This window comes from Lactobacillus sp. ESL0677 (assembly GCF_029392875.1).
GTDB lineage: Bacteria > Bacillota > Bacilli > Lactobacillales > Lactobacillaceae > Lactobacillus.
Genome location: NZ_CP113946.1, coordinates 461,374 through 519,044 on the forward strand (window position 1 = coordinate 461,374; position 57,671 = coordinate 519,044).

At 39.2% G+C, this 57,671-nt stretch carries 47 protein-coding genes, 1 tRNA gene and 1 other annotated feature (2 of these 49 only partly in view); of the genes, 43 read left to right on the forward strand and 5 right to left on the reverse strand.

Features of this window, described 5'->3' with window-relative positions:
* The 21 genes from OZX76_RS02465 to OZX76_RS02565 all read left to right on the forward strand — a co-directional run.
* Window positions 1-1,224 carry the 3' portion of a DHA2 family efflux MFS transporter permease subunit gene (locus tag OZX76_RS02465; RefSeq protein WP_277181468.1) on the forward strand. 183 nt of this gene lie to the left of the window's left edge, so the window shows 1,224 of its 1,407 coding nt (coding positions 184-1,407); its start codon lies off the left edge, out of view; it ends in the stop codon at window positions 1,222-1,224.
* 211 nt (window positions 1,225-1,435) lie between these two features.
* On the forward strand, window positions 1,436-2,173 hold the full coding sequence (locus tag OZX76_RS02470; protein WP_277180629.1) for an amino acid ABC transporter ATP-binding protein: 738 nt from the start codon (window positions 1,436-1,438) through the stop codon (window positions 2,171-2,173).
* 12 nt (window positions 2,174-2,185) lie between these two features.
* Entirely contained in the window at window positions 2,186-3,001 is an 816-nt protein-coding gene (locus tag OZX76_RS02475; protein ID WP_277180631.1) for a transporter substrate-binding domain-containing protein, read from the forward strand.
* Window positions 2,998-3,636 carry an amino acid ABC transporter permease gene (locus OZX76_RS02480; protein ID WP_277180633.1) on the forward strand — a complete coding sequence of 213 codons (639 nt, stop codon included), beginning with the start codon at window positions 2,998-3,000 and terminating at the stop codon, window positions 3,634-3,636. The genes OZX76_RS02475 and OZX76_RS02480 overlap by 4 nt, the downstream gene beginning before the upstream one ends.
* 13 nt (window positions 3,637-3,649) lie before the next feature.
* Entirely contained in the window at window positions 3,650-4,303 is a 654-nt protein-coding gene (locus OZX76_RS02485) for an amino acid ABC transporter permease (RefSeq protein ID WP_277180635.1), read from the forward strand.
* A gap of 100 nt (window positions 4,304-4,403) precedes the next feature.
* Window positions 4,404-5,558, forward strand: a complete 1,155-nt coding sequence (locus OZX76_RS02490; RefSeq protein WP_277180637.1) for a CDP-glycerol glycerophosphotransferase family protein — start codon at window positions 4,404-4,406, stop codon at window positions 5,556-5,558.
* Between the two features lie 10 nt (window positions 5,559-5,568).
* Window positions 5,569-6,999: an oligosaccharide flippase family protein gene (locus OZX76_RS02495; RefSeq protein ID WP_277180639.1), complete on the forward strand. Its 1,431-nt coding sequence runs from the start codon at window positions 5,569-5,571 to the stop codon at window positions 6,997-6,999.
* Between the two features lie 2 nt (window positions 7,000-7,001).
* Window positions 7,002-7,700, forward strand: a complete 699-nt coding sequence (locus OZX76_RS02500; protein ID WP_277180641.1) for a glycosyltransferase — start codon at window positions 7,002-7,004, stop codon at window positions 7,698-7,700.
* A 2-nt stretch (window positions 7,701-7,702) separates the two neighbouring features.
* On the forward strand, window positions 7,703-8,155 hold the full coding sequence (locus tag OZX76_RS02505) for a SprT family protein (RefSeq protein ID WP_277180643.1): 453 nt from the start codon (window positions 7,703-7,705) through the stop codon (window positions 8,153-8,155).
* Window positions 8,156-8,277: 122 nt separating this feature from the next.
* Window positions 8,278-8,949 (forward strand): MarR family winged helix-turn-helix transcriptional regulator, encoded by a 672-nt coding sequence (locus tag OZX76_RS02510; RefSeq protein ID WP_277180645.1) that lies wholly within the window; start codon window positions 8,278-8,280, stop codon window positions 8,947-8,949.
* 73 nt (window positions 8,950-9,022) lie between these two features.
* Window positions 9,023-10,774, forward strand: a complete 1,752-nt coding sequence (locus tag OZX76_RS02515; RefSeq protein WP_277180647.1) for an ABC transporter ATP-binding protein — start codon at window positions 9,023-9,025, stop codon at window positions 10,772-10,774.
* A gap of 68 nt (window positions 10,775-10,842) precedes the next feature.
* Window positions 10,843-10,928 (forward strand) — tRNA-Leu (locus tag OZX76_RS02520).
* Between the two features lie 151 nt (window positions 10,929-11,079).
* On the forward strand, window positions 11,080-11,727 hold the full coding sequence (locus OZX76_RS02525; RefSeq protein WP_277180649.1) for a glycoside hydrolase family 73 protein: 648 nt from the start codon (window positions 11,080-11,082) through the stop codon (window positions 11,725-11,727).
* An 80-nt stretch (window positions 11,728-11,807) separates the two neighbouring features.
* On the forward strand, window positions 11,808-14,051 hold the full coding sequence (pcrA, locus tag OZX76_RS02530) for a DNA helicase PcrA (protein ID WP_277180652.1): 2,244 nt from the start codon (window positions 11,808-11,810) through the stop codon (window positions 14,049-14,051).
* A gap of 38 nt (window positions 14,052-14,089) precedes the next feature.
* Window positions 14,090-16,102: an NAD-dependent DNA ligase LigA gene (gene ligA / locus OZX76_RS02535; protein WP_277180655.1), complete on the forward strand. Its 2,013-nt coding sequence runs from the start codon at window positions 14,090-14,092 to the stop codon at window positions 16,100-16,102.
* Window positions 16,103-16,115: 13 nt separating this feature from the next.
* Window positions 16,116-17,255 (forward strand): CamS family sex pheromone protein, encoded by a 1,140-nt coding sequence (locus tag OZX76_RS02540; protein WP_277180657.1) that lies wholly within the window; start codon window positions 16,116-16,118, stop codon window positions 17,253-17,255.
* A gap of 13 nt (window positions 17,256-17,268) precedes the next feature.
* Window positions 17,269-17,571, forward strand: coding sequence for an Asp-tRNA(Asn)/Glu-tRNA(Gln) amidotransferase subunit GatC (gatC, locus tag OZX76_RS02545; protein ID WP_277133812.1), 303 nt, complete (start codon window positions 17,269-17,271; stop codon window positions 17,569-17,571).
* The gene (gatA, locus tag OZX76_RS02550; protein WP_277180659.1) at window positions 17,571-19,010 is read left to right on the forward strand and encodes an Asp-tRNA(Asn)/Glu-tRNA(Gln) amidotransferase subunit GatA; all 1,440 of its coding nucleotides are present in this window, start codon (window positions 17,571-17,573) and stop codon (window positions 19,008-19,010) included. The genes gatC and gatA overlap by 1 nt, the downstream gene beginning before the upstream one ends.
* Window positions 19,011-19,013: 3 nt before the next feature.
* Entirely contained in the window at window positions 19,014-20,444 is a 1,431-nt protein-coding gene (gene gatB / locus OZX76_RS02555) for an Asp-tRNA(Asn)/Glu-tRNA(Gln) amidotransferase subunit GatB (RefSeq protein WP_277180661.1), read from the forward strand.
* A 30-nt stretch (window positions 20,445-20,474) separates the two neighbouring features.
* Complete coding sequence (locus tag OZX76_RS02560; protein ID WP_277180663.1) at window positions 20,475-21,395, forward strand: diacylglycerol kinase family lipid kinase; 921 nt, start codon at window positions 20,475-20,477, stop codon at window positions 21,393-21,395.
* 267 nt (window positions 21,396-21,662) lie between these two features.
* Window positions 21,663-32,501 carry a DUF1542 domain-containing protein gene (locus tag OZX76_RS02565; protein WP_277180665.1) on the forward strand — a complete coding sequence of 3,613 codons (10,839 nt, stop codon included), beginning with the start codon at window positions 21,663-21,665 and terminating at the stop codon, window positions 32,499-32,501.
* 71 nt (window positions 32,502-32,572) lie between these two features.
* On the opposite strand, the gene OZX76_RS02570 is transcribed toward OZX76_RS02565, so the two are convergent.
* The 3 genes from OZX76_RS02570 to OZX76_RS02580 all read right to left on the reverse strand — a co-directional run bounded on the left by OZX76_RS02570 (window position 32,573) and on the right by OZX76_RS02580 (window position 33,907).
* Window positions 32,573-33,283, reverse strand: coding sequence for a Bax inhibitor-1/YccA family protein (locus tag OZX76_RS02570; protein WP_277180667.1), 711 nt, complete (start codon window positions 33,281-33,283; stop codon window positions 32,573-32,575).
* Window positions 33,284-33,363: 80 nt separating this feature from the next.
* Window positions 33,364-33,654, reverse strand: a complete 291-nt coding sequence (locus OZX76_RS02575; protein WP_277133819.1) for a type II toxin-antitoxin system YafQ family toxin — start codon at window positions 33,652-33,654, stop codon at window positions 33,364-33,366.
* Window positions 33,644-33,907 carry a type II toxin-antitoxin system RelB/DinJ family antitoxin gene (locus OZX76_RS02580; protein ID WP_277133820.1) on the reverse strand — a complete coding sequence of 88 codons (264 nt, stop codon included), beginning with the start codon at window positions 33,905-33,907 and terminating at the stop codon, window positions 33,644-33,646. Before OZX76_RS02580 ends, OZX76_RS02575 begins: the two co-directional genes overlap by 11 nt.
* A gap of 172 nt (window positions 33,908-34,079) precedes the next feature.
* Between OZX76_RS02580 and rlmD the strand changes: the two genes are divergently transcribed.
* The 4 genes from rlmD to OZX76_RS02600 all read left to right on the forward strand — a co-directional run bounded on the left by rlmD (window position 34,080) and on the right by OZX76_RS02600 (window position 37,641).
* On the forward strand, window positions 34,080-35,426 hold the full coding sequence (rlmD, locus tag OZX76_RS02585) for a 23S rRNA (uracil(1939)-C(5))-methyltransferase RlmD (RefSeq protein WP_277180669.1): 1,347 nt from the start codon (window positions 34,080-34,082) through the stop codon (window positions 35,424-35,426).
* Between the two features lie 61 nt (window positions 35,427-35,487).
* Window positions 35,488-36,021 carry a hypothetical protein gene (locus OZX76_RS02590; RefSeq protein WP_277180671.1) on the forward strand — a complete coding sequence of 178 codons (534 nt, stop codon included), beginning with the start codon at window positions 35,488-35,490 and terminating at the stop codon, window positions 36,019-36,021.
* Complete coding sequence (locus OZX76_RS02595) at window positions 36,018-36,683, forward strand: hypothetical protein (RefSeq protein ID WP_277180673.1); 666 nt, start codon at window positions 36,018-36,020, stop codon at window positions 36,681-36,683. Before OZX76_RS02590 ends, OZX76_RS02595 begins: the two co-directional genes overlap by 4 nt.
* The gene (locus OZX76_RS02600; protein WP_277180675.1) at window positions 36,667-37,641 is read left to right on the forward strand and encodes a hypothetical protein; all 975 of its coding nucleotides are present in this window, start codon (window positions 36,667-36,669) and stop codon (window positions 37,639-37,641) included. The genes OZX76_RS02595 and OZX76_RS02600 overlap by 17 nt, the downstream gene beginning before the upstream one ends.
* A 23-nt stretch (window positions 37,642-37,664) precedes the next feature.
* On the opposite strand, the gene OZX76_RS02605 is transcribed toward OZX76_RS02600, so the two are convergent.
* Entirely contained in the window at window positions 37,665-38,405 is a 741-nt protein-coding gene (locus OZX76_RS02605; protein WP_277180677.1) for a DNA methyltransferase, read from the reverse strand.
* A gap of 114 nt (window positions 38,406-38,519) precedes the next feature.
* Here OZX76_RS02605 and OZX76_RS02610 point away from each other — a divergent pair, with 114 nt between their 5' ends.
* From OZX76_RS02610 to OZX76_RS02650, 10 genes are all read left to right on the forward strand, one after another.
* Complete coding sequence (locus OZX76_RS02610) at window positions 38,520-39,368, forward strand: DNA adenine methylase (protein WP_277180679.1); 849 nt, start codon at window positions 38,520-38,522, stop codon at window positions 39,366-39,368.
* 11 nt (window positions 39,369-39,379) lie between these two features.
* Window positions 39,380-40,153 (forward strand): site-specific DNA-methyltransferase, encoded by a 774-nt coding sequence (locus OZX76_RS02615; protein ID WP_277180681.1) that lies wholly within the window; start codon window positions 39,380-39,382, stop codon window positions 40,151-40,153.
* A complete protein-coding gene (locus OZX76_RS02620; protein WP_277180683.1) occupies window positions 40,150-41,079 on the forward strand; it encodes a type II restriction endonuclease in 930 nt (309 codons plus the stop codon). The genes OZX76_RS02615 and OZX76_RS02620 overlap by 4 nt, the downstream gene beginning before the upstream one ends.
* A 6-nt stretch (window positions 41,080-41,085) precedes the next feature.
* Window positions 41,086-42,405: a hypothetical protein gene (locus OZX76_RS02625; RefSeq protein WP_277180685.1), complete on the forward strand. Its 1,320-nt coding sequence runs from the start codon at window positions 41,086-41,088 to the stop codon at window positions 42,403-42,405.
* Entirely contained in the window at window positions 42,395-44,353 is a 1,959-nt protein-coding gene (locus OZX76_RS02630) for a DUF262 domain-containing protein (protein WP_277180686.1), read from the forward strand. The genes OZX76_RS02625 and OZX76_RS02630 overlap by 11 nt, the downstream gene beginning before the upstream one ends.
* 126 nt (window positions 44,354-44,479) lie before the next feature.
* Window positions 44,480-44,731 carry a hypothetical protein gene (locus OZX76_RS02635; protein ID WP_277180688.1) on the forward strand — a complete coding sequence of 84 codons (252 nt, stop codon included), beginning with the start codon at window positions 44,480-44,482 and terminating at the stop codon, window positions 44,729-44,731.
* Window positions 44,731-45,105, forward strand: coding sequence for a type II toxin-antitoxin system PemK/MazF family toxin (locus OZX76_RS02640; RefSeq protein WP_277180690.1), 375 nt, complete (start codon window positions 44,731-44,733; stop codon window positions 45,103-45,105). The genes OZX76_RS02635 and OZX76_RS02640 overlap by 1 nt, the downstream gene beginning before the upstream one ends.
* Before the next feature lie 186 nt (window positions 45,106-45,291).
* Window positions 45,292-46,044 (forward strand): FGGY family carbohydrate kinase, encoded by a 753-nt coding sequence (locus OZX76_RS09830; protein WP_348635188.1) that lies wholly within the window; start codon window positions 45,292-45,294, stop codon window positions 46,042-46,044.
* Window positions 46,044-46,787, forward strand: coding sequence for an FGGY-family carbohydrate kinase (locus OZX76_RS09835; RefSeq protein WP_348635189.1), 744 nt, complete (start codon window positions 46,044-46,046; stop codon window positions 46,785-46,787). Before OZX76_RS09830 ends, OZX76_RS09835 begins: the two co-directional genes overlap by 1 nt.
* A gap of 67 nt (window positions 46,788-46,854) precedes the next feature.
* A complete protein-coding gene (locus tag OZX76_RS02650) occupies window positions 46,855-47,322 on the forward strand; it encodes a GNAT family N-acetyltransferase (RefSeq protein WP_277181470.1) in 468 nt (155 codons plus the stop codon).
* Window positions 47,323-47,386: 64 nt separating this feature from the next.
* Here the strand turns inward: OZX76_RS02650 and OZX76_RS02655 are convergent, their stop codons facing one another.
* Window positions 47,387-48,574, reverse strand: coding sequence for a hypothetical protein (locus tag OZX76_RS02655; protein ID WP_277181473.1), 1,188 nt, complete (start codon window positions 48,572-48,574; stop codon window positions 47,387-47,389).
* A 190-nt stretch (window positions 48,575-48,764) separates the two neighbouring features.
* Here OZX76_RS02655 and OZX76_RS02660 point away from each other — a divergent pair, with 190 nt between their 5' ends.
* The 8 genes from OZX76_RS02660 to OZX76_RS02695 form a co-directional block, all read left to right on the forward strand.
* Window positions 48,765-49,964: an amidohydrolase family protein gene (locus tag OZX76_RS02660; protein ID WP_277180692.1), complete on the forward strand. Its 1,200-nt coding sequence runs from the start codon at window positions 48,765-48,767 to the stop codon at window positions 49,962-49,964.
* 13 nt (window positions 49,965-49,977) lie between these two features.
* The gene (locus OZX76_RS02665; RefSeq protein WP_277180694.1) at window positions 49,978-51,162 is read left to right on the forward strand and encodes an amidohydrolase family protein; all 1,185 of its coding nucleotides are present in this window, start codon (window positions 49,978-49,980) and stop codon (window positions 51,160-51,162) included.
* Window positions 51,163-51,212: 50 nt separating this feature from the next.
* Window positions 51,213-51,452 (forward strand) — a binding site (T-box leader).
* 45 nt (window positions 51,453-51,497) lie between these two features.
* Window positions 51,498-52,682, forward strand: a complete 1,185-nt coding sequence (locus tag OZX76_RS02670; protein ID WP_277180696.1) for an amidohydrolase family protein — start codon at window positions 51,498-51,500, stop codon at window positions 52,680-52,682.
* A gap of 87 nt (window positions 52,683-52,769) precedes the next feature.
* A complete protein-coding gene (locus OZX76_RS02675; RefSeq protein WP_277180698.1) occupies window positions 52,770-53,951 on the forward strand; it encodes an amidohydrolase family protein in 1,182 nt (393 codons plus the stop codon).
* Window positions 53,952-54,083: 132 nt separating this feature from the next.
* Window positions 54,084-55,550 carry an MFS transporter gene (locus OZX76_RS02680; RefSeq protein ID WP_277180700.1) on the forward strand — a complete coding sequence of 489 codons (1,467 nt, stop codon included), beginning with the start codon at window positions 54,084-54,086 and terminating at the stop codon, window positions 55,548-55,550.
* A 122-nt stretch (window positions 55,551-55,672) separates the two neighbouring features.
* The gene (locus OZX76_RS02685) at window positions 55,673-56,674 is read left to right on the forward strand and encodes a D-2-hydroxyacid dehydrogenase (RefSeq protein WP_277180702.1); all 1,002 of its coding nucleotides are present in this window, start codon (window positions 55,673-55,675) and stop codon (window positions 56,672-56,674) included.
* Window positions 56,675-56,818: 144 nt separating this feature from the next.
* Window positions 56,819-57,529, forward strand: a complete 711-nt coding sequence (locus OZX76_RS02690) for a lysozyme (protein WP_277180704.1) — start codon at window positions 56,819-56,821, stop codon at window positions 57,527-57,529.
* A protein-coding gene (locus OZX76_RS02695) for a DEAD/DEAH box helicase (protein ID WP_277181475.1) crosses the window boundary here: on the forward strand, window positions 57,526-57,671 show its start. Its footprint extends 1,093 nt past the window's final position; only the first 146 of its 1,239 coding nucleotides appear in the window; it begins with the start codon at window positions 57,526-57,528; its stop codon lies off the right edge, out of view. Before OZX76_RS02690 ends, OZX76_RS02695 begins: the two co-directional genes overlap by 4 nt.

The window sequence follows — 57,671 nt, forward strand, 5'->3', positions numbered from 1 at the left end:
ATTATTTTACCGTTTTCTAGTATTTTAACTAAATGGTTTACAACGAGGCAGATTGTTATTTTCGGCCTAGCAGCTTTTATTATTGGTGCGGTAATTTCCGCGACGGCACAGAATTTTGTAATTTTACTAACAGGTAGAATGATTCAAGGAATTGGTACTGGTTTGATATTGCCATTAATGTTTACTGTGGCAATGTTAATTTTTCCACCGCAAAAGTTGGGTGCAGCTATGGGTGTGTGTGCATTAGTCATTATGCTGGCACCAGCCATTGGTCCGACGTTAACGGGAATTATTTTAGGCGCATTTACTTGGAACTATGTTTTCTGGTTATTTGTTCCGTTTTTAGTAATTGCTGTAGTTTTAGCAATTTTTGCTTTGAAAAACGTGGGTCAAATTACCAAGCCGCACGTTGATCTCTTATCGGTAATTGAATCAGTTGTCGGCTTTTCTGCCTTAGTAATGGGTGTTAGCTTGGCAAGCGATTTAGGCTGGGGCTCACCAATTGTTTTAGGATTGTTGGCAATTGGAATTGTTGTTTTGGTTTTGTATGCCAGAAGACAATTAAATTTACCAGTACCAGTTTTGAATTTGCATGTATTTAATAAGCGGTCTTTTGCCCTCGGCGCAATCAGCGTCATGCTTGATTTTGCCATTATCTTGTCAGCAATGTACCTTTTGCCACAATACTTGCAACGAGGTCTGTCATTGCCGGTTGCATTAACTGGAATGATCATGCTTCCAGGAGGCATGATTAACGCAATTGTGTCAGCTTTTGCTGGCCGGCTATATGATTCGTTTGGTGCTAAGAAGCCTGCAGTTGCTGGTTTTATCATTGCACTAATCGGAATCGTAATGTTGATTTTCTCAAATGATAAGTCATCTTTAGCATACGTAGTTGCTGCCCACATTGTCCTGATGATTGGTTGTCCTTTAGCAATGTCACCTGCACAAACTCATGCGTTGAACGCATTGCAAGGACCAGAATCAGCCGATGGTAGTACTATTTTGAACACAATGCAACAGATTGTTGGTGCTTTGGCAACAGCGCTGTCAACTAGCTTCTTAAGTTTAGGACAAGCTGCTTATCAAGGTAGTAGTCATGCCGCTGCCTTTACTAATGGTGTGCATTATGGTTTGTACTTTACATTAGTCTTGACAATTATCGGCATTATTATTGCCTTTAATTTTGGTGTCAGAACACCTAGTCATGATATTAAGGCTTAGTTGATATAATCAAAAGATCATCACATCTTTTCTAAATTATTTTAGAAAATTTGCTGGTGGTCTTTTTTTGTATAAAAATTAAATTAATATTAAATATTTAATTTTTTACTTAAAATAAGGCGTTATTTTTCTAAAAAACTAATTGGTATAGTAGAATGTATCTAGTTATAAATTAAATTTTATTGCAATGATAATGAAAGAGGCGATAACAATGTCGATGATAGAATTCCATGATGTGCAAAAGTTTTATGGCCATTTTCATGCACTGCACGACATTAATTTGAAGATTGACAAGGGCGAAACGGTGGTCCTCATTGGGCCTTCTGGCTCCGGTAAGAGTACATTGGTACGAACGGTCAACGGCCTTGAATCTATTCAAGAAGGACAGCTCATTGTGAATAATCATGATCTGTCTGATCCTAAAACTGACTTAAATATTTTACGGCGGGATGTCGGGATGGTTTTCCAGCACTTTAATTTATACAAGAATAAAGATGTGCTAGAAAACATTATGCTGGCACCGCGAATTGTCAGTCACATGCCAGAAAAAGAGAATAAAGAACAAGCAATGAGACTATTGGAAATGGTCGGCTTGGAGAAGTGGGCTCATAATATGCCTTCACAAATTTCCGGTGGGCAAAAGCAACGGGTGGCAATTGCTCGAACTTTGGCGATGCGGCCAAAATTAATTTTGTATGATGAACCAACTTCTGCACTTGACCCAGAGATGATCGACGACGTTTTGCAAGTTATGAAGCGAGTTACAACGGAAAGTGGAATGACTTCCTTAATTGTTACTCACGAGATGGGCTTTGCCAAGGAAGTTGCCAACCGCGTAATCTTTATGGACCAAGGTAGAATTGTTGAAGATGATGCAAGTGAAAGTTTCTTCAAGCAGCCTAAGACGGAAAGGGCACAACAATTTTTAAGTAAAATTATTTCGCACTAAGGAGGGACAATCATGAAAAAGAAGTTTTGGTTGTTTTCTCTGTTAGCTGGCCTGCTCTTATTAACTGGTTGTGGTCGCAGCTTAAGTGATCAATCAGTGCTAGATAATGTTAAGCGTACTAATACAATTAGTTGGGGTGTCAAGGGTGACGTTAAGCTGTTTGGCCTGATTGATGTCAAAGATGGCCAGCAAAAGGGCTTTGACGTTGATATGGCTAAGGCAATTACGCGGCACATTTTAGGACCAACGGGAAAAGCTGAATTTACAACGACCACCTCACAATCACGGGTTCCGCTGCTGAAAAACGGCAATGTGGATGCGGTCATTGCGACAATGTCGATTACGCCAGAACGGGAAAAGGTAATTTCTTTTTCTAAGTCTTATTTTGACGCTGGTCAATCATTATTAGTACCGAAAAATTCATCAATTCACAGTGTTAAAGATCTCAACGGCAAGACGGTCATTGGGGTAGTTGGCGCTAACTCGGTAGCTAACGTTAAAAAGGTGGCACCAAAGGCTCGCGTAATTGAATTGCAAGATTATGCTCAGGCGATGAATGCGCTCAAGTCCCACCAAGGCGATGCTTTGACAACTGATAACGGGATTTTATTTGGTCTTGCTGTACAAAATCCGGGCTTCCAGGTTCGTGGTGGTACGTTTACGGTTGAACCTTACGGGGTTGCCGTTAATAAGGGACAGACTGGATTTACTGAAGCTGTTGACAAAGCGGTTTTGGAAATGCAGCATGATGGCGAATACAACCGCTTGATTAAAAAATGGTTTGGTGATGTACCAGGATTTAAGTATAAGGAGTTGTATCGCAAATGATTAATATTTTCTCTCACTTTAGTAATCAGCTACTAGTTGGCCTAGGTTGGACCGTATTGTCGAGTGTGATCGCCTTATTCTTCAGCCTAATTATTGGTACTCTCTTTGCTATTATGGAAATTGTACCCAATAAGACCTTGCGAGTAGTTGGCCGAACTTATGTCGAAATTTTTCGTAACATTCCCTTGTTAGTTATTACAATGTTCTTTTACCTTGTAATTCCAATGTATGTTGTCAAAATTAACGGTTTTACTGCTGGGACAATTGGCTTAACTCTGTACACTTCAGCCTTTATTGCGGAAACGGTTCGTTCAGGTATTCAATCGGTAGCAGGCGGGCAAATGGAAGGCGCACGCTCAACGGGAATGACTTACTGGCAGGCAATGCGCTACATTATTTTGCCTCAAGCCTTTAAGATTGTTATTCCGCCGCTCGGCAATCAGTTTGTCAACTTGGTAAAGAACTCGTCGGTTCTAGCTTTTGTAGCTGGGTTCGATCTCATGTATCAGGCAAACTCAATTGCATCAACAACTTTTGATACAATTAATAGCTATCTGGTAGTTGGTGTTTTGTACCTGATTATTACGTTGCCGCTGAGTTATTATATGCAGCATTTAGAAAAGAAATTGGCCTAGGGGGTGCAGAACAATGCAAAATTGGCTTAACGCTTTTTCATGGCTCAATATTCGTTTCTTATTTATGGGACTCTGGGTAACAATTTATATTTCAGTGATTTCAGTGATTTTGAGCTTTATTTTGGGTTCAGTATTAGGAATTATTCGATATTCAAAGATTAAATTTGTTTCGAAAATTGTGGGTTTTATTATTGATATTATCCGTAATGTACCGCTCTTGTTAATTATTTTCTTTACCTATTTTGGTTTACCAAACTTTGGTTTGCGGCCAGAAACAATTCCCGCGGCAATTATTGCGATGACCGTTTTTGAATCGGCAATGATTGCGGAAATTGTGCGTTCGGGTATTAAGTCGGTTGACCCCGGTCAGATGGAAGGGGCACGCTCAACGGGGATGAGCTTTGTTCAGGCCTTGTGGCATGTAGTTTTACCGCAGGCATACAAAAACATGATACCGACGATTATTAGTCAGTTTGTATCTTTAATTAAGGATACGTCGCTAGCCACAATTATTGTGGTGCCAGAGTTGATGCAGCACGCGCAAGTTATTTATGGTCAAAATGCCAACTATATTTTGCCGATGTTTGCGGCTTTAGCAGTACTTTATTTTATTGTTTGCTTTACTTTATCAGTGATTGGCAATCAGATAGGTAAGAGGCTGTCATAGTTGCCGAAACTATAAATTTTTAAAAAATAACGTAAAAAAGCTTGAGTTCGCTCGAGCTTTTTTTGTAGGCTTAAGAGAGACTATTTAGGAAAGATGGATTATGAAAAGTTTTTTGTTTCGGCTTTACTTGCAGGTAATGAGGTTTTTTGCGCGTTTTACCAAAATAAATAACAAAAAAATTGTTGTTCTCAACGGTGCAGGTCGTTCCGGTTCTAACGGTTATTTGTTTGCCAAATATGTGCGGGCACATCATCCCGATTACCCGGTCACGTTGGTCGAACCGTGGCCAACGTCGCACTTATCCTTTACAACTTGGCGGGAAATCGGTGCGGCCAAGTTCGTTTTGACGACGCACCAACCCTTTAAAATTCGCAAAAGTCAGGTTAATATTCAATTTTGGCATGGCATTCCCTTGAAGCGAATGGGGATCATGGCTAATAATACTAAGGCTAGGGACAATCGGCGCAATTCTAAATTATGGCGTAAAACGGCGGATGTCGTTTGTTCAAGCTCGGATTTATATGAAACCTTGATGAGTGCCTGTGTTGGCATTAATGCCGCGCAATATCGTAAGCTTGGTTTTCCGCGGCTGGATGCCTTGAGTCATCCGGTAATTAGTAAGCAGCAGTTAGTGCATGACTTGTTTAATGTTACTGATAGGCAAGCACAAGTTGGAATTTACATGCCAACGTTTCGCTATGAGCTAGATGATCAAAATGTCCTTGACCAAATTAAGACGGGAAATTTTTTAGCGTTAGCTGACTTTGATGGAGCAACGTTAAATGAAACACTCAAAAAGCAGCACCAATATTTAATTGTCAAGCTGCATCCCTATGAAATGCGGCTTTTTAACCAGTTAAGCAGCCAGTTTTCTAATATTGCCTTTTTAAATAATGATTATTTAGTTGAAAATGATTATGATTTGTATGAATTACTTGGCGCGACCGACTTTCTGCTAACGGATTTTTCGTCGATTTATTTTGATTATCTGACTTTGGACAAGCCCGAGATTTTTATTACTAATTATCTTGAGCAATACGAACAAACGCGTGGCTTGCTCATGGGACCGTATGAAGAAGTTGTGCCGGGGCAATGCGTTAAGCTTCAAGATGAGTTGCTTAAAGCGCTCAAGCAGGTAGCACAGGGCAAGGATGATTACAAGAATAAGCGGCAGTATTGGCGCTTGTTAACTAGTCAAGCATCTACGCAATCAGCTTGCGAGCAAATTTTTGACTTCATGACGCAAAATTATTAGAGGAAAAATTGTGAAAAAAACATTTCTAAATATTTTATATAATGCGGTTTACCAAATTTTCCTTGTGTTAGTACCGCTAATTACGGTGCCCTATTTATCCCGAATTTTAGGGCCAAAAACCTATGGCATCTATAGCAATGTAAATAATATCATGCAGTTTTTGATGATTTTTTGTACATTGTCAATTTCGTATATTGGGATGCGGACAATTGCGCAAACACGCGCGTTTGGTACTAAAGAGGAGCTGACCGATGCCTTTTGGGGACTATGGTACTTTCAGGCGTTAGCGGGGGTCGTGACAATTGTTCTGGTAGTTGCGGTTGCCAGTTTGTTTCATATTAAATATTGGAATTATCTACTGTTAATGGTACCGTATTTAATTTCAGCTCAAGTGGATATTTCATGGTTCTTTCAAGGGCTTGCCGCATTTGGTCGTGTTGTTTTAAAAAACACGGCGGTCAAGTTAGTGTCGGTAATTTTAATTTTACTTTGGGTTAAGACTACTGGTGACTTGTGGAAGTACATGTTGATTATGTCAGTGTCGACAATGTTAGGCTCATTTGTCTTTTGGTTTGATATTCACCGCTTCGTTGGTGGGCCAGTCAAGCATTTTTATAAGTATCAAACTACAATTAAAGCCATCATTACGCTGTTAATTCCGCAGATTGCCACCCAAATTTATACGTCATTGGATAAACCAATTTTAGGAATCTTTCAAAATTCAACGCAGGTGGCGTTTTATGATAACTCGCAGCGAATTTCCAATATGGTTCTGGGAGTTATCACCAGTATTTCGCTGGTAATTATGCCGAAGATGGCGAGTGAAGGTAAGGCAGAACAGCGGATTGTCTTGAAAAAATCGCTTGAGGCCACTGTTTGGCTCGGAACCATGTTTGCGGTGATTATCATGGCAAATACACGGGAATTTGTGCCGTTCTTTTTCGGTGCTAAGTTTACGCCGATGGCTCCGCTAATGTTCTTCTTTACGTTAACAATTGTAATGATTCCAACAGGTGGGGTCTTTGCCAATCAGTTTGCCTTGGCCAATCATCGCGATCGGGATTACGCGCTGCCGGTAATTGTTGGCGCGGTTTTGGAAGTTGTGCTGAGCTTCTTTTTAGATCGATTTTATGGTGCTACTGGAGCAATGGTCGCAATTTTAATTACCGAATTTGTTGTGCTAATTTTACGGTTGTGGATTGTGCGTGATGGCTATGACTTTCGATATTCTTTTAAAGAAGTGCCTAAATATTTTGTCATTGCAGCGATCGTGTTAGTGGCAGGGATGTTATTACCACAGCTAATTTCGTCAGCGTTTTTAGATATGGCAATTAAGTCAATTATCATGTTTGTGCTCTACATTGCTTTAATGTTTATGATGCGGCTTGACTTTAATCAAGATATTGTGCAATTAATTAGAAAGTTTCTTAAACGAGGTTAAAGATGATTCCTAAAATTATTCATTATGTGTGGGTTGGCGGCAATCCTAAGCCCAAGAATATTCAGCGGTGTATGCGAACATGGCAAAAGCACCTGCAAGGCTATCAAATTATTGAATGGAACGAGCAGAATTTTGACATCCATGAAAACAAGTACGTTGAGCAGGCTTACAAGGCTAAAAAATGGGCCTTTGTGTCCGACTATATTCGTGCCAAGGCTGTTTACGAAATGGGCGGCATTTATTTAGACACCGATGTTTTAGTGTTGGATGATTTAACTTCTTTACTGAATAATCAAGCCTTTGTGGGCTTTGAGAATCGGGCTAATCCGTTTACTGCTGTGTTTGGCGCTGAGCCTAAGCACCCGCTATTAAAGGAGATGTTGGCTTACTATGACAACCGCAATTTTACTTTTAATAGTCAAAATCAGCTTGCAGGTGTTAACACTGTGTCGGTTGCCGATATTCTAAAAGAAAAGTATGGTGCTGTTGCCAACAATCAGGAACAAGTCTTAAAAACTGGAATTCATGTTTATCCTGATAGCATTTTGTGCAATCCTTCAGCTAAGAGTAAGACCATTCATGTCTTTACGGGAACGTGGATGGAAGGGGCTAAACCGCTCAAGCGTAAACTGGTGACAGCACTGAAAGTCCGGATTAAAACTAAGCACCAAGCAGCTATGTATGCGCGCTTTTTCAGGTAATAATGACTGAAGAAGAATTGCAAAGGTTGGTCGAAAAAATTGCCTTAGAGGATTTTGACCAGCCTTTTATGCATCAAGTAAAAATTAATTACCGCATGACGACTACTGGCGGGCGTTACCACCTAATAGATCACCGAATTGAAATCAACGCGCACTTTTTGGCTCCGAAATATCGCCAAGAATTAATCGGCATTATTAAGCATGAGTTGACGCATTATTTTTTGCATTTGAGCGGGCGCGGGTATCATCACCACGACAGCGACTTTAAGTACTTATTAAATAAGGTTGGCGGGTCGCGTTTTGCCCCAGATATTGGTCTAGCTAAAAAGCAAAAGCGCAAGTATCTTTATGCTTGCCAAAAGTGCGGTCAAAAATATGCCCGAGTTCGCCAAGTTAATGTTCACCGTTATCGCTGCGGCAAGTGCGGTGGCAACTTAAAATTAGTTAATAAATAAGTCATTGAACAGCAGCTTTAGCTGAATAGTGACTTTTTTTATTTGACAGACTGTTAGGCACCAAACTATAATTCAAAGCATAAAGATTAGGTACCTAATAAAATTACTAAGGGAGAGTTAAAATGAGTGCGACAAATCAAAACTTAATGAAACAATTAACCTTTATTATGCGCGCCAGCCGCTATTTTATGTACCAAAATAAACAACCATTTTCTGGGCAAAGACGAGTCTTGGCTGTTTTAAATCTAGAAGATGGTTTGACGCAAAATTATTTGGCTGAGGTCTTGGCACTTAAGCCGGGATCATTAGCAGAGTTATTAAAAAAGCTAGAACTAAAAGGCGAGATTAAGCGAGAGACTGACCCTGATGACAGACGGGTTAAACGGGTATATTTGACCGCCGCCGGTAAAGAGCGGGTTGCTGATTTAGGTGACGAGCGCCAAGCAAACCCTGAAGCTGATTTTTTTGCTGGCTTAACAGCTGAGGAGCAAACCAAGTTTAGCCAATATTTAGAAAAAATTGCGGCTGGCTGGGATGCCGATTTCAAGGAGCAAGCTGAGAAGTTTGTTGACCCAGCAACGCGGATTGCGGCAATGGCTAAGTGGCGGACGCAGATGCGTGAGCGCAATTGTTCGCTAGAGGAGCGAGAGCGATTTTGTCGCGGGATGCACCGCTGGCGTCATCATTGCCGTGATTGGGAGCAGACTGACCGCTCGTGTGCTAATCATTATGGGCATGAATGCAACCGCGACTTTTGGCGTGATTTTTGGCATAATGAAGATGATGAAAGATAATTAAAAATAATAATTAAGAGTTTTTCCATCAGTGAAAGACTCTTTGTTTATTTAAACGAAAGTCGGTAATTAAATGGCATTGTCATCACGCAAAAATAAAGCGCAGCAAGTTAAATTACGAGATTTTTTCCAACTGTTAAAGGGACTTAATCTGAAAAAAGCACTGTTTACATTAGGCCTTGTTTTCAGCTTGATTACCAGTGGCGCTAATCTACTGTTGCCCCTGTTAACTAAGCAATTAGTGGATACGAGCAGTCTAACCAAGTTTAACGTGCAGATGCTGCTAATTTTAGTGGCGATTTTTGTGGTGCAATTAATTTTGGGCACTATCGGCAGCTATATTCTGCGTTATTTTGGCGAAAGTGCCGTAAAAAATTTACGTGAAAAGTTATGGACGCACTTGCTCCAGCTGCCGGTTTCTTATTTTGATATGAATAAAGCCGGTGAAAGCAGCTCGCGGTTAGTTAATGACACGGGAATTATTAAGGATTTGATTGCTTCGCAGTTTCCTAATTTTATTACTGGTGCTATTCAGCTGCTGTTTTCCATTATTATCTTGTTTGTGATGGATTGGCGCATGGCAGCATTGATGTTTATCAGCGTGCCGGTAGTGGTTGCCATTTTGATTCCGATTGGTCGCGTGATGGCGCGTCTTGGACGGAAATTGCAGACGGCGACAGCCGAATTTAATGGTGATGTCAGCGAAAAGCTGTCCGAGGTACGGCTAATTAAGGCCAGCAACGGGGAACACTTTGAAGAGCAACGCGGGAAAAATTTTATTGCCCGTATTTTTGCCATTGGGATTAAAGATGCCCGTGTTGAAGCTATTTTGCAGCCCATTATGACCACCGTTATGATGGCGGTGTTTGCTGGAATTTTAGCATACGGAATTGTGCGCCTGAGCCAAGGAACACTGACTTCTGGGACTTTAGTAGCTTTTATTCTTTATTTGTTTAATGTGATTGCACCAGTTGCAAACTTTGCGACCTTCTTTTCACAGGTACAAAAGGCGATGGGGTCAACGGAACGGATTCAGGAAATTTTAAAATTACAACCAGAAAAGGGTCAGACTGGCGAGCAGGTTGATGTCGAGGGTAAGACTTTAGTTGCCAGTAATCTGCAGTTTAGTTATGATCCTGAAGAACCGGTCTTGCGGTCAATTTCTTTTAGCGCGCAGCCGAATACCGTTGTTGCCTTTGCCGGTCCCAGCGGCGGTGGTAAATCAACGATTTTTGCTCTTCTTGAGCGCTTTTATCAACCTGCTAGTGGGCAAATTACGATTGGCGGGCAAGACATTGCGGCAATTGATTTGCATAATTGGCGGTCGCAGATTGGTTATGTTTCCCAGAACAGCGCCATCTTTTCGGGGACAATTCGTGATAATTTGCAGTATGGCTTGGAACAAAAATTAAGCGATGACGATTTATGGCGCGGGTTGTCCTTGGCATATGCCGACCAATTTGTCCGTGAGTTTCCGCATCAGCTGGAGACCGAAATTGGTGAACGGGGGATTAAATTGTCGGGTGGACAAAAGCAGCGGCTAGCAATTGCTCGTGCCTTTTTGCGGGATCCGAAGATCTTAATGCTTGATGAAGCCACTGCTAGTCTTGATTCGGAATCCGAGGGCAAAGTTCAGCAGGCGCTTGACCAGCTAATGGTTGGCAGAACCACGCTGGTGATTGCCCACAGGTTAGCAACAATTGTCAGTGCCGATCAAATTTACTTTATTGAGCACGGTCAAGTCACAGGACATGGCACTCACCGAGAACTTTTGGCAACGCACAAATTATATGCGCGCTATGTTCGGGAACAGATGGTTGATTAGTTTTTTCAAAAAAGGCACAAAAAACTCTTGTGCAAAAGTCGATTTTGCGTTATAGTATTGTTTGTGTCGCGGGCATGGCGGAATGGCAGACGCGCAAGACTAAGGATCTTGTGATCGTTTTTAGATCGTGGAAGTTCGAGTCTTCTTGCCCGCACTAAGTAATGGAGCTACGGCTCCATTTTTTGTTTAAGAGAGTTATTCTATAAGGAATAGCTCTTTTTATTTTAAAAATTAATTACATTGCAAAATTTACGACCAAGACAGGTTATACTTAAAGTAATCATGTTTTAAGTAAGGAAAATTTTATGGCGAAACGACGTAAACACAAGGCACAATCTAGTTGGCAAATCATCTTGCGAGCATTTATCATTTTATTTTTATTAATTATTGCCTTTGTGGCCTTTCGGTATTACCGCAGACAGGCGATTCAATCTGAACAGATTAGGCAGGAGCAGCTTGCCCGCGAAGAAGCTCGCGAAAAAATCATCAGGCAGCACAAGGCTTTTATTAAGCAAATTGGACCGATTGCTAAGGAAGTTGACAAGTCTTATGACCTCTTGCCGAGCATTACGATTGCCCAAGCTTGCCTTGAAAGTGACTATGGCCAAAGCAGTTTATCGCAAAAATATAATAATCTGTTTGGTGTTAAAGGGACTAATCCCAATACGTCGGCGATTTTAACAACTAAAGAGTATGTTAAGGGCAAATGGATTGTAGTTAAGGCACGCTTCCAAATATATGATTCCTATGAAGCATCAATTCGGGCCCATGCCGAACTTTTCCAAAAGGGTACCAGCTGGAATAATAAGCAGTACTGGCACGTACTGGCTGCCAAAGACTACCGTAAGCAGGCGCAGGCACTAGTCGAAGATGGCTACGCCACCGACCCTGATTACGCGGATAAGTTAATCAACTTAATTAAGCAGTACAATCTTGACCAATATGATAATTAAAAGGCGGGGACTTCCAGTTAGTGCCCTTATTTTTGATACAATAAACTAGTTATGAAAAAATTTTTGTGAAGGGAATTAGAATGAGCGAAGAATCAATTTTAGCAGGATTAAATCCGCAGCAGAAAAAGGCTGTTAAGATTACCGAAGGACCTCTCTTAGTTGTCGCTGGTGCGGGCTCTGGTAAGACCTCTGTGCTAACCAGACGGATTGCCTATCTAGTTGAGGTCAAGGGTGTATTGCCGTGGAATATTTTAGCGATAACTTTTACCAATAAGGCTGCCAGTGAGATGCGCGAGCGTGAGCAGAAGTTGTTAGGGCCAAGTGCTAATGATATTTGGATGTCGACTTTCCACGCATTGTGCGTGCGCATTTTACGCCGTGATGCAGATAAAATTAGTTATAGCCACAACTTTTCGATTGCTGACTCGTCTGAGCAGTTAACCTTGGTCAAGCATATTGAAAAAGAGCTGAACATTAACCCTAAAATGTATGAGCCGCGAGGAATTTTGTCCGCAATTTCTAATGCTAAAAACGACTTATTAACACCTAGTGCATACAAGGCAAGTGCGGGCTCACCATTTGAAAAAATGGCTGCTAAGGTTTATTCGGAATATCAGCGGCGGCTGAAGCATGATCAAATTATGGACTTTGATGATTTAATTATGCAGACGCTGGTTTTGTTTAAACAAGATCCGACTGTATTGCATTATTACCAAAACAAATTCCGCTATTTACTGGTTGACGAGTATCAGGATACCAATCAGGCCCAGTATGAATTGTGTCACGAATTAGCAGCGCAATACCAGAATATCTGTGTGGTTGGCGATGCTGACCAGTCAATTTATGGTTGGCGCGGTGCCAATATGGAAAATATCATGAACTTCGAGCATGATTATCAGGATGCTGGCGTGCAGACTGTTAAATTGGAACAAAATTACCGCTCGACCGGTCATATTTTGGCTGCCGCAAATGCCGTGATTAAAAATAATCGCAATCGTAAGGCCAAGAATTTGTGGACCGATCAAGGTGAAGGAGCCAAGATTACCTATTATAAGGCTCAAAGCGGTGATGATGAGGCGCACTTTATCATTAGTAAAATTCAAGAAGAAGTTAAAGAAAAGCACCGTTCTTACCGTGACTTCGCTGTTTTATATCGGACAAATGCCCAGTCACGAACAGTTGAAGAGTCCTTCGTAAAGTCTAATGTGCCTTATCAAATCGTGGGTGGGCATAAGTTTTATGACCGTAAGGAAATCATGGATATTATGGCTTATCTAAAATTGGTGGCTAATCCAAGTGATGCCATGAGTTTTAACCGGATTGTTAATACGCCTAAGCGTGGAATTGGCGCGGTAACGATTGATAAGTTTATGGCGCTAGCACAAGACAATAACTTGTCACTGCTTGACACGTTTGATCACCTAGGAATGTCTGGAATTTCGACTAGAGCAACACTTAAGTTGAGTGACTTTGGTGCCAAACTGCGTGACGCCATTAAGTTAGCTAAAAACCAGAGCGTAACTGGCTTAACAGAAAAGATTTTGCAGGACTTTGGTTATACTGCAGCCCTCAAGAATGAGCATACAATTGAAGCCGAAACACGGTTAGAAAACTTGGATGAATTTTTGTCAGTTACCAAACGCTTTGATGACCAATATGAAGCAGAAAGTGATGATAACAGCCCGCTGAGTGACTTTTTAGCAGAAGTTTCCTTATTGAGTGACCAAGATGATTTGGCAAATAATGATGATCAAGTTGCCTTGATGACGCTTCATGCGGCTAAGGGACTGGAATTTCCAGTTGTCTTTTTAGTCGGGATGGAAGATGGTTTATTCCCATTGTCGCGGGCACTGCTTGAGGATGATCAACTTGAAGAAGAACGCCGTCTGGCATACGTTGGCATTACGCGCGCACGCCAAGAACTATTTTTGACTAATGCGTATTCGCGAATGATGTTTGGACGCATGCAAAATAATCCACCGTCAAGATTTTTGGAAGAAATTGATGCAAAAGACATGCAGGTAGAAAATCCTAACGCTGGTAGTGTGATTACCAGTGGCTTTCAAGCACAAACTGCTCCATTTGCCAAGGCTGATGAACGAGCACGTGCGCAGGTCTACACGCCTAAAGTTAAGCCTGCTGGTGCTGTCGGTGCCGAAAAGAAGGGCTGGAATGTTGGCGATCAAGTTGAACATAAGGCTTGGGGTCGCGGCGTTGTAACCAAGGTCAACGGCAAAGGCGAGGATATGGAGCTTGATATTGCCTTTACTGGTAAGGGAATTAAGCGGCTTTTAGCAGCGTTTGCACCGATTAAAAAGGTATAATTAAATTAATAGTTAAAGATTTAATCAGGAGGAAGACAATGGCAGATTTAACTCTTGATGAGGCCAAAAAAGAAGTCACTGAACTCAGGTCAGTGCTTAATAAATGGGCGCAAGCCTATTATTCTCAAGATGCACCTGAAGTTGAAGATAATGTTTATGACCAAAAGTACCAGCGATTAGTTGAACTTGAGCAGCAGTTTCCACAATTAGTGACACCAGATTCGATTACACAAAAGGTGGGGGGCCAGATTGATTCTGAGTTCACCAAAGTGGATCATGAAATTCCAATGTTGTCGATGGGGGATGTTTTTTCCAAAAAAGAACTGCAGGAGTTTGATGATCGTGTACAAAAACTGGTGGGTCATCCAGTTGCCTATAATGTTGAATTGAAAATCGATGGTTTATCGATTGATCTTGAATATACGGCTGGCAAGTTGGTACGGGCCTCAACGCGGGGAAATGGTCGTGTTGGTGAAGACGTGACAGCTAATGCTCGCTATATCGCCGACATTCCGCAGGTTTTGCCAGAAAAAATCACGACGGAAGTACGTGGAGAGTGTTACATGGGCAAGGAAGCCTTCGCTAAATTAAATGCCGAACGCGATGAAAAGGGTGAGGCTGCCTTTGCTAATCCGCGTAATGCAGCGGCTGGGTCTTTGCGGCAGTTAAATGCTAAGGTAACTAAAGAACGGCATTTGAGTACCTTTATTTATACTTGGGTAAATCCACCAGAGGAAATTACCAGTCAACACCAGGCGATTAGTGAAATGGCTCGGTTGGGTTTTCATACTAATGAAACTGGCCGCAAGTTAGCCAAGATGGCTGATGTTTTTGCCTTTATTGACGAATATACAGCTAAGCGTGACACGCTGTCGTATGGCATTGATGGGATTGTCCTGAAGGTCGACGACTTAAGTCTGCAGCAAACGATGGGCAACACGGTCAAGGTTCCACGCTGGGAAATTGCTTATAAATTCCCACCGGAAGAGCAAGAAACCGTGGTTCACGAGATTAAATGGACTGTGGGTCGCACCGGTGTTGTAACACCGACGGCAATCATGGATCCCGTGCAGCTGGCTGGCACGACTGTTTCACACGCGGTTTTGCATAATGCCGATTTATTGAAAGAAAAAGATGTGCGAATTGGCGATACGGTATTACTGCACAAGGCCGGTGATATTATTCCGGAGATTTCGCAGGTTGTCCTTGATAAGCGGCCTAAAGACTCGCAGCCATACCCAATTCCAACAACTTGTCCCTCTTGCAAGCAAAAGCTGATTCATCTTGAGGGTGAAGTTGCGCTGCGCTGCGTTAATCCGTCGTGCCCAGCTCAGATTGAGGAAGGAATTACTCACTTTGCCTCGCGGCCAGCGATGAATATTGATGGTTTGGGACCTAAAATTGTCCGGCAGTTAATTACCAATGACCTAGTTCACAATGTTGCTGACCTGTATCGTTTGGACGCAGATGATTTGGCTAAGCTAGATCACTTTAAAGAAAAATCGATTAATAATCTGCTGACAGCGATTGCTAATTCAAAGCAAAACTCGGTTGAATTATTGCTGACAGGACTTGGTATTGACCATGTTGGTGCTAAGGCTGCCCGCTTAATTGCGCAAAAGTTTAAAAATATGACAAAGATTATGGCTGCTAGCGTGCAAGATGTTGCCGCAATCGCTACAATAGGCATGACAATTGCTGAATCTTTGACAACTTATTTTGCCCAGCCAGAAGTTGACCAATTAATTAATGAGTTGGCTAGCCGTGGCGTCAATATGAATTATCTGGGAGCAACTGCGGAAGAAACTGCCGAAATCCCCGACAATTACTTTAAAGGTAAAAAGGTTGTCTTGACGGGCTCGCTTGCTCACTTCACACGGAGTGAATTTACGAAGAAGTTGCACTCTTTAGGAGCCAAAGTAACGGGCTCGGTTTCTAGTAAAACGGACTATGTGATTTATGGCAAAGACGCCGGCTCCAAATTTGCTAAGGCCCAACAGCTTGGAGTTCCGGTTCTTACCGAAGAAGAAGCAATTGCCCAAATCAAATAAAGGAATAACTAAATTGAAAAAATATGTGCACGTTTTAGCGCTTCTGGGAGCAGCATTAACCTTAACAGCTTGCGGTAATTTGAAAAACTCGGATTTGGCCAATAATGCGAAGACCTCGTCTACCTCAAAGGCTAAAACGTATCAAACAACTGACACGGGAAGCAATGGCTATACGGTTTTATTAAAGAACGGTCATTATCTTACCAGCCCGATTTCTGGATTAACTGCAACCGCTAATGATAATTCGGTTGATACGCGTGAACTTGAGCGCGGATTAGTCCAAATTTCTAAGGATGTTTATTCTACTAATTCCAATGTTTTTCAGGAAGGTCAATATATTAGTGCCACAACGGCTAATGAGTGGCTAGGACGCAAGTCTAAGTCTAATCCGCAAGGGCTTAACCCAGCAGAAGGCACTAAAAAAAATTACAATCCGTACTATTTGGAAGAAATTTTAGAGCAAGATTATTTAACAGGATCTGGTTCTAACTACCATATTAATGGAATCAGCATTGGTCTAGCGATGAACTCGGTTGATTATTACCAAAAGACTAAAAATGGTGCTGAATATCAGGCAGCGATTTCGCGCTCTGCGCAAAAATCAACTGGTCAACAAGCAGCAGCGCAAATTATTGCTCGCTTGCGGCAGCGTAAAGCATTAAAGAATGTGCCGATTACAGTTGGTCTATTTTCTAAAGCTGCAAAAGACTCATTAGTTAGTGGAAGTTACTTTTTGAGCGGGACAGCGGCTGCTAATAGTAGTAAAATAACTAAATGGAAATCTATTTCCGTACAAACGGAAGTGCTGCCGACTGTTGGCAATAAGAAAGCAATTAATAGTAGTGATGCCTCAAGTTTCAATAGTTTTAAGGTATCAATTCAAGATTATTTCCCGAATATCAGTGGTGTAACAGCAACCTTACGCTATGAAAATGGCAAGTTAAACCAAGAAAATATTTCGATTACCACCCAGTTTTATGGCTACGAACAGGTGCAAAGTTTTACGCGGTTAGTTTTATCAACAGCAAAGAAATACTTGGCAAATGACGTGCCGATTGAAATTAAAATTGGTTCTGTTAATGATATTCAGGCATTGGTTGCTAAAGAAACAGCAGATAGTAGTTATCAAGTCCATATTTATGGCGGTGAATAAGGAGGGTCTAATAGTGGAAATCACAGAAGACACAATTAAGCACGTGGCGGTGTTGTCACGACTTGAGTTTAATGAAGACGAAATCGGTACAGTTACCGAACAAATGAGTTCAATTATTAACATGGCCGACCAATTATCAGAAGTTGATACTGATGGTGTTGCCGAAACAGTGCAAGTAGTTGATCGCGACACTGTTTTCAGAGAAGATAAGCCAGAGCACTGGCAAAATCGTGCAGAATTAATGAAGAATGTTCCTGAACAAGCCAATGGCTTCATCAAGGTTCCTGTAATTATTAATAAGGATGAGGACGAGTAATGAACTACTTAAATGAAGATATTGACTCATTAAACCAAAAACTTGCACAGGGTGACTTGTCAGCTGAGAAGCTTGCTCAAGATACTGTTGCAAATATTAAGAAAACTGACGATAAACTGAATGCCTGGATTACTGTTCAAGATGATGCAGAACCTGCTGCTGATTTGGACTTTGCCAAGAATAAGCTTGCTGGTATTCCAATTGCCATTAAGGATAACATTATCACGAGTGGTGTTAAGACTACAGCTGCTAGTCACATTTTGGACAACTACATTCCAGTTTATGATGCCACTGTTATTGAAAGATTAAAGAAGGCACAAGCAACCTTTGTTGGCAAAACTAACATGGACGAATTTGCGATGGGTTCTTCAACAGAGCATTCATACTTTGGCGCAACTCATAACCCATGGAACTTGGACAAGGTTCCTGGTGGTTCATCCGGTGGTTCTGCCGTTGCTGTTGCTTCCGGTCAAGTTGTTGCAGCACTTGGTTCAGATACCGGTGGTTCAATCCGGCAGCCAGCTGCCTTTAACGGTATTTTCGGCATTAAGCCAACCTATGGTCGTGTCTCACGTTGGGGCTTAATTGCCTTTGGCTCATCACTTGATGAAATCGGGGTAATGAGTAAGCGTGCTAAGAGTGCTGCCGAAGTATTAAATGTCATTGCCGGCAGCGACGACCATGACTCAACTTTATCAACTCGCGAAGTTCCTGACTTTACTAAGTTTATTGGTCAAGATGTTAAGGGGCTGCGGGTTGCGGTTGTTAAGGAATACATGGCTGCTGTTGATGGTGAAATGCACGACGTTATCCAAAAGCAAATCGATGCTCTTGAGGATGCTGGTGCAATTATCAGTGAGGTATCATTGCCGTTAACTAAGTATGTTGTTCCTGACTATTACATTATTGCTTCAAGTGAAGCTTCATCTAACTTGCAACGGTATGATGGTATTCGTTACGGCTACCGTGCAGAAGATACTAAGAATTTGCTTGACGTTTATGTTAAGTCACGTTCAGAAGGTTTCGGTACTGAGGTTAAGCGCCGGATTATGTTGGGTTCATTTGCTTTGTCAGCTGGTTCATACGACCGCTTCTTCAGACAAGCTGCTAAAGTTAGAACCTTAATTTGTGATGAATTTGATGAAATCTTTGCTAATAATGATGTTATTGTTGGGCCAACAACTACGGAACCAGCATTTGGCATCGGCAGTGAAATTTCTGATCCAATTAAGATGTACAATAATGATATTTTGACGATTTCTGCTAACTTGGCCGGTATTCCAGCAGCTAGTGTCCCAGCTGGATTGGTTGACGGGATGCCTGTTGGTTTCCAAATTATGGCTAAGCGATTTGACGAAGGCAGCATTTTTAAGACAGCTGACTTTATTGAACGGACGAACAAGTTTTATGAAAAAACACCAGCCGGAATGGAGGATTAACTGATGAATTTTAAATCAACGATTGGATTCGAAGTCCACTTCGAATTAAAGACAAAGAGTAAAATTTTCTCACCTTCTCCGGTAAGTTATGGTGCTGAAGCTAACACTGAAACTAACGTTATTGACTGGGCAATGCCAGGGGTTTTGCCATTTGTTAACAAGGACGTTTACCGTTTGGGAATCATGGTTGCGTTAGCAACACATGCACACATCTTGCCGACCACACACTTTGACCGGAAGAACTACTACTACCCAGACAGTCCTAAGGCTTACCAGATTACGCAATTCTTCCAACCATTAGCTCGTGATGGCTATGTAGAAATCGAAGTTCATGGTAAAAAGAAGCGCATCGGTATTCACGAAATGCATATCGAAGAAGATGCTGGTAAGAACACTCATGGTACCAACGGCTTTTCATACGTTGACTTGAACCGTCAGGGTGTGCCATTACTTGAAGTTGTTTCTGAACCAGAAATTGCCGATCCTGATGAAGGTTACGCTTACCTCGAAAAGCTGCGTAAGATTGTTCAGTTTACTGGTGCTTCTGATGTTAAGATGGAAGAAGGTTCAATGCGGGTTGATACCAATATTTCCATTCGTCCGGCTGGTCAAAAAGAGCTTGGTACCAAAGTAGAAATGAAGAACCTGAACTCCTTTGAACACGTCCGTAAATCTTTAGCTTATGAAGAAAAGCGTCAAGCTCAAGTTCTGCTGTCAGGTGGGCGCGTGCAGTTATCAACACGTCGGTTTGACGAAGCAACTGGTAAGACTGTTCTTGAGCGAGTTAAGGAAGGCGACGCTGATTATCGTTACTTCCCAGAACCAGACCTTGCTCCAGACCACATTAGTCAAGAGTGGATTGACGAGATCGCTAAGACTTTGCCACGTTCAGCTGAAGAACGCTACAACCAATATGTTAATGACTTTGGCTTGAAGGCTTATGATGCTAATGTTTTGTTGCAAACTAAGGAAAGTTCTGACTTCTTTGACAAGGCAGTGGTTGCTGGCGCTGATCCACAATTAGCTGCTAACTGGATGAATACCCAAGTTAATGGTTACTTGAATGACAATCGGGTTGAATTAACCGACATTAAGTTGACACCAGAGCACCTAGCTGCAATGATTAAGCTGATTAAAGACGGGACGATTTCTTCTAAGATTGCCAAGAAGGTCTTTGCGGAAACGATTACTAACGGGACTGACCCGAAGAAGTACGTTGAAGATAAGGGCATGGTGCAGTTATCAGATACCAGTGTCTTGGCACCAATGGTTAAGGAAGTTGTTGATAACAACCCACAATCAGTTGAGGACTTCAAGAACGGTAAAGATCGGGCTATTGGTTATCTCGTTGGTCAAATTATGAAACAAACTCGTGGTAAGGCTAACCCGAAGGTAATCAACAAGCTGTTGAATGAAGAATTAAACAAGCGTTAATGCTAATTTTTAAGTAATAAGGTAGTAACTATGACTAAAAAAGCAAGATTGATTTATAATCCTGTATCTGGTCACGAACAGATGCCTAAAAATGTCGCTGATATTTTAGACGTCTTGGAACGTGCTGGCTATGAGGCGAGCGCTTTTAGAACTACACCCGCGAAAAAAAGTGCTCAAAAAGAAGCTACACGAGCTGCAACTGAAGGCTTTGATCTGATTGTGGCTGCTGGCGGTGATGGTACGATCAATGAAGTCGTTAACGGGATTGCCTTTTTAGAAAAAAGACCGAAGATGGCCATTATCCCCGCAGGTACGACTAATGATTATGCGCGGGCATTGCATATTCCCCGTGATAGTGTCGAAGCAGCAGCCAAGGTTATTTTAAATAATAAGACGCGCAAGATGGACATTGGTAGAGCAACCTTCGCTAGTGAAGACCAATATTTTGTAAATATTGCAGCTTGTGGTTCGCTTACGGAATTAACGTATGGCGTGCCTTCTGAGGTTAAGTCAGCTTTAGGTTATGTTGCTTATCTGATTAAGGGTGCAGAAATGTTACCACACTTAACTGAAAATGAATTGCGCCTTACTTATGATGCTGGTGTCTATGAGGGGAAGCTGTCAATGCTGCTTTTGGGGATGACTAATTCGATTGGTGGTTTTGAGCAAATTATGCCGGATGCGGAACTTAGTGATGGGTTGTTCCAGTTGATTATTGTTAAGCCATCTGATCCGGTTAAATTATTGCGATTAATGGTTTTAGCCTTAAATGGTAAGCATGTTGATGATCCAGACATTATTTATACGAAAACACGCAGTTTGAAAATTGATTTGATCGGCAAGAGTGCTGGTCAAAAGTTACCAGTTAATCTTGATGGTGAAATTGGTGATTACTGCCCTGTTACTTTTAAAAATCTGCAGCAACGAATTGAATTTTACGTTGGTGAATAAATTAAATAGTGTTACTAATCTTTTTGAGATTAGTAACACTATTTTTTATTTTTAATAATTGTAATATGCAATTATTATCATGACATAAAGTTTTACACTGAAAAATTATTTCCTGATTTTACTTGATTTAACAATGAAAGATATATGCTAATCTGTTTAATACATAAAATGAAGCGCTTTAATTGATTAAGAATTTATAAAAGAATATGATGACTTTGTAAAGTGTTTGAATATATTTATTTTATATATCTATCGTAGGAGCAAAAAATGTTAGGAAAAAATAATTTTAAAGAGAGATTACGAAAAATGAGTCTTGAGTCGAAGAAAGATCGTTTTTCAATTAGAAAACTAACAATCGGCGTTGCGTCGGTCTTGCTCGGTTTTACCTTTATGGGCGTTAAGGGGCAAACTGTAAAGGCTGACACTGTGCAGCCAGAACAAAACCAAAGTGCTTCAGCAACCCCAACTGCTGAATTAGACAGCAAATCAGAAGCTAAGTCTGATGCTTCTGCGAATAAGAGCAGCCAAAACTTAACGACTTATGCTGGGTTAAAGTCGTTCTTGAGGGATGATTCTTCAGAAGCTAAGCCAGAGGAACCTGCTAAAACTCCAGACAAAGATGATCAAACGCCACCAACTACTGATGAACAAAAGCCGGTAACCACTCCGGATGAGAACCAGACGCCGATAGCACCTGATCAAAATACCGATCAACCAGCTACTAAGCCAGATGAGAATGGTCAAAAACCAGACTCTGATACAGCGGTTAATATTACCACTGGTGCTGAAGATAACGCTGCAGCAGCGACGACAACGCAAAAGCAAAAACCACAAGCAAAGGGCTTACTCGAGACGCTTAACTTGGCAACGACTACGGAGTCTTCGGTTAATGTCGGTTCTTGGGTCGGGTTACTTGCTGCATTCAATAACAGTAATATTCATGAGATTAATATTATTAGTAATATTCAGGCTCCAACTGCTGGGGTGAGTGATATTACTGTTGCGACCAGACCTTTGGTAATTAAGTCTGCAGTCGCTGACCCAGATAATCCTGGTGATAGTCCGCGGTATACAATTGATTTCCAATTGTATCGGCCAAGAGACTTTAATATTACCCCCAATGTAAACATTACTTATGAAAACTTAAACATTTACAGTCGGACCTTTTACGGTTTGATGCAGACGAGTAGTAATACCCGAGCAATTGTTAATTTTAAGAATGTTAACTTTATTGGCTCGCAGATGATGTATGTTGGTGCGCATACAGAAGTGCATTTTTATGGCACTAATACAGCCCAAACGGTCAAAAGTTATACCAATGATTGGGGTACTTATAATGCTGAAGCTTCTAACCAGCAGTTATTTGAATTTACCAGAAAAGGCGGCCGTTTGATTTTTGAAAATGGTACTCAATTTACGGGGACAACATATAGCGGTAATGTTATTGAAATGACTAATGGGACAACTGGCTCAGATACAATCAATGGTGAGCAATTAGCTAATGACAACGAAGTAATTGTTAAGTCAGGGGCCGATGTCACCCTAAATCCTAAGGGCGGTAATATGCCTGATAGTGCAAATAGTGTTGAAAATAGTGATTCTGCTAATGGGATCTTGATATATAGCGGTCAAGGCTCAGTTGATATTCAGCAAGGTGGTAATATCAACATTAATGTTGGTGGTACAACTGATTACACCGGAACAATCAATAACCGTAAGGCTAAGGCAATTAACTTGGCTGATAGCGGTTCTAGCTTGACGGTTGAAGACGGTGGCAATTTAAATATTGTGACTAATGGCAATATCAGTGATAAAAAGAAAAAGGGTCCAGCAAGTACTTTAGTTAATATTGGTGGTAACTTAATTGTTGGCAAAAAGGCGAACTTTAATATTACTGGGACCAATATGGGTAATTTTGCCGGAACGTTGATGAACATTGGCGGTACTTCCGAGATCACCGGCAGTGATTTTAGGATTAAGCTAACTGACAACCCTGGTACTGGTAAGTTAACGCTGCTTAATCCGGGTAATGGGACGACAATTACTAACCCTGATGACTTCCTGCTTGATCGGGGAACCAATACTGCTGCCAATATTATCTCAACGGGTAACTTCACGCTTAACAGTGTTAGATTAAAGCAACCAGGTGAAACGGTTTCGAATGCTTTTAGAACATTTGGCTTTAAAGGCAATACTGATGGTACGTTAACAACGTTAGATACTGCGATTGAGGGGATTAGTCCAAGTGATGAAAGTGCTGCAATTGCGTTAATTAATAATCAAGATCTGCCAACTTTGGAGTTTATTAGTGCTAATGATGGTTTCTTGGCAATCGATCCCATTACAGATGACGATATTGAAATTGATAATGACGATAATGAAATAATTACCGGTTATGCTAACGAAGGTGGTGCTTATATTGCTGCAGTAATGCCTAATAGTGATCGGTTAGGCGAGATAACTAGTCCGTACCATAAAGAAGCCGATCAAGGAATTAAGTATGCGGCTGTTTCCGCTGATACTCCAGAAACTAGTGGTGCTCATCAAGGTAAATTTAAGTTTACTATTACGGTACCTAAAGCTAGTCTTACTGGTATTACAACGGGAAGCATGGTCACGTTAACAGCTACCAAGAACTTTGTGGAAGGTGACCCATCACTAGAAGATCCACAAAATCCGCAAACAGCAAAATTGTACGCTGTAGATGAAATTGCAGCTAAGCGGCAGGCAGATGCAGCTAAGGCAATTAATGATGCAGCAGATGCAGCAAAGCAACAGATAAATACCTTGTTTGGTGAGGATACTGCTAAAGCACAACCGTATCTTGACGCAATTGATGAATGGGTCAATAAGTCAACGGCTAATGATCCAACTTCTGCTGATTCGGTTTACGGTACAACTGATAAGGATGAAATAATTAATCGTCGCGACACGGCAATTACTGCGATTAACCAGCAGGTAACTGATGCTGAAACAGCAAATGCAAAGGCTGCACGGGAGGCAGCTAAACAAGAAGTTAAGGAATATGCCCAAAAGGCTAACCAATATTTAGGTACCACTGATGATGAGAAAATTCAAGCTGCCGTTACTGCTGCTAATAAAGCAATCGATGAGGCAACAGGTGATGGTATTGATACAGCGGTAGTGACGGCTAAGAAAAATATTTTAGCTGCATTCAAGGCTCAGGCCCAAGCGGCTATAACTGAGGAGACCACTACTAATTCGAATAAGATTAAAAACGTCTTCGCATTATCATCGACACAAAAGACGAAGTATGATGATGAACTGCAGTCTGCTACTACAGACGGCACAAGTGCAATTGACGCAACTACTGATTTGGATACTGCTGGTCAAGCCTTTCAAGATGCAAAAACCAATACTGAAAAAGTCTTTGATACTGCTAAGACGATTTCAGAATTGCGGACATATAAAAATACGTTGAAGCAAAAGTATCCAAGTTTGGCCGATGAACTCGAGAGTGAGTCAGCAACTTATGAAGAGCAGATTGACGCTGGCACCAGTGATCTGGCTACTGGTAAAGCTGCCCTTGACAAGATTGTTACAACGCATAATGCTACTGCGACTACTGAATTACAGACAGCTTATGATAAGGCTAAACAGGAGCTTGCGAGCAGTTCTAATTCCAAGGTTCAAGATGCGTTAACTGCAGCCCAAGATGCAATTAATGCAGTGGGCACTGCTGGGGACGAAGCTGATATGACTGCTAAAAAAGAGGCAGCCCAAACGGCAATTGATAAGTTGAACGCGTTAATTTCATTGCAAAACGAGGCTGCTAGTGAAAAGTCGAAGTATGCCGCAATGTATCCTAATGATGCTTCTGTTGTCGAACAGATTAATTCGGATATTGATACTGCGTTAGAAGCGGCAATTGACAAGATAACGAATAGTTCCACAACCAAAGATAATTTGCAAGAAGTAACAACCGCTGGCATTGTGGGCATTGACCGCGTTGGTGCTAAGACACAGCTTGAGCAAAAGGCGCAAGAAATTAAAGATCAAATTAATAACCTGTCAGGTTTAAGTGCTGGCGAACGTGATGAGCAAATTCAAAAAGTAGAGGACTTGTTGACTAACAGCAAGGACACTGGTTATCAAGATCAAATCGATCACGCAGCTAGTCAAGATGCGGTTAACACGTTAACTACCGCTGGTCTGACTGCGCTGAATAATTTATTGACAGACCAAACGTTAGCTTCTGAAAAGAATAATGCAATTATTAAATTACAGGATGCACAAAAAGCCGCTAATGATCAAATTGACGGTACTAGCTTGAGTGATGCCGACAAAGCTAAATATAAGCAGGACATCCAAGATCAAGTTGATCAAGGAATTAGCAATATTCAAGCAGGGACGTCGCAGGGCGCAATTAACGATGCCGAAGTAACTGCCGAGAATCATATTAATGACATTGTAACTAATGCTAATACTCAGGATACTACATTGCAGGCTGCGCAAACTGCCGCAATCAATGACCTTAACCAATATGCACAAACCGCTAAGAATATGATTGACAGTTTGCCAGCTGAGCAGTTGAGTGCTAGTGAAAAGGAAACCTACAAGAATCAAATTGACCAAGCTGTTACTGCGGCAACTAATAACATCAATACCGCAACAACGCTAGAGGATGTTACTAGTTCCAAGACAATTGGTAAGACTAACATTGATAAGGTTCAAGTAGTTGCCGATTTAGCAGCTGCTAAAGCTAAGGCAGTACAGGAGTTAACGGCTTCGCAGACAGCTAATAAGCAAAAAATTGATGAATTGTTTACCGCAGGCAAGATTGATGCCGCTAAGCAAGCTGAGCTAAAGGGCAAGATTGATGACTTTTACAATGATGCCGTTGACAAAGTCAATCATGATACCTCAACTGATCGAATCACGGTTGATAAGGATGCTGGAATCAAGGCAATGAATGGTGTGGCAACTGATGCTGCTAACACTGCTAATCAAGAAGTTGCAGATGCTAAAGATACCGCGTTAGATAATGATGGTAATCCAATTGGCTTAAATAATTTGGCTGAGCAACTCAAAGAGCACATTGAGCAAGATAGTAATTTAGGGCCAAGCCAAAAATTAGATTACCAAAAGCAGATTGATGATGCTTTAAATAGTGCTAAGGCCGATGTTGCTGCAGCAGAGACAACAGATGCTGTTAAACAAGCGGCAACTGATGGTCGGACTGCAATGTTGCAGATTAAAGATGCCGCAGATTTGCAATCAGCTAAAATTGCTGCTGAACGAGCATTATTGGCCAAGCATGATGCCATAATTGAGGCAATTAACCAAAAGAACAACATCGATAGTGACGGGAAGGCGGCTCTAATTGCTCAAGTTGAGTCTGCGTATAATACCGCTTTAGGCAAGGTTGATAACCCAACACCAGCAACAATTAACCAAGTTAATACTGAGCGCGATAATGGTATTGACAACATGCAAAACGTTTTAATCAGTGCCGGAGACCTTGATAGTTCAATTAAGGAATACCAAGATAAGCTTGACCAAGTAGCTCAGGATGCAGTTGAGCGAGTTAATAATTCGTCAATGACTGATGACGCTAAGCAAGAAGCAATTACGGAAATTAACAAAGCTCGTGATGATGGTAAAAAGGAAATTGCTGCTCAAGATAATTTGGCTGATATTAAGACTGCCGAAGCAGCTGGTGAAGCCGCAATTTTAAAGGCAGAAAAAGATACTAGTTTAGCTGCTGCTAAGGATGTTGCCAATAAGCAAATTGATGATGCAGTTACTAGTGCTAAAGAAGAGCTCAGTGATCCAGATCGCGGTCTGAATGCTGCTGAAATTGCTGCCGCTGAAGCTGCAATTGATACAGCTGCGATTGACGCTCACAATAAGATTAATGCGGCAACAACTGAATCAGCAGTTACTGCTGCTGAAAAATTGGGTCAATCAACAATTTATCAAGAAGTTGATAAGGCAGCATTGGTTGCAAAGAAGCGTCAAGCTAAAGAAGAAATTCAAGCTGCAATTGATAAAGAACAATTTAGCGAAGAAGATAAGCAGAAAGCCCAGAAGATTATGGATACTGCTACTACTTCGATTGATAAGGCGACTAATAATACAGATATTAAGGTTGCCAAAGATTTAGCTTTAGCAGGAATTAAAAATATTAAAGATGCTGCTGATCTGAATACCGCTAAAGATGCTGCGATTGCTGCTCTTGATAAAGAGTTAAATGGTGATGCAGCTACTGGAGATCCAGGAATTTTAGCACAGATTGCTAATAACCATGACTTAACTCCTGAGGAAGTAACAAAATATCAGGATCAAGCTAAAGAAGCTTATGATAAAGCAGTTGCTGAAATTAATGGTTCTGAAGATGGAGCGTCAATTCCAGCTAAGGAGCGTACTGGAATTTTAAATATTGACCAAGCTTTGGTTGACGCCATCTTGCAGAATAAGAAGAATAAGGCTGATACGGAACTGGAGCAGTTTGCTAAAGATGCCGCAACTGCAATTGATCAGTTGGAGTTGGATCAAACTAAAAAGGATAGTTTGAAGAGCTTAGTTAATAGCGAATTGGAAAAGGCAAAGGATAAGATTAATGCTGCAACCGATGAAACTGGAATTAATACGGCTTTAGTTGACGGTAAGACGGCAATTAGTAATATTAGCGGTCATGCAACTGATGAAGAATTGACTCAGGCAATAACGAATGCCATCGCTGATTTGCAAGATAAAGCAGATGATGTCAAGAAGCAGATTGCCCAGTCTTACAATGATGGCAAGATAGATCAAGACCAATACAAGCAATTGAACGACCAAGTTCAGACTGCTCTTGATAATGCAACAACAGCCATTAATCAGGCAACAACTCCGGCTGAAGTTTCCTCAGTAGCAGCAACTGGTGTAACATCTATTGCCGCAGTTGGCACTGCTAAGGGTATCGAAGAAGCCTTGAATGATAACTTGACGGCTTTGAATAATGCTGCCGATCAGGCAAATCAAGCAATTGATGCATCATCGAGTTCACCTGCTGAAAAGAAGGAGCAGAAGGCTGCAATTGAAGTTGAACGAGTTAAGGCTGCAGATAAGATTAAGGCTGCCAAGAACACATCTGATCCAATCACCAATATGGCGGCTGCTAAGGATGATGGCGTAAAGACAATTGCGAATATTTCTAAGCTTTATGGTGACAAGGATGCCGCAATTAAATATTTGAAGAAAATGGCTGATGCAATTAAAGCGCAAATTGCAGAGCTTGCTAAGAATCCGTCTGATGCAGCTAACCCATATTTGAGTGCTGGTGAAGTTGCGGCCGCTAATAAGGCAGTAAACGATGCGCTGGATGCAGCTATTTCAGCAATTAATGCAGCAGCGGATAATAATGAAATTGATTCAGCCAAAACTGCTGGTGATGCAGCAATTACTAACTCAACTTTGCCAGCACAATTAATAGTTGAGAAGAACAAGCAGATTGCAGCAATTAATGCTTACGCTACCGGCGCAAATGGTAACGGTGCAATTGATGGCTTAGGCTTAACCGATGAGCATAAGACAGCTTTGAAAGCCCAAATTGAGACGGCAAGAAAGAAAGCCGTTGACAAGATTAATAATGTTCAATTACCAGCTAATCCTACGACTGCTGATTTGACAGATGCGACAGCGGCAATTACCGATGCTGAGCAGGGTAATGTAACAAGCGGCGATGTAGCCGACTTTGGCGAGGCAGGCATTAATACAATTGTTAATGCCGCTAAGGATCAAGGAACGCTAAACCATAAGAATGACAACATTAAGGCACTAGAGCAATATGCTGCTGACGCAAAACAGAAGATTGAGCAATTGGGCTTGCCAGCAGATAAGCAACAGGACCAAAAAGCTGCGGTGGACGCTGAAGTTACAAAGGCCAAGGCCGAGATTTTGGCTGCTGCTGATGCAACTGCTGCCGATAGGGAATTATCCACAGGCAAGACAAACATTGACAATGTTCTGAAGAGTGCGCAACTTGACGGCAAGAAGTGTGCAGCCCTTGATGCTGTTAAGGATGAACAAACTAAGGCAATTACCATTGTTAATAAGTCGAGTCTGACGCCGGAGCAAAAGAAGGCGGCAATTGCGGAGATTAACGGTGTTTATGCTGGTATCAAGCAAAACATTGAAGCAACTTCTAATGATTCTGATCTTGACACTGCTAAAACAGATGGTATTAACAAGGTTCAGGATATTTTAAACAAAGAAAATAGTGAAAATCACCAATATTTCAATAATGAAATCGAAAATACAAAGGACTTGGCAACTGATTACAGTAAGTTAGAGTTAACTACCGATGAAAAGTCCAAGTACAGCGATTTAATTGCGAAAGTTGAACAAGGCATCGGTGATCTCAATAAATCGACTGATTTAGAAGCAGCAGTTAATGCTTATGACAGCGGCAGAACTGCATTGAACAAGTTGATTGCTGATAAAGATGTTAATGATGCGGCCCAAGCAGTCAAGGATAAGATTGACCAGATTCCAGATGATGTTTTAAGTGCTGCCGACAAGGAAGCGTTGAAGGGTAAAGTTAATACTGCTGCTGATAAGGCAACGAGTGCTATTAACAATGTTGATGCACCTGCTGGGGATGTTGCTGGTAAGGCTGACAAGATTAATCAAATTAAGACGGATGGCATGAAAGATATTGCTGCTTATGATACTCAGGCATTGGATCACACTAAGACCGATGCTAAGAATAAGTTAGAGCAAGAAGCAGACGATGCCAACACGGCAATTGATAATTCAACTTTGAGCGATGAACAAAAGACGGAGCAGAAGCAAAAGATCCAGGATGCTTTGACAAATGCTCAAGGTAAGGTTGATGACGCAACTGATCAAGCTGGAGTTAATACGGCTTTGACAGATGGCAAGACAGCAATTGATGATGTTTCAAAGACGACTACAATCTTGCTTGAGCAGAATCAAGCAATTAAAGATTTACAAGATGCTGCCGATAAAGCCAATACAGCAATTGATGCTTCTAACTTATCTGATGAGGATAAGGCTGCAAAGAAGGCAGACGTTGCTGCTGCAGTAGAAGATGCACAATATAGTATTGGTCAGGCAACAACTAGCGATGACATTCAAACTGCTTTGACAACTGGCAAGACAGCAATTGAACAGGTAGTAACGGATGCGAACTTGCAAGCTGCTAAGAATGATGCTAAACAAGATTTACAAACTGCAGCTGACAATGCCAACACGGCAATTGATAATTCAACTTTGACTGATGAACAAAAGACGGAGCAGAAGCAAAAGATTCAGGATGCTTTGACAGATGCTCAGGGTAAGGTAGATGCAGCAACTGATCAAGCTGGAGTTGACACTGCTTTGTCAGATGGCAAGACAGCAATTGAACAGGTAGTAACGGATGTGAACTTGCAAGCTGCTAAGAATAATGCCAAACAAGATTTACAAACTGCAGTCGATAATGCCAACACAGCAATTGATAGTTCTAATTTGACCGATGAACAAAAGACGGAGCAGAAGCAAAAGATTCGGGATGCTTTGACAGATGCTCAAGGTAAGGTAGATGCAGCAACTGATCAAGCTGGAGTTGACACTGCTTTGTCAGATGGCAAGACAGCAATTGATACTGTGACAACTGGTACGACGCTCCTTGACACGCAGCACAAGGCTGAAGAACAATTGCAGTCAGCAGCCGATAAGGCTATCACAGCAATTGATAATTCAAACTTGACTGAGGCAGAAAAGACAGAGCAAAAGCAAAAGGTACAGGATGACTTAACGGCAGCTAAGGATAAGATTAACCAAGCAACTGATCCCGCTGGTGTCGCAAGTGAGTTGAGCAAGGGTAAAGATTTACTTACTGCTAGACAAGATGCAATCACTAAGATTGATCATGCTTACACCACGGCTAAGGAAAGGCTAGCTGCAGGAGAAATTAGTCCAACGCAATTGGCTGACGCTAAGCAAAAAGCATTGGAAAATTTAGATAATGCAGCAACTGGTGCTGATATTAATAATGATCTTTCTAATTGGCTGCGTGATATTGCTAAGTCAGCCGTTCAAGATGCAGCCAGCGCAGCTGATCAAGCTATTGACAGTAACACTAGTTACAGCCAATCTGATAAGACCAAGCTCAAGGATAAAATTGCCGAATTGTTAAACGAAGCAATTAAGGATCAGGGTGCAATTGATCATGCAACTGATCACGATGGTATGATTACCGAACGCAATAATGCGATTGAGGCAATCATCAAGCATTACACTGATACAGCAACAATTAATCAAGTTTTGCATAGTAATGATAGCAGTTCAAATAATGGTTCAACGGTAACACCGACACCACTGCCAGTAAGTAAGAAGCAAACTTTACTACACAACTCTTACGTCTATGATGAAGCTGGTCAGCGGGCTAATAAGTTAGTGCTGAAAGCTGGTTCGACAGTCAAGACTTATGGTACTAAGGAGATAGCTGGTCAGACTTACGTAATTGTTCACAGTCAAGGTCAAGAATATTACCTAGTTGCTGAGAACATCATTGGTAAGTCAGCTAAGTTAAGCCATAATGCTTATGTCTACAACCATGCTGGTAAGCGTGTCGGCAAGACAGTGCTCAAGAAGGATAAATCGATTGCAGTTTATGGCAGTCCGGTCAAGATTGCTGGTAAGCAGTACTATATCATTGGCGCTGGTAGATATGTCAAAGCAGCTAATGTCAAGACTATGATAAATACCAATACTGCGAGTCAGCCAACGACTTTAGGACCGAATGAAAAACCGTTGATGCACAACGCATATTTGTACAATGAACAAGGTGAGCGTGTCAGCGAAGTAGTGCTGACTAGCAATTCGATTGTTGAAATGGCAGGCAGTTTGACCGTTAATGGCCGCGAGTTTACTAAGTTGACTAACGGTTATTATGTCGCAGCTGCTAATGTTACTGGCATTGAGCAAAAGTTGACGCACAATGCGGCTGTTTACAATAAGTCTGGTAAGCAAATTGGTAAAAAGGTGATGAAGAAAGGTAAGCAGGTCACTGTTTATGGTGATCCAATTACGATTAAAGGTAAAAAGTATTACATTATTGGTCGCAACCAATATCTTAAGGTAAGTAATTTTTAGATAAATTATTTACTCCTAACAAAAAACGCTAAGCTGAAAAGCCTAGCGTTTTTGTTTGGAAAATTATGCTGTTAATTATTGTTATTGCCATATCCAAATATCTCAAGGATAAATAGAAAAATGTTAATAAAGTCAAGGTAGAGTTGCAAGGCACCTAAGACGGCCAGACCGTTGGTTGAAACCTGATTGCCATAATTGTTGTAAATTAGCTTCATCTTGTTGGCATCGCTGGCAACTAAACCAGTGAAGATAATTACACCAATGAAGGAAAAGATGTAAGTAATTGCTGGATTATGCAAAAACAGGTTAACTATCCATGCGATGAAAAAGCCAAATAGTGCGGCACCGAAATACGCGCCCCAGTTGGTTAGGTCCTTTTTGGTAAAAGTGCCAAAGGCAGCCATTGCGATGAAGACAACACTTGAAGAAACAAAGGCAGTTGTCAGCTGCGTCCCCGTGTAAAAGCCGGCAATTAGGGCAAATTCAAAACCATAAATCACTGCTAAAATCATTAACATGATGAAGCTGGCTAGAGGATTGCGATTAGCCTTGAAGCTAATGCCCATTGATAAGGCAAAAGGAACCAGCAAGATCACCCACATTATTGCCACCGGCATCTGCATGACCGCACTTCTAAAGACGGTCATCGTCAGGTAAGAGGCAAGAGCGGAAACCAGAACTGCCACGCCCATCAAGGCGTACATTTTAGTTAAAAAACTGTTAGTGTCAGAGATGCTGCGGATTTGCCGCCGTTGCTCTGGATTAGTATCAAAATTATTCATAAGAATTTCCTTTCTATTTGGTTTGACTTGTTACTAAATTAACACAATTAGGCTACCTAGTGAAGTAAAAGGAGATAAATCTAGACTAATCTGTTTAAATTATCATGCGTACCTAAATCGATTAATACTAAAATTAACTCTTTCTTTTTGTTATCGAAACTATAGATTAATAACCAATCATCATTATATTGGCGGTCAATATGTAATTCACGAAAATTTTTAAATAATTTATGATCTTTATGTACTTTTAAAAATAATTGATTATTTTCTTGAATAGCTTTAAGGCAATCAATGATTTTGTTCATTGGATAATGTTTTTTAGCATAATATTTATAAGATCTTTTAAACCGCTTGGTAGGATTAATCTTCACTATTCATTGCCTTAATAAAATCATTAATTGAGTTATAGCTGCCAGCATAATCTTGGTTTTCCGCTTCTTGAATAGCTTGAGTAAGTTCCGTAACTGGCCGTAATTTTAAGGGAATACTTTTTGTATGTTGCACTTCTTTAAGATACATTTTTATTCCTGTACTTAAGTCAAGACCATAATATTTAAAAATTGCAGTAACCTCTTTTTTCTCTTCTTCAGGAATTTTAAAATTTACTTGACTAATTTTGGTCATTTTTGGTTCCTCCATCTATTAATCTTAACTATATTATATATAAAAGCTATAAAATTACTAGAAAAATCTATCTTTTATATAGAAAAAATATTTTTTATGCTATCGCAATACTTTTCTCGCATTTTCCTGTAAAATAGAGATGTTAATCAGTGTTTGTAAAAAAGGACGAAAGATGGAAAAAAATCAAATTATCGACTTAGAAATCACCGACTTATCTTACGAGGCAATGGGAGTAGCGCATTATGAAGGAATGACGGTCTTCGTCACCAATGCGCTGCCAGGTGAAACGGTTAGTGCCAAAATCTTAAAGGTCAAGAAGCGGTTCGCTTTTGCCAAAATCGAAAAGATTATTAAGGAAAGCCCTGACCGGGTAAATATCAAGCTTAACCAGTGGGTGCAAACTGGGCTGGCATCACTGGCCCACATTAAGTATGACAAACAGTTGGAATTCAAGCGTAATCAGGTGGTCAACTTGTTGCAAAAGGCTCATTTGGACAATGTTGAAGTCGGTCAGACTTTGCCAAGTCCAGAAGAGACAGGCTATCGTAACAAGGCGCAGGTGCCGGTGCGGACAGTTAACGGACAATTGGAGATTGGCTTTTTCAGACGGCATTCACACGACTTGGTGCCATTGACTAATTTCTTTACGACCGATCCCGAAATTGACCGCGTTTTGGTTGCCGTTCGTGACATTTTGCGTGCCAGCAAGGTACCAGCTTATGATGAAATTCATAATAAGGGCGAGGTGCGCTACCTTGATGTGCGCCGTAGTAAGGCTAATGGTGAACTGATGGTCATCTTGGTTTGTCTGCACAAGGATTTCCCTCAATTAGAAAAAATTGCCTCAGAAATCAAGAAAATCGAGGGTGTTACAAGCTTAGTCTTGAATTACAACCCGAAGAAGACAAATGTTATTTTGGGTAAGGCTGACTACTTAATATTTGGTAAGCCGCAGATTGTTGACCAAATTGGTGATGTTAAGTTCAGAATTTCACCAGAGAGTTTCTTCCAAATTAACTCGCTGCAAACACCAAGATTGTACGACTTGGCAATTAAGCAAGCTGACCTGCAACCAACTGATACAGTGATCGATGCTTATTCTGGTATCGGAACGATTGGCTTGAGTGTTGCCAAGCACGTGAAGAGTGTGCGCGGGATTGAAGTTGTGCGGGATGCCGTTAAGGATGCCAATGACAACGCTGAAATGAACGATATTCACAATGCTAAGTACTTTGTTGGCAAGGCCGAAGACTTAATGCCGCGCTGGGCTGCTAAAGGTATTACCAGCGACGTGATTTTCGTTGACCCACCAAGAAAGGGCTTGACGCCAGAGTTTATTGCTGGTGCAGTTAAGACCGGTCCAAAGAAAATTGTGTATATCTCCTGCAACCCCGCAACTCTTGTGCGCGACTTGCAAGAATTCCAAAAGCTGGGTTATGACTTCAACCGAATTGATCCTGTTGATATGTTCCCACAAACGCCACATGTCGAAGCAGTAGCAGTGTTGACGAGAAAATAGAAAAGGTTTTAATTTTTTAAAAGTATGTATAATAAAGAAAGATGTACATTGGAGACATAAAATGAAAGCCTATAAGGGCGTTAAGTTATATAATAATTATAAGAAAGTACATATAAAGGATATAGCTAAGATTTTTTCAAACAATCCTTATTACACTATTATTAAGCACAGTGATATTGTTATATTCAGTTATACACCAGATTGTTACTTACTGAATTTAAGTAAGGTAGAAGAGTGTTTAATTGATGATTTTAGTTTGTTAATTATTACAGATTATAAAATAAAAAAATTGTTGGATAATTTAGATAAATTGCATTTAAAATTTAACACTATAAGCTTTAATACTACAAATAATGAACAGGTAGATGAAGTAACTAATGACTTTTTTCAGCAATTAATTATTAACGGAAACTTTAGTGCCGTGTTTAACCAATTGAAAGATTATAATCTTAAAGTTGCTGAATGTGGTTTTTTGCTACCTGATAATTCAATTGTGAAAATTACGCAATATGGTACTATATATGCAACTGATTTTGAAGAAAATAAACAAATCATGAAGAATGTAGTTGACTTTATGTTTGAAGGCAATTTATGAGTAAATATAGTAAACCAATAATTAAATTTATAGTTACGGTATCGCTTCTTTTTCTCAATCAAAAATTTAATTGGTGTAAATATATTTTTGATATATTTAATATTCGTAGCGAAAATATAGCTTATTTTATAAACAGTATTGAAACACTAATAATTTCTGTAGTTCCTGAATTAATAATTAAGTTATATACAGTACTTAGGCCCAACATATCTATTTTTTATTATAATGATGCGGAAGAGCAAATATCAAATCTTAAATTTAATAGTAAGAGCCCTTTGGAGTTGGAAACAAAGAAATTTCACATTAAATTAGGAGTAAAATATTCGAGAGTATTTGGCTTTATTTTTAATTGCCTTGAGTCTTATATATTTATAAAATTAAACCCAAAAATAGGTGCTTTTGAATTAGAAGAAGGATATGGTCTTTCAAATGATTGCATAAGAAGTGATAAAAATGGTGTAAGAATATATTTCATCAAAAAGTTCTGTCCATCTAATAAAATTACTTATGTAGAATTTAAATTAATTTTACAATGCTTTTCAGATGGTGAAGCTGAAGTTCAAGCGTCATTGAAAAAAGCAGGAATATTTTCAAAGTTATGTAAATTAAAGGTAGAAGAAGCAGTTATAGAAAGTAAAATTAATAATGAATCAGTTGTATAAAAATCAAAGATATACTTTTATCAAAATAAATTCTGGTATTAAAAATTTAAATGAATTAAAGAGTAATATTTTAAGTAAAATTTATAAGCAACAGTTTAATGCAAAAGAAATTGAATATGATTCTAATGATGAAGAAACATATTTTTTATATAAATGGGAAAACATAGATGAAGAAAGTTTAACTGATGCAGGGATGACGTGTAAGTTTAGATATTTTTCAGCTATTGCTACTTGTGAATTTTCCACAAGAAAAATTAGAGATGATAATAAGAAATTATTACCAAAAAAGGAGCGGTTAAATTTACAAAAAACAGAAGTAATTTTTGCTCAAAAAGATTCTCAAGTTTTTTGTATAATATATTCATTTGACAATTATGAGTTAGATAGAGTTAGAAAGTTAATTGGTTTTTCTAATATTGAACCTCTACCAGCTGTATATCAAATTGTACCAGAAATGTTTACATGGCTTTTTTATAAATATATTACTAATAATAATGATTTAGGCTATTGTATAACAATTCAAGGAATAACAAGTTTTACTGGAAATATACTATCCAGTGAAAATAAGTTTGCTGGTAATAGTTATGTGACACCTGATCTAATAATTACTAAGGCATTTTTAGCTAATAATTATTCTATAACTTCAGTTCAACTAGATATTGAAGTTGAAAGTAGTATTACATCTTTTTATATTAATCAAACAAGTACAGATAATGAGTTGAGAGTAATGGCCTTAAAAGGTTCAGTAGCTGATGTTTTATTGGATTCAGGTAATGAATTGCATATTATGCCTATATATATTTTATTTAATATAATACCAAAAATATTTAAAAAATATACTGAAGAAATAGATGACTTTGAAAATAATAAAAAGAAATCTTTTTTATCCGTACTTGGTGTAGAAGTAGTAAAACAGATAATGGCTAGAAATAATTTGACTATAGATGATATTAAGTAGTGCTGCTTGTATAGCATATGTTTTTAAGATAACTTTTTAAATACAAATAAGTATTCATGTTGCAATAGTAAAAAATTCAAATTTTTTGCCTGCTTCCATTTTTGAGTATCCTTCATATTGAATTGCTCTTTAATAGCAATTTCTTTAAGCTTGAATTTGTTGTTTAGAAAAATTTGTAATATTTCTAAGCCTAATGGTTTAACATAACCATTTTTTCTAATGTCACCGATTAAGATTGCACAATATTTATTATTCTTAAGCACACGATACGATTCTTTAGCGACTTGATCCATTTTTAATAAGAATTTTTCATAGGTTAAGAGTGATAAATCGTCTTTTTGATTTTGACTGTATTTAATAATGTTTGCATAAGGCGGATGTGTACAAATTAAATCAATTGAATTGTCTGGTATAAAGTTTAAATTGGAGGCGTTGCCTATTCCTAAATATGATTTAGTATGTTTTTGAGTTAAAAAATTTAATTTCTTTTTAGAAATATCAATTGCAGTTGGATTAATGTCAACGCCAATACCAATTCGATTTAATAATTTAGCTTCAATTAAAGTTGTACCACCACCAAGAAATTGATCTAACACGATGTCATTTTCTTTTGAGTATCTTAGAATGATGTTGCGAGGAATGTAAGGTGAAAAATTGCCACGATATTTACTATTATGCGTTGCCCAATAACCATGATCTGGAAAAGACCAAATTGAAGTTTTTTCTAAATTAAAGTTTTCAGGATAAAATTTAAAATCGTTCATAAAAATACGTCTCCTTATAAATAGGTACGTATTTTTTTGTCAATTCACTTTGTAAAGGGTAATATATTGAATAGACTAGAGTTTGTTGAGCCAACTGAAAGGGATTTTTAATTTATGGAAAAGCAAGTAGCATTAAGACCAATTACAAAATGGGTGGGAGGCAAGAGACAATTATTGCCTAAATTGCATTCTTTAATGCCATCTTCGTATGATATTGACTCTAATACCTACTTTGAACCGTTTCTTGGCGGTGGGGCAATGCTATTTTCTTTGGCTCCTAAAAAAGCTGTTATTAACGATTTGAACGCTGATTTAATAAATCTCTATCGTGTTGTACGTGACGAGCCTGAAGAATTACTAAAGCTGTTAAAAGAGCATCAAGCCAACAATTCAAAAGAATATTATTTGAAAGTTAGAGCAGAAGACCGAAATGAAAACTTTAGCAATTTAACTAAAGTTGAAAAAGCTGCTAGATTATTGTATATGCTTAAAGTTGATTTTAATGGTATGTATCGTGTTAATTCAAAAGGACAATTTAATGTGCCATATGGTCGATATAAGAATCCCAAGATAGCTGATTACGAAAACATTATGACTGTGAGTGAATATCTTAGTAAAAAGGGAGTAGAAATTTATCAAGAAAATTATAGTGAGGCAGTACAAAAAGCAGAAAAGGGAGATTTAGTTTATTTTGATCCACCGTATATTCCTTTGTCTGAAACGGCTAACTTTACGTCTTATACCTCTGAAGGATTTAATAATAAAGATCAAGAACAATTAAGAGATCTGTTTTTTAAATTATCGAATAGTGGAGTAAATGTAATGTTGAGTAATTCAGATACACCTAAGACTCGCGAAATGTATGCTAAAGCTAATATTCATGAAGTTCAAGCAAATAGAGCTATAAATTCGAATGCAAAAAAACGTGGTAAAATTGGTGAGTTAATAATAACTAACTACTAGAGGAATGCTAAATGAAAGAATTTTATTCTGATAAATTAGTGACTTTATTTAAAGAAGATGCATTTAATTATTTGAAATCTTTAGCTGATGAAAGTATTGATTTAATAGTTACTGATCCACCATATTTTTTAAGTAATGGCGGTTTATCTAATAGTGGCGGTAAGATGGTTAGTGTAAATAAGGGTAAGTGGGATGAACTTGACCCAGATTCTGCAGAACAATTTTATTTGAAACTGCTTAAAGAATGCAAACGAATTCTAAAAAAAGATGGAACACTTTGGCTATTTGGTACATTACATAATATTTATTTATTAGGTTACTTACTTAATAAGAATGATTTTAAAATTTTGAATAATGTTACATGGCAAAAAAGTAATCCCGCTCCTAATTTAAGTAGAAGAATGTTTACACATTCGACTGAAACAATTCTCTGGGCACGAAAAAAAGATGGTAAGCAATATTTTAATTATGATTTAATGCGAGCAGAGAATAATCATAAGCAAATGAAGGATGTATGGACTACATCAACGATTTCTAGATCTGAAAAAAGATTTGGAAAGCATCCAACACAAAAACCATTAGCATTATTAAAAAGAATTTTAGAAGCTTCGTCAAAACCTGATTATTTAATATTAGATCCGCTTATTGGGTCAGGAACTACAGCAGTTGCTGGAAAACTGTTAAATAGAAAAGTAATTGGTGTAGATTCGTCTGAAGAATATCTTGATATTGCTGTTAAGCGTTTGAGAGATTATAAAAATGAAAAAGTGGGAAAAATAAAATGAATTATGCAGAGTATATAAATTTAAGTAATGAGGAAAAATTTAACTATTTCATGTCTACAATTTTTCCCACTAATCGGACACCTAGATATTGGGTAAATTGGGATAAGGTTCGTAAGAATATTCAAGAATATGAATTATCCTTAAATACGCTTAATTATTTAGTGGGTAAAGACAATATTATGGAAGAAGCAAAATGTTTGTTCCAGGCTCAGCCACAATTGTTAAGAGCAATTCCAGTTTTGTTGGCTAGTAGAGATGCAGAGTTGACTGTGTTGGAATTAGCTGATGATGGAGCTATGAATCATTATGATGTTAATTTTGATAAACCTGATATTAGTAAAGTTGATATTTATTTAAAATTTATGGAAGAGACAGGATTATTAGAATTTTTACAAAAAGATTTAAACCAATCTTTGGTAGATTACGTTTATGGTGTGGAAACTGGATTAGACAGTAATGCACGTAAAAATCGTGGTGGCACGCAGAATGAAATAATCTTAGAACGAAATTTAAAAAGTTTGTGTAACTCGAACCCTAATTTGGAATATAAAACACAGGCTACTAGAAATGTTATGAAAAAAGATTGGTCTATTGATGTTCCAGAATTATTGCCGGAGGGTAAAAAGGGTGGAAGACGTTATGATGGAGCAATCTTAAATCGAAAAACAAATAAAACCTATATTGTTGAAACTAATTTTTATGGTAGTGGAGGCTCAAAGCTGAAGTCAGTTGCTGGTGAATTTAGTAATATGTATATTGAAAGCTTGAAAGGCCGTCAAGATATAGATTTTATTTGGATAACCGATGGACCTGGTTGGAAGACCGCTCGTAACCCATTAAGTGAAGCCTTCAATGCTATACCTAAAATTTTTAATTTAAATATGATAAAAAATGATTTTTTATCAGACGCGGTTAAGGGTTTTTAATAATCAATGACTAGAAATGATAAGGCTTGGGAAAATATTTTTAATATATTTCAATTAAATAACAAATTTAAAAATACACAAGTATATAAAATCAGTGCAGATGAATTAAAAAAATATTCTCATGAAGAACCTAGATTAATGACTAAATTTGACTGGTCCAAAGCAAGACCACAAATTTTCAAAGATAATAATATCTCTATATTACCCGATTCGCGTGGAACCTATGTTCTTGGAAAATTTAAAGCATACAAGAAATTGGATATAAGTGATATAAAACCGATAAAAGTCAAATTACCAAGTTGGATTAAATCATTTAATGGCATTAATATTACTTCTGAACAAATGGCATTGAATGTTGCACAAGCGACTGGAATGATTGATAAAGTTTTAAATGAACTTTATCTCATTAGTAAACCTGAGCCAGTAAGTACTATAACTGGAAGAAAAAGTTCTGGTAAATTTAATTATAGTATCGATTTATATGATAATAGTAAGTATGACTTTCAAGTTAATAACAGTCAGATGGAAATCGATGGTGCATTTGAGGGATTAAATAGTTTAATGCTAATTGAAGCTAAAAGTAAGATACCACAAGACTTTTTAATCAGACAATTATATTATCCATATAGATTTTATTATAATTTAAATTTGAATAAATGTATTATTCCGGTTTATTTTACTTATACTGACGATATTTATACTTTTCATATTTTTAAATTTGATGATGAAAATAACTATTCAAGTATTTATAAAATAAAGCAGATAAGCTTTATAGTTGATAATGATAAAGGTATTTCCGTTGAAGATGTTAAAGAAATTAGTGCGCAGAGTACAAATAAAACAAAAAAGGCAATATTTCCTCAAGCCAATAATTTTGCTTTAATGATAAAAATACTTAATTTTTTAAAGAAACCACAAACAAAAGTGCAAATTGCAAAAGAGTGTGCTTTTGATCCTAGACAAGGTGATTATTATGCTAATGCACTTATTTATCTGGGTTTGGCCGAAAAAGAAAAGGTTCAGGGTAAATTTAACTTTAAATTATCAAAATTAGGAAAATATGTTATTAGTTTAGATAGTCTTAATAAAAGAAATAGGATAATTATAAAGCAAGTTCTATCCCAAAAAACATTTAATGATATTTTTAAATATGTAATAAAAAACGATTTAATAATACATAGTAAAGTTGTAAAAAACATTTTGTTAAGCAATGAAACGTCTATTAATGGTGATACTATCAACAGAAGATATAGTACGGCTATAAGCTGGATGAATTGGATTTTTGATAGGATGGACACTGAGAAAGAGTTAATTATTGAAAGCTGACACCACACATTTATTTGATTTTTTATCACAGAACAAAACTATTTTTGAAATTCCTGTTTTTCAGCGAAACTACGAGTGGGACGAAGAGCAGTGCGAGCAGCTTTTTAATGATCTTGTACTTGCTGCACAGAACAATCGCGATCATTTTATTGGTACGATTGTTTATGTTTCTGAGACTGGTTCGAATCTAAGCCATCTCAATCGCATTATTGATGGGCAGCAGAGATTGACAACTTTAACTTTGTTGTTAAGGGCAATAGCCAATCAAGATGAAGAGCATCGTCAAGAAATTGAAGAGGAATTTTTATTCAATAAATATTTAGCTACCAATAATCATTTGAAGTTTAAGCCGATTGAGCATGATATTGCTGCTTTTAATGCAGTGATGAATAACAAGCTGGCAGAATGTTCTGAACCATCTAAGATTATTGAAAATTATCACTTTTTTGAACAAAAACTGCAGAATAGCTCATTTAAGATTGCTGAATTATATGAAGCAATGAATCATTTTGAACTTGTGTGGATAGAATTAAATAATGACCAAGTTGAAAACCCTCAAGAAATTTTTGAAAGCTTGAATTCAACTGGGAAGTCCTTATCAGCATCAGACTTAGTTCGCAATTTTTTGTTAATGGGGTTAGATACTGATGAACAGCAGCAATTGTACCAAGAATACTGGTTAAAGATTGAAGCAATTTTTTCAACAAAGACTTTTACAGAATTCTTACGGCATTATTTGATTATGAAGACACATGCAATGGTTAAAAAAGACCGTGTTTATGCTGCCTATAAGAACTTCTTTTATGATAAACAATTGAACGCTGAGAGTGCCTTGCGTGAGCTAACTAATTTTGCTAGACTTTACAAGCAATTATTAGAGGCAAATACTGCATCAACAGAATTAAATAAAATTTTATTGCACATTAATATTATGGATAGCAGGGTTTTATATCCATATTTGTTGAAATTACTAGCAGATGAAGAAATTAATTCAGATCAAATTATTGAACTTGCAGCAGTACTTGAGAATTATTTGTTTCGGATTAAAGTTTGTAGTCGGCCAACAAATGGCCTGAATAAGACTGTGGTGGCGCTTTGTGAAGGCGACGATCATTTATTGGACCGAGAATTAAGACTTTTGAAGAATACTTTTCCAAGTGACAGTGAACTCAAAGCTAGTCTGATGACCACTAATTTATATAAGTTGCGCAATAATATGGCTAAGTTAACTTTGGTAATGCTAGAAGAAAGTCGCACTAAAGAAGTAATTAACTTTGAAGATGCGCAAGTTGAGCATATTATGCCGCAGCATTTAACTACTGATTGGCGTGTGCAGGTCACAAATGCGGATCGGGTTAATGAGCAATATGGTGGCAGCTTGGGTAATTTGACGTTGACTAAGTATAACCAAGAAATGAGCAATCGGACTTTTACAGAAAAGAAAGAATTTTATCGTGATTCAAACATTAATTTAACTCGTGAAGTTGCGCAGAGTTATTCTAATTGGGATGAAACAGCGATAACTACTAGAGCTAAACAGTTAATTGCGGAATTATTGCAGATTTTTCCTAAACCGAAGGTTTATAGTGAGAAGCAAGCTGAGCAGGTATTAGCAGGTGAGTATAATTTTACTGACGAAGTCAACATTACTGGTAGAAAACCTACTTCACTCACTATTGGTGATACCAGTTATTCAGTGACATCTTGGCGTGCGGCTTTGATTACGCTGCTGGATTATCTTTGGGATGAGGATAGCAGTAATTTAACGCAGATAAAGCAGGATCCAAGTTTACAGAAAAAGTTATTTTCAAGTTTGCGTAGCCCATCAACTTTGAAGAATGGCCTTCAAATTGAAACTAATTATTCAGCGCGTGATATTCTTGCAATTATGACAAAAATCACTGAGGTCCGCGATATTGCAGAACAAGTAAGCTACACTATTAACTGATAATTTGAGTTTATTGGGCGTATTTAAATAAAAAATTGATTTATATCATTTTTTGCAAGATATACAAATGTATTTACGTAATCAGTGAAATAAGTTATACTATTACTTAATAAAGGGGTGTTTAGCATGACCAAGTTAGTTAGTCTTCGTAAGTCCGGTAATAGTATGATTTTGACTGTACCGGCTAATTTTAATGAAAAAATAGGCAAAAAATATTCGGTTGAAAAGGAATCTGATGGCACGATTGTTTATTCTCCAATTAAAAAGAGTAACATTTTTGCGACTGCTGATTGGCAAAATTATGATTATCAAGCTGATTTGAGTACTGATTCTGAGTTATCCGAACTTAGTTCAATTGGTAAAGAAAGGCTAGACTAGTGCAGTTACCTCGGCAAAAAGATATTATAGTTATTGAAGCTGAACCGCATTCTGGTAAAGAGTATGGTGGACATTCACCGCAAGATCACAATATTCGTCGTCATATGGTTGTTATGAGTTCCGATGAGTATACAGCGGCTACAGGAATGGTTTTAGTAATGCCAATTACTACGTCAGAAAGATATCGTAATAATCCACACTATTTGCCTATTTTATTGCCGGGAGGATCAACTAATGGCGTAAAGGGGTATATTGCTCTGTGGCAGTTGCAGAATTATGATTTCAAATCACGCAATGGTAAAGTTGTTAATTCAATTAATGAACGTACTTATGATCGATTGTTATTTTTTGTTAAGGACATGTTAGGGATTTAGCTATGTCAGTTAATTGCTGACCTGCTGACAGAGTTTCTGATGATGACAGTTACGAAATTTTAATATTTTATAAATTTCCCAAAAAAGTTTTTTCACCAACGGTTGAGAAGACTTTTTTTAATGTGCTTAAAAGCCCAATTACGCGGTATACTTAAAAGGAGAGCAATAGCGATACAGGAGGAAATTGTGGATTATTCAATTGGCATTGATATTGGTACGACAAGCACTAAGGCGCTGCTATACCATGACAATCAGGTGGTTGCCAGCAGTCATCGGGGTTACAAGTTGTTTCGCGATGAAACGGGCATGGCAGAAGAAAATCAGGCAGATATTTTGAATGCGGTTGTCGAGGTTTTGCGTGCGGTCATGACCAAAGTGAATTTTCAAAATGACAAATTGGCATGTATCGCTTTTTCCAGTGCTAATCAAAGTCTGATTGCCTTAGATAAAAATTTTCGTTCGTTAACTAGGCTGCAGACTTGGGCCGATACGCGTTCAGCCAAGTATGCGGCGGAGTTAAAGGCCACGCCGCTGGGGAAGAAAATTTATCAAAACACGGGAACGCCAATCCATCCTATGTCATTGTTGGCTAAAATAATGTGGTTGAAGCGCGACAAGCCAAAGATTTTTCAAAAGGCTGCTTATTACTGCGGTATTAAGGAATATGTTATTTACCATTTATTTGGCGCTTGGCAAATGGATATGTCGGTTGCTAGCTGCACGGGTTTGTTTAATATAAAAGATTTAACTTGGGATAAGGTTGCTCTGCAGACTGCGGGAATTACGGCTAATCAATTGCCACCAATTGTTGATGTGTACCAAAAATTACCTAAGCTCAAGCCCAAGTATGCCAGCTTGATTGGCTGTCCTGAAGATGTCCCCTTTATTCAGGGAGCGCCTTATCCAACGTTGGCTTGGGAGCAGCTGAACAGGGTGTGATGGCGCTGACTGTCGGCACTTCTGGTGCACTGCGAGTGATTACCGACCATCCCGTACTTGATGAGCATGCAAGGACATTTTGTTATTTGCTCGATAGTAAGCATTACGTGGTTGGTGGTTCGGTTAACAGCGGCGGCAGCGTTTATGAATGGGCGGTTAGAAACTTGTTGCCGCAGGGAAGTAACTTGCCATACGAGCAAGCGAGTTCATTGGCAGCTCAATCTCCCGCTGGTGCTCATGGACTGATCTTTTATCCATTTTTAGGTGGTGAACGAGCACCGCTATGGGATGCCAATGCTCGCGGCGCCTTTTTCGGCTTGAGCCAAGTGCACGACCAGAGTGATATGATTCGGGCCGTACTTGAAGGCATTGCTTACAAGTTGAAGCACGTTTTGCAAATTCTTGAAAAAGTTGTTGGGCAGCCTAGCGTCGTTCTTGCGGCTGGGGGCTTGGTGAAGTCAAAATTGTGGTGTCAAATCTTGGCAGATATTCTCGAATATCCCGTTATTGTGCCGGCTGATGTTGAATCGTCTTGTTTAGGAGCGAATATTGTGGGTCTCAAAGCTGTGCAGAAGTTTACTGCTTTCAAAGATGCAGCACAGCAGCACGATGTGCAAGCCAAGTTTTTGCCAACACCCGCTAATTTGCCTAAGTATCAGCAATTATTCAAAATTTACCGCGATTTACTGCCAAAATTGCAACCGGAATTTGCTGCAATTACTGCAATTCAAAAGGAAGGATGATATTATTTTAATTTCTAAATCTGTTGTATATCCTAATCATGAGTACCGTGAGGCTAAAAAATTATATTTGGCTGCATTTCCCAAGTGGGAACGATTCCCGTTGTGGCAGCTCAACTTAATGGCTCTGCACAGATGCGTCCAGTTTAAGACACTTTATGATCATGAAAAATTTTGCGGGTTAGTCTATTATGTTGTGGGCGAACACATTATTTATTTAGTCTATCTGGCAGTTAATCCTGATTTGCGCGACCAAGGTTATGGCACACGGATTTTGCAGCATTTGAAGGCAGAATTTCCTGATCAGCAATTGGTTCTAGATATTGAGCCAGTTACTAAGAGTGCTAAGAATTATCGCCAACGTGTGCGGCGATTGCGATTTTACCGGCGAAATGGTTTTCACCAGACGTCAGCCAAATTAAGAGATAGTGATGGACAATTTCAAATTTTGACAACAGGTAAGAAGCTCAATAAGCCTTCAGTGATCGCAACGCTCAAGCAGATGAGTTCGGGCTTTTATCATTTTAAAATTGAATAAATAAAACGTCTTTTCGCAGTTAGGTGAAGAGACGTTTTTTAATAAATTGGTGTTATTTTAAAGGTTACAGTAGCTTCAAGAAGACAGATGCAATAATTACTGAAGCAACTGATACTGTTGCAAAGCCACCGACGAGCATTTTAGGTAATATTTGATCAACCAAGACAGCTTCTTCGTCCTTGTCTTTAGCGACATTATGGCAAATTTCTGTTGTCAAAATGTAGTCGGCAGGGAAGCCGAAAAGTGCTGTTAATGAACACGCAAAGGCCATTTCTGGACTCATCCCAAAAGGCTTAGAAAGAATAGCAGATGCAATGAACATTCCCAAGATTCCGAGCAGCATAAGGACAATAATTTGAACAAAAACCTGTCCGATAATTTGCGGAGTTGTAATACTTAATTGTGCAAAGATGTAAGCTAGTAAACCATACATCAGCCATTGAAAGACGTTGGCTTTATTTAAGGCACTATCTTCCAAAAAGCCTAATTGGTGCGCAACAACACCGAATATTAAACAAACAACATTAGCATTTAAGTCAAAGTTAAATGAAGATTTTAACCAAAATGAGAACCAATTTGCCAATAAGGCAACAATACCCACTTTAACTAAGATAAAAGCTGCTGTATGGTATTGAGCAGGCAATTTGAAGCTGGATTTTTTACCAGTTTCTTCTTTTTCTTCTTCAACTGAAATCGGTTTTTGAATGTTGCCTTTATGGTATTCACGAACAACACGATGCCCCTCACGCTTAAGCATCCACGCAGTTAGCGGATAACCAACTACTGAGTGCATAACGAACATGGCAATCGGGAGGGCCACTAAAGACGTAATGCCAACAGCCTTTAACCCGTTAGTCATTAGTAATGCGGATACAAGTCCACCAGTTAATGGTGGAACAGCAGCAATAACTGTATGCCAATCAAAAATTTTAGTCCCGATTGTTAAGGTTAATAGCAGGGTCCCTGCAACTCCTAATAATGAGATACAGACCGCTTTCCATTGTTGGATTAATTCCTTTAAGTTCATTAGGGTGCCAAGATGTACTAGCAATAACGAAATACAGATGTTAGCAAAGTCAGGACCAAATGATGCCTTGGCTACAACATCCTTTGGCAGGAAGGTCCAATAGCCAATGGCAAACAAGACAGCCGTAATAAAGACTGATGGTACATAAGCGTTGGTTAGTGAAGAGACCCACTCCCCAAGCATAATAAAAAGCATAACAACCGCAAAAGAGATTGCGGCGTACATCGCTGGATTCATAATTCAATCACTCCTAAAAAATAAATTAAAATTGTATGAGAATGATTATAAAAGAGAATTTCAATTTTGGCAACATTTTTTTGAAAGTAAATGTTGTAAAATATTAAAATAAATCATAGAATATAATTATTAAATTAAAAAATAAATATAAATAATTAATAAGAATAAGGAGTTAAGCATGACAACGTTATACAAAAATTGTAATTTGTTCGATGCAGAAACTGAAGAGTTGCAAAACAATGCCTGGTTACTGGTAAATGATAAAGGTCTGGTGGAAAAGAGCGGTCAAGGATCAGTGCCTGCTAGTGATGAAACGGTTGACTTGCACAACCAGTATATGATTCCAGGATTAATTAATGCTCATACTCATATCATGATGGATCCAATGAATAATCACACTGCTTACTTATCAGAAACAGAAGCTACTGTTAATGCAATCAAAAACTTAAATACTTTGCTACATAATGGGGTTGTGGCAATTCGTGATTGTGGTGCTGTTAATGATGTTGATGTTAAGTTGATGAAATTAATGCACCAAGGTAGAGTAGTAGGTCCTGAAATTGTTCCTTCAGGTCGACCAATGAGTATTTTAGGCGGTCACGGCGATTTTCCAGAAGGCGATGACGGCAAAGAAGTCTGGGGGCACTTAACTACATGTGCTGCTGATATGCGTCAAGGCGTTAGAGAAGAGTTTAAGCATGGTGCTAAGAATATCAAGGTAATGGCTACTGGTGGAGTAATGTCACCAACTGATCGTGTCGATGATACCGAGCTTAGTGCTGAAGAACTGAATGCTGCTGTTCAAGAAGCACATTCTAAGCACATGACGGTAGCTTCACACGCCCAGGGTAACCGGGGGATTCAGTTGTCACTTGAGGCTGGTGTTGATTCTATTGAACATGGTATTTTTGTTGATGAAAGCCAAATGGAATTAATGATTAAACAAGGTACTTGCTTAGTTCCAACGTTAAATGCTTGTCAGTGCATTTTTGACGCTCCTAAAGGCTCAATTCCTGATTATATGATTGCCAAGAATGTCAAGGTTAAGCAGGCTTTCTTTGAAAATGTTGGTAAGGCAATTAAAAAAGGTGTACGTGTAGTTGTTGGGACTGATGCGGGAACACCATTCAATCGTTTTGACAATGGAACAACTACAGAAATGCAGCTACTTGTTGAAGCAGGAGCAACACCGCTTCAAGCTTTATTAGGAGCCACTAAATATGCTGCGGAATTGATTCAACTTAGTGAAGATTACGGTACTTTAACTGCGGGTAAGAAGGCCAACTTCCTTGTCTTAAAGGATAATCCACTGGCTGATATTAAGGCAGTAGCGCAAGAGGATAAGCAAGTTTACCAGAATGGTCAGTTAGTAGAGTAATGGAGGTATTCAAATGACTAAAACTGCATATACAAATTTAAATCTTTATGATGGTGAACAAGAAAAGGTAACTACTGGTAGTTATCTTATTGTTGATGATGAAACTGGTAAGATTACAGCGGTAGGAACCGGAGCAGTTCCTACTAACGATAAGACGGTTGACCTTGCAGGAAGGTATGTCATGCCGGGATTAATTAATTGTCACGATCATATGATTATGGATCCTGATGATCCAACTGGTGGGACAGCAACTGATGTTGTCCGTACAACTGTTAATTCTGTCAAAAATTTGCACACAATGCTTAAATCTGGTGTTACTTATGTTCGTGAGTGTGGGTCGACTTATGATGTTGACATTACAATTGCTCACATGATTGATGAAGGTAAAATTACCCAAGTCCCAGAAGTTATGCCATCAGGGCGACCATATTCAATGACTGGTGGTCATGGTGATATGCCGAACTTTGGCCATCTAGTTGACTCACCTGATGAGATGCGCAAAGCTGTACGTCAAGGCTTGAAGAAGGGCGCTAAGGCTATCAAGGTTATGGCGACTGGCGGTGTGATGACTAAGAATGATTTTATGACTGACCCACAGCTGAGTGTTGCAGAAATTCATGCTGCTGTTGAAGAGGCTCATCATAAGGGACTGATTGTTGCCGCTCATGCTGAAGGCAATCCAGGAATTATGAATGCAATCAAGGCTGGTGTGGACTCAATTGAGCACGGTTTTTACGTTAATGACGAGGAAATTGATCTAATGCTTAAGCAGGGAACATATTTAACGCCAACGGTTGTTGCAGATTGGGCGTTCCCAACATATGCTGTAGGTAAGGTTCCCGATTGGGAAGTCAAGAAGGCTAGCGATGCACTAGCAGATTTACGTAAGAATATCACTCATGCGAAGGATCGTGGCGTTAAGATCACGTTAGGTACTGATGCAGGGACACCATTTAATGACTTTTCAATGACGCCAATTGAGTTGCAACTGCTAGTAGAACAAGGCTTTACTAATTATGAAGCCCTGAGGACGAGCGTTCATTCTGCACAATTAATGAAGATTGATGATGAATATGGTACTCTGGCTGTGGGCAAGTATGCCGACTTTTTAGTGCTTGCTGGTAATCCACTTGAAGACATTAAGGCAGTTGCACAAGAGGATAAGGCTGTCTATAAGAAGGGTCAGCGTGCATATTAAGGTTGAATATTCCTCTTGACTAAATTAAATAGTAATGATAACTTTATTATAATAACATCTTGAAAAGCAGAGTAACTATTTGTGAGTCTCAAAAGAGAAGCGAAGTTATGGTGAAAGTCGTTAGACAAGTGGTAGTGAACATGGGCTTTGAATTGATGACTGCTGGCGATAGTTAGCTAGCAGCGGTGCTGCAGCCGTTAGCAATGCAAGCTATTGTTAGATAGCTAGTGAGGTTTGCCATGTAAATGGCAAACAAATTAAAGGTGGTAACACGAGCGCTCGTCCTTAAATTGGGACGGGTGCTTTTTTTAATTGCCAAAATAGGAGGCATTTTGATGAGCAAAACAATTTTTACCAATATTAATTTATTTAATGGCAAAGACGATGAAATTAAGGCGGACAATTATCTGCTGGTAGATGATAAAACCGGCAAAATTATTCAAACAGGCACGGGACAATTACCGCAAGCTGATAAAACAGTTGACTTAGGAGGTAAGTATGTCATTCCTGGATTAATGAATTGCCACACGCATATTTTTATGGACCCGACAACTCCTGATGGTGGCTCAAGTGCAGGCGTTGTTCCGTCAACTGTTCGCGCCGTGCAACATTTGCATGACTTACTAAAATCAGGTGTTACGTATATTCGCGAGTGCGGCAGTACTTATAATATTGATATCGAGCTAGAAAAATTAATTAAGGCTGGTAAGTTAAGCAAGGTACCTGAAATTATGTCAGCAGGACATCCGTTTTCAATGACTGGTGGTCACGGTGATATGCCAAACTTTGGTCGCTTGGTTGACTCTCCTGATGAAATGCGCAAGGCTGTGCGGCAGGGAATTAAAGAAGGCGCTAAAGCGATTAAGGTGATGGCGACTGGTGGCGTCATGACAGAGAGTGATGCATTAGATCAACCCCAATTAAGTGAGGCTGAAATACACGTGGCAGTTGAGGAAGCGCACCACAAGGGATTAATTGTTGCGGCCCACGCTGAAGGCAATCCAGGTATTTTGAATGCGATTAAGGCTGGTGTGGATTCAATTGAACATGGCTTTTACGTTAATGATGAAGAAATTAAATTGATGTTGGAAAAGGGCACGTACTTAACGCCAACAATTGTTGGTGCTTGGGCCTTTATTGAGTATGCTCCCGGCAAGATTCCTGACTGGGAAATGGCTAAAATCTCGGCAGCTTGGAAAGACTTGCGTGGCAATATTACTAAGGCAAAGAACGCTGGTGTCAAGATTACTTTGGGCACAGACGCCGGCACGCCATTTAATGACTTTACGATGACGCCGCAAGAATTGCCGTTACTAGTTGAGCAAGGTTTTACTAACTTTGAGGCCCTAGAGACAAGTTTGAATGATGCCAAGCTTATGAAAATTGATGATGAATATGGAACTTTGGAAGCTGGTAAATATGCAGACTTTTTGGTTTTGGATAAAAATCCATTAACTGATATTACAGCAGTTGTTCAGAAAGATAAGGCTGTCTATAAGAAGGGACTGCGCGCATATTAAAGAAAAAATACGTTTTTGAATTGGAGTTGTTCTCGAGCTTAAAAGAGCATAAAATGGTTTTATTTAATAAAACCAAAGGAGAACATTATGAAAGTTCTATACCAAAATTTAAATTTATTTGATGGTGAGCAAGATGGCATCCAAGAAAATTCTTGGTTGGAAGTTGATGAGCAAACGGGTAAAATCACGGCTTTGGGCAGTGGCGACGCGCCACAAGCTGATAAAGTGGTTGATTTACAAGGAAAGTACGTTATGCCAGGGCTGATTAATTGTCACGACCATATGGTGATGGACCCGACAGATCCGCGCGGCGTAACTGACTTTAACGTGGTGGAAACAACAGTTGATTCTGTTCAGCACCTGCACGAAATGCTGAAGTCTGGCGTTACCTATGTGCGTGAGTGCGGTTCAACTTTTGATATTGATTTAACAATCGCCAAGATGATTAATGAAGGTAAAATCACTAATGTCCCTGAAGTAATGCCATCAGGGCGCCCATATTCGATGACTGGTGGTCACGGTGATATTCCCAACTTTGGCTATGTTGTTGATTCTCCTGATGAAATGCGCAAGGCAGTTCGTCAGGGGCTGAAGCGCGGTGCTAAGGTAATCAAGGTTATGGCGACTGGCGGCATCATGACTGAACGTGATTTTATGGATGATCCTCAACTCAGTGTTGCCGAAATTAAAGCGGCAGTTGAAGAAGCACATCATAAAGGAATTACGGTTGCAGCTCATGCTGAAGGAATTGCAGGCATTATGAATGCAATTGAGGCCGGTGTAGATTCGATTGAACATGGCTTTTATGTCAATGATGAAGCCATTGATTTGATGCTAGAAAAGGGCACGTACCTGACGCCAACAATTATTGCAGCCTGGGCCTTTCCAGAATATGCAGTTGGAATTGCACCAGACTGGGAAATGAACAAGGCAAAGAAGGCATTAGCTGACTTGCGTAAGAATATTGCTCACGCCAAAGACCGCGGCGTCAAAATTGCGTTGGGTACAGATGCCGGGACAACTTTTAACGGCTTTTCTAAGACTCCTGTGGAATTACAATTACTAGCTGATGATGGTTTTAGCAATTTTGAAGCTTTGCAAACTAGTGTCAATTCCGCCAAACTTATGAAAATTGATGACGAGTATGGCACGCTTGCAGTTGGTAAATACGCTGACTTTTTGGTTTTGGATGCTGACCCACTGGCAGATATTAAAGCAGTTGCTCAGGAAGATAAGGCTGTTTATAAAAAAGGCCGGCGAGCATACTAAATTTAATTCAAAAACTATGTCTATCCCTCTTGCTTTTTTAGCAGATAGCTTCATAATTGAAACAAGAAAAATAAGTCCCTATCACTGCAACGTGGTAGGACTTTTTGTGTGATTTAATTTTGAGGAGCAAGAATGACTAAAAAGCAGATTAAATATGTCACGCTGGCGCTGATGCTTGGCAATATTATGTCGGGGCTGGATGGTACGGTGATTAACACCGCGATTCCAGCAATTGTTGCCGCCTTGCATGGGATTCAGTTTATGGGGTGGATTGTTGCCATCTTTTTATTAGGGATGTCGATTTCGATTCCCTTATGGACTAAAATCGGTGAGAAAATCACTAATAAGTTAGCTTTTGAAATATCATTAGTGCTGTTCATTATCGGCTCTATTTTTGAAGGCTTGGCACCAAATATCTTCTTCTTTTTAGTTGCGCGTTTGGTCATGGGCATTGGTGCCGGTGGCATGGGGTCCTTACCCTACATTATTGTTGGTTATATTTATCCAAATATTAAAACGCGGACGCGGATTTTAGGCTATTTAACCGCAAGTTTCAACGTTGCTGCGATTATGGGGCCGCTAGTTGGTGGTACCATTATTGATACAATGTCATGGCACTGGGTCTTTTACCTGAATGTACCAATTGGAATTATTGCGGTTATTTTGAGCATGTTATACTTCCGGCCGATAACGCCAAAATCTACCCGTAAGTTTGATTTTTCTGGTGCATTATTACTGGCACTAGGCTTATTAACGTTTTTAATGGGGATTCAGCTCCTAGGTTTGACCAGTAATTTAATTGTTGCAGTATTGGTTGCAATTAGTTTGATTTTTATTGGCGGTTTTTTATGGCGAGAAAAGCGGGCTACCAACCCAATTATTCCTCTAGAGATTTTCAAAAATAAGGCGTTAAATGGTGACTTTTTACTTTTTGCGTTTACTTGGGGGGCATATTTAGCTGTCAATACTTATTTACCAATGTGGGCTCAGGCTCTCTTAGGGACTACGGCACTTGTTGGTGGCGTGACCTTGGTGCCGAACTCAATTGTTGACATTACGGCTTCGCAAAGTGTTTCCTTTATTAGTGACCGAGTGCGGACGTTTACGCTGGTACTAATTGGGATTATTAGCATCATGATTTCAGTTGGCGGGATGTTTTTGGCTGACTTGCAAACACCGCTGCTATGGTTGACCTTTGTTTGTGCGTTCTCTGGGATTGGTGTCGGCTTTATCTTTGTCGCACTGCAAGTTAAAGTGCAGGTAGATGCGGGGATGACCAACATGGCAACAGCAACGTCTACTTCTTATTTAATTAGAATTTTGGCACAAACAGTAATGTCAGCTGTGTACGGCGTTATTATGAATATGGCTTTGGCACGTGGCGTCCAGCAGGATAGCGGTATTACGATGCACATGATGAACGAGTTAAGTGATGCTAAAACAGCAAAATTGTTGCCGGCAAGACTACTGCCGACGATGCGGACGATTTTCCATACAGGTATTAAAGAAATTATGCTGGTGTCATTGCTGTTACTGGTTATTGCGTTTGGTCTGAACTTTTACTTCAATTGGCATACTGATGTGCAAAAGTCATTTTAGGTTAATAAACAAAAATAAATTTAATATAGATTTAAATAAATTATAAAATAAAACTTTAATTCTTTGCTAATGTTAGTTAAAATATAAGCAAAGATTTTTTGTTTAAAGGAGGATTCATCCTAATGAAAGTTTTACTATATAATATGACGCCTGAGCAAATGGTTTACGTTGATAAATGGCGCAAAAATCATCCTGAAGACGATTTGAAAACAAGCGAGGAGATTTTGGATGCGTCAACAGTTGACATGGCCAAGGGCTTTGATTGTGTCAGTATGATGCAAGTTGTCGATATTGACCAAGAAGTAGTCTATAAGAAATTAGCTTCTTTTGGCATTAAACAGTTGGCCTTGCGGTCAGTGGGCTACAATATTATTAACTGGGACTATGTCCACAAATATAACTTGTTTGTCACTAACACACCGGCATACTCACCAAGAGCTGTTGCTGAAAACACGCTGACTTCTGCCATGTATTTGCTTCGTAACTGGGGTCAAATCCTTCAAAATGAAAAGCGCGACCTGAACTTTGTTCGTGAAGAAAACCTGATGAGCGACGAAATCTACAATAAGACAGTCGGAATTATCGGTCTAGGTCGAATTGGTACGGCAACTGCTGAAATTTTCAGTGCCTTGGGCGCTAGAGTTATCGGTAATGATTTAATTGAAAACCCAGCTAACGAGGCTTTCTTGGAATACACTGACTTTGACACAGTTATTAAGGAATCAGATATTCTGACTTTGCATACGCCACTTGACCCGTCAATTGTTAATATGATTAGTGCCGAGCAATTTAAGCAAATGAAGGACACGGCAATTATTATTAATGATGCCCGTGGGCCACTCATTAACACTGAAGACCTAGTAGATGCTTTAAAGAATCATGAAATTGCCGGTGCTGCCTTGGATGTTTTGACAGAAGAAAATGATTTCTTTATGAAGAAATTTGATGATATTTCTGAATTGCCAAAGACTTACCAAGAATTAGCCAAGATGCCAAATGTTGTCATTACACCGCACTCAGCTTACTATACTAAGACGTCAGTTAAGAACATGATTGAGCACAGTATGACCGATATTAAGCGGGTTTTGAATGGTCAAAAGCCAGTTTATCTTGTTGAAATGTAATTGAGAATTTTAAACTAAATAAGCGATTAACTTTTTTAAGTTAGTCGCTTATTTTTTGAGGTAAAATTATCAAAATTTTGTTTGTTCGCTTATAATTAGAGTGTTGGTATAATTGATGTCGTTGTGGTAATAATGGAGAATTAAATGAAGCGATTTCATCACAAGTATACACTACCGGCGATTTTGCTGATGCTGGCAATTGCGATTACGCTTTTGTTTAATGGGTTATTTAATTTGAAAAGGCAGACGACATTGCCGCCAGATGCTAATTCAAATGCAATTGGTGTGGAACTTAATCAGAGTTATGGTTACGTTGCAATGCATGAATTGCAGGCAAATGGAATTTCATTTGTCTATTTACGCAGCACGCAGGGGCGGTCATTTTTTGATGACGACTACTTGGCTTATCGCGATCAAATTTTGGGGACCAAGTTAGCTTTTGGCACAAGTGTGGCGTATAGTGATGAGTCGACACCCCAGCAGCATTATACTTATTTTATGAAAAAAGTCGGCTTAAACACAGGCAGTTTGCCGATTATGGTTGTGCCAGCGGTAAGTGAACGGCGATTGGTCTATATTAAACAGATGGCGCAATTCACGCAATTACTGCTTAACATTGGTAAGCGTGTAATGGTTGACTTGCCGATTAAGTACAAAAAGTATTTTCCAGCTGGCGTCTCGTTTATTATAACTAGCAAACGCGAGCCGAATAAACTCCAATATACTTTTTGGCGGTACACGACTAATGGTCGCGTTAAAAATGTCCGCGAGTTGGAAGACGGTGGTGTTACCATGTTGGCTTATAACGGCACGGTAACACAATATAAACAGAAATATGGGCAGTTAATACAATAATGAAGCAAGAATTTGAAGCAGTTTTAAATAAATTGGGTTTGAAACAGCCAACGTTAATTCAAAAAGAGACACGTGACGCGATTTTAAACGGAGCTAGTGTAGTGGCATTAGCTAAAACAGGAACGGGTAAAACGCTGGCTTA

Bases quoted from the DNA above. Each gene is read 5' to 3' on its own strand.
- OZX76_RS02515 (WP_277180647.1), top strand. From the start codon at position 9,023: ATGGCATTGTCATCACGCAAAAATAAAGCGCAGCAAGTTAAATTACGA.
- OZX76_RS02680 (WP_277180700.1), top strand. From the start codon at position 54,084: ATGACTAAAAAGCAGATTAAATATGTCACGCTGGCGCTGATGCTTGGC.
- OZX76_RS02610 (WP_277180679.1), top strand. From the start codon at position 38,520: ATGGAAAAGCAAGTAGCATTAAGACCAATTACAAAATGGGTGGGAGGC.
- OZX76_RS02580 (WP_277133820.1), bottom strand. From the start codon at position 33,907: ATGACCAAAATTAGTCAAGTAAATTTTAAAATTCCTGAAGAAGAGAAA.
- OZX76_RS02565 (WP_277180665.1), top strand. From the start codon at position 21,663: ATGTTAGGAAAAAATAATTTTAAAGAGAGATTACGAAAAATGAGTCTT.
- OZX76_RS02665 (WP_277180694.1), top strand. From the start codon at position 49,978: ATGACTAAAACTGCATATACAAATTTAAATCTTTATGATGGTGAACAA.
- OZX76_RS02600 (WP_277180675.1), top strand. From the start codon at position 36,667: ATGAATCAGTTGTATAAAAATCAAAGATATACTTTTATCAAAATAAAT.
- OZX76_RS02525 (WP_277180649.1), top strand. From the start codon at position 11,080: ATGGCGAAACGACGTAAACACAAGGCACAATCTAGTTGGCAAATCATC.
- OZX76_RS02570 (WP_277180667.1), bottom strand. From the start codon at position 33,283: ATGAATAATTTTGATACTAATCCAGAGCAACGGCGGCAAATCCGCAGC.
- OZX76_RS02510 (WP_277180645.1), top strand. From the start codon at position 8,278: ATGAGTGCGACAAATCAAAACTTAATGAAACAATTAACCTTTATTATG.
- OZX76_RS02675 (WP_277180698.1), top strand. From the start codon at position 52,770: ATGAAAGTTCTATACCAAAATTTAAATTTATTTGATGGTGAGCAAGAT.
- OZX76_RS02685 (WP_277180702.1), top strand. From the start codon at position 55,673: ATGAAAGTTTTACTATATAATATGACGCCTGAGCAAATGGTTTACGTT.
- OZX76_RS02620 (WP_277180683.1), top strand. From the start codon at position 40,150: ATGAATTATGCAGAGTATATAAATTTAAGTAATGAGGAAAAATTTAAC.
- OZX76_RS02670 (WP_277180696.1), top strand. From the start codon at position 51,498: ATGAGCAAAACAATTTTTACCAATATTAATTTATTTAATGGCAAAGAC.
- OZX76_RS02660 (WP_277180692.1), top strand. From the start codon at position 48,765: ATGACAACGTTATACAAAAATTGTAATTTGTTCGATGCAGAAACTGAA.
- pcrA (WP_277180652.1), top strand. From the start codon at position 11,808: ATGAGCGAAGAATCAATTTTAGCAGGATTAAATCCGCAGCAGAAAAAG.
- OZX76_RS02470 (WP_277180629.1), top strand. From the start codon at position 1,436: ATGTCGATGATAGAATTCCATGATGTGCAAAAGTTTTATGGCCATTTT.
- OZX76_RS02595 (WP_277180673.1), top strand. From the start codon at position 36,018: ATGAGTAAATATAGTAAACCAATAATTAAATTTATAGTTACGGTATCG.
- OZX76_RS02500 (WP_277180641.1), top strand. From the start codon at position 7,002: ATGATTCCTAAAATTATTCATTATGTGTGGGTTGGCGGCAATCCTAAG.
- ligA (WP_277180655.1), top strand. From the start codon at position 14,090: ATGGCAGATTTAACTCTTGATGAGGCCAAAAAAGAAGTCACTGAACTC.
- OZX76_RS02655 (WP_277181473.1), bottom strand. From the start codon at position 48,574: ATGTACGCCGCAATCTCTTTTGCGGTTGTTATGCTTTTTATTATGCTT.
- OZX76_RS02560 (WP_277180663.1), top strand. From the start codon at position 20,475: ATGACTAAAAAAGCAAGATTGATTTATAATCCTGTATCTGGTCACGAA.
- OZX76_RS02475 (WP_277180631.1), top strand. From the start codon at position 2,186: ATGAAAAAGAAGTTTTGGTTGTTTTCTCTGTTAGCTGGCCTGCTCTTA.
- OZX76_RS02505 (WP_277180643.1), top strand. From the start codon at position 7,703: ATGACTGAAGAAGAATTGCAAAGGTTGGTCGAAAAAATTGCCTTAGAG.
- OZX76_RS02490 (WP_277180637.1), top strand. From the start codon at position 4,404: ATGAAAAGTTTTTTGTTTCGGCTTTACTTGCAGGTAATGAGGTTTTTT.
- OZX76_RS02485 (WP_277180635.1), top strand. From the start codon at position 3,650: ATGCAAAATTGGCTTAACGCTTTTTCATGGCTCAATATTCGTTTCTTA.
- OZX76_RS02480 (WP_277180633.1), top strand. From the start codon at position 2,998: ATGATTAATATTTTCTCTCACTTTAGTAATCAGCTACTAGTTGGCCTA.
- OZX76_RS02625 (WP_277180685.1), top strand. From the start codon at position 41,086: ATGACTAGAAATGATAAGGCTTGGGAAAATATTTTTAATATATTTCAA.
- OZX76_RS02615 (WP_277180681.1), top strand. From the start codon at position 39,380: ATGAAAGAATTTTATTCTGATAAATTAGTGACTTTATTTAAAGAAGAT.
- OZX76_RS02590 (WP_277180671.1), top strand. From the start codon at position 35,488: ATGAAAGCCTATAAGGGCGTTAAGTTATATAATAATTATAAGAAAGTA.
- OZX76_RS02605 (WP_277180677.1), bottom strand. From the start codon at position 38,405: ATGAACGATTTTAAATTTTATCCTGAAAACTTTAATTTAGAAAAAACT.
- rlmD (WP_277180669.1), top strand. From the start codon at position 34,080: ATGGAAAAAAATCAAATTATCGACTTAGAAATCACCGACTTATCTTAC.
- gatA (WP_277180659.1), top strand. From the start codon at position 17,571: ATGAACTACTTAAATGAAGATATTGACTCATTAAACCAAAAACTTGCA.
- OZX76_RS09835 (WP_348635189.1), top strand. From the start codon at position 46,044: ATGGCGCTGACTGTCGGCACTTCTGGTGCACTGCGAGTGATTACCGAC.
- gatB (WP_277180661.1), top strand. From the start codon at position 19,014: ATGAATTTTAAATCAACGATTGGATTCGAAGTCCACTTCGAATTAAAG.
- OZX76_RS02635 (WP_277180688.1), top strand. From the start codon at position 44,480: ATGACCAAGTTAGTTAGTCTTCGTAAGTCCGGTAATAGTATGATTTTG.
- OZX76_RS02690 (WP_277180704.1), top strand. From the start codon at position 56,819: ATGAAGCGATTTCATCACAAGTATACACTACCGGCGATTTTGCTGATG.